47 protein-coding genes, 1 tRNA gene and 1 pseudogene (1 of these 49 running past the window's edge) are annotated in these 57671 nt (G+C 71.4%); 12 read left to right on the top strand and 37 right to left on the bottom strand.

Going from position 1 to position 57671, the window contains the following annotated elements; translation table 11 throughout:
• The 6 genes in view from B4915_RS07110 to glyA are tightly spaced (at most 20 nt apart) and all read right to left on the bottom strand, a layout consistent with a single transcriptional unit that may run on beyond the window.
• Positions 1 to 589: the start of an L-serine ammonia-lyase gene (locus tag B4915_RS07110; protein WP_105805131.1), read on the bottom strand. It extends 782 nt beyond the left edge of the window; only the first 589 of its 1371 coding nucleotides appear in the window; its start codon is at positions 587 to 589; its stop codon lies beyond the left edge, outside the window.
• Positions 589 to 1212: a sarcosine oxidase subunit gamma gene (locus B4915_RS07105; RefSeq protein WP_105805130.1), complete on the bottom strand. Its 624-nt coding sequence runs from the start codon at positions 1210 to 1212 to the stop codon at positions 589 to 591. Before B4915_RS07105 ends, B4915_RS07110 begins: the two co-directional genes overlap by 1 nt.
• Complete coding sequence (locus B4915_RS07100) at positions 1205 to 4171, bottom strand: sarcosine oxidase subunit alpha family protein (RefSeq protein WP_105805129.1); 2967 nt, start codon at positions 4169 to 4171, stop codon at positions 1205 to 1207. Before B4915_RS07100 ends, B4915_RS07105 begins: the two co-directional genes overlap by 8 nt.
• Complete coding sequence (locus B4915_RS07095) at positions 4168 to 4464, bottom strand: sarcosine oxidase subunit delta (protein WP_105805128.1); 297 nt, start codon at positions 4462 to 4464, stop codon at positions 4168 to 4170. The genes B4915_RS07100 and B4915_RS07095 overlap by 4 nt, the downstream gene beginning before the upstream one ends.
• Positions 4465 to 4484: 20 nt before the next feature.
• Positions 4485 to 5702 (bottom strand): sarcosine oxidase subunit beta family protein, encoded by a 1218-nt coding sequence (locus B4915_RS07090; RefSeq protein WP_105805127.1) that lies wholly within the window; start codon positions 5700 to 5702, stop codon positions 4485 to 4487.
• Positions 5702 to 7039: a serine hydroxymethyltransferase gene (gene glyA / locus B4915_RS07085; protein WP_105805126.1), complete on the bottom strand. Its 1338-nt coding sequence runs from the start codon at positions 7037 to 7039 to the stop codon at positions 5702 to 5704. The genes B4915_RS07090 and glyA overlap by 1 nt, the downstream gene beginning before the upstream one ends.
• Positions 7040 to 7224: 185 nt before the next feature.
• Between glyA and B4915_RS07080 the strand changes: the two genes are divergently transcribed.
• The 3 genes from B4915_RS07080 (at position 7225) to B4915_RS07070 (ending at position 10737) form a co-directional block, all read left to right on the top strand.
• Positions 7225 to 7869 (top strand): GntR family transcriptional regulator, encoded by a 645-nt coding sequence (locus B4915_RS07080; protein WP_245907396.1) that lies wholly within the window; start codon positions 7225 to 7227, stop codon positions 7867 to 7869.
• A 496-nt stretch (positions 7870 to 8365) separates the two neighbouring features.
• Entirely contained in the window at positions 8366 to 9235 is an 870-nt protein-coding gene (gene purU, locus B4915_RS07075) for a formyltetrahydrofolate deformylase (RefSeq protein ID WP_105805125.1), read from the top strand.
• 176 nt (positions 9236 to 9411) lie between these two features.
• On the top strand, positions 9412 to 10737 hold the full coding sequence (locus B4915_RS07070) for an MFS transporter (RefSeq protein WP_105805124.1): 1326 nt from the start codon (positions 9412 to 9414) through the stop codon (positions 10735 to 10737).
• Between the two features lie 61 nt (positions 10738 to 10798).
• On the opposite strand, the gene B4915_RS07065 is transcribed toward B4915_RS07070, so the two are convergent.
• From B4915_RS07065 to B4915_RS07055, 3 genes are all read right to left on the bottom strand, one after another.
• A complete protein-coding gene (locus B4915_RS07065; RefSeq protein ID WP_105805123.1) occupies positions 10799 to 12745 on the bottom strand; it encodes a BCCT family transporter in 1947 nt (648 codons plus the stop codon).
• A gap of 314 nt (positions 12746 to 13059) precedes the next feature.
• Positions 13060 to 13875, bottom strand: coding sequence for an IclR family transcriptional regulator (locus tag B4915_RS07060; protein ID WP_105805122.1), 816 nt, complete (start codon positions 13873 to 13875; stop codon positions 13060 to 13062).
• A gap of 14 nt (positions 13876 to 13889) precedes the next feature.
• Positions 13890 to 14819, bottom strand: coding sequence for a LysR family transcriptional regulator (locus tag B4915_RS07055; protein ID WP_105805769.1), 930 nt, complete (start codon positions 14817 to 14819; stop codon positions 13890 to 13892).
• 134 nt (positions 14820 to 14953) lie between these two features.
• Between B4915_RS07055 and B4915_RS07050 the strand changes: the two genes are divergently transcribed.
• The 3 genes from B4915_RS07050 to B4915_RS07040 all read left to right on the top strand — a co-directional run bounded on the left by B4915_RS07050 (position 14954) and on the right by B4915_RS07040 (position 20464).
• Positions 14954 to 16258, top strand: coding sequence for an aromatic ring-hydroxylating oxygenase subunit alpha (locus B4915_RS07050; protein ID WP_105805121.1), 1305 nt, complete (start codon positions 14954 to 14956; stop codon positions 16256 to 16258).
• Entirely contained in the window at positions 16255 to 17754 is a 1500-nt protein-coding gene (locus B4915_RS07045) for a flavin reductase family protein (protein WP_105805120.1), read from the top strand. The genes B4915_RS07050 and B4915_RS07045 overlap by 4 nt, the downstream gene beginning before the upstream one ends.
• A gap of 214 nt (positions 17755 to 17968) precedes the next feature.
• Complete coding sequence (locus tag B4915_RS07040; protein WP_105805119.1) at positions 17969 to 20464, top strand: GcvT family protein; 2496 nt, start codon at positions 17969 to 17971, stop codon at positions 20462 to 20464.
• A gap of 120 nt (positions 20465 to 20584) precedes the next feature.
• Here the strand turns inward: B4915_RS07040 and B4915_RS07035 are convergent, their stop codons facing one another.
• From B4915_RS07035 to B4915_RS07010, 7 genes are all read right to left on the bottom strand, one after another.
• A complete protein-coding gene (locus tag B4915_RS07035; protein WP_105805768.1) occupies positions 20585 to 22057 on the bottom strand; it encodes an MFS transporter in 1473 nt (490 codons plus the stop codon).
• A gap of 231 nt (positions 22058 to 22288) precedes the next feature.
• A complete protein-coding gene (locus tag B4915_RS07030; protein ID WP_105805118.1) occupies positions 22289 to 23158 on the bottom strand; it encodes a M48 family metalloprotease in 870 nt (289 codons plus the stop codon).
• Positions 23159 to 23165: 7 nt separating this feature from the next.
• Complete coding sequence (locus B4915_RS07025) at positions 23166 to 23735, bottom strand: LemA family protein (RefSeq protein WP_105805117.1); 570 nt, start codon at positions 23733 to 23735, stop codon at positions 23166 to 23168.
• Between the two features lie 73 nt (positions 23736 to 23808).
• Complete coding sequence (locus B4915_RS07020) at positions 23809 to 25122, bottom strand: D-arabinono-1,4-lactone oxidase (RefSeq protein WP_105805116.1); 1314 nt, start codon at positions 25120 to 25122, stop codon at positions 23809 to 23811.
• A complete protein-coding gene (locus B4915_RS07015) occupies positions 25110 to 26363 on the bottom strand; it encodes an alanine racemase (RefSeq protein ID WP_105805115.1) in 1254 nt (417 codons plus the stop codon). Before B4915_RS07015 ends, B4915_RS07020 begins: the two co-directional genes overlap by 13 nt.
• A 67-nt stretch (positions 26364 to 26430) precedes the next feature.
• Positions 26431 to 26580 (bottom strand): hypothetical protein, encoded by a 150-nt coding sequence (locus B4915_RS14660; RefSeq protein WP_181158485.1) that lies wholly within the window; start codon positions 26578 to 26580, stop codon positions 26431 to 26433.
• A gap of 32 nt (positions 26581 to 26612) precedes the next feature.
• Positions 26613 to 27188 (bottom strand): TspO/MBR family protein, encoded by a 576-nt coding sequence (locus tag B4915_RS07010; RefSeq protein ID WP_105805114.1) that lies wholly within the window; start codon positions 27186 to 27188, stop codon positions 26613 to 26615.
• A 114-nt stretch (positions 27189 to 27302) separates the two neighbouring features.
• Here B4915_RS07010 and B4915_RS07005 point away from each other — a divergent pair, with 114 nt between their 5' ends.
• Complete coding sequence (locus tag B4915_RS07005; RefSeq protein ID WP_105805113.1) at positions 27303 to 27995, top strand: SOS response-associated peptidase; 693 nt, start codon at positions 27303 to 27305, stop codon at positions 27993 to 27995.
• Positions 27996 to 28093: 98 nt separating this feature from the next.
• On the opposite strand, the gene B4915_RS07000 is transcribed toward B4915_RS07005, so the two are convergent.
• The 4 genes from B4915_RS07000 to B4915_RS06985 form a co-directional block, all read right to left on the bottom strand.
• Positions 28094 to 28429, bottom strand: a complete 336-nt coding sequence (locus B4915_RS07000) for a HepT-like ribonuclease domain-containing protein (protein ID WP_105805112.1) — start codon at positions 28427 to 28429, stop codon at positions 28094 to 28096.
• Positions 28426 to 28755: a nucleotidyltransferase family protein gene (locus tag B4915_RS06995; protein WP_105805111.1), complete on the bottom strand. Its 330-nt coding sequence runs from the start codon at positions 28753 to 28755 to the stop codon at positions 28426 to 28428. The genes B4915_RS07000 and B4915_RS06995 overlap by 4 nt, the downstream gene beginning before the upstream one ends.
• Positions 28756 to 29000: 245 nt before the next feature.
• Positions 29001 to 29074, bottom strand: a tRNA-Leu gene (locus tag B4915_RS06990).
• Between the two features lie 159 nt (positions 29075 to 29233).
• Positions 29234 to 31081: a phosphoenolpyruvate carboxykinase (GTP) gene (locus B4915_RS06985; RefSeq protein ID WP_181158484.1), complete on the bottom strand. Its 1848-nt coding sequence runs from the start codon at positions 31079 to 31081 to the stop codon at positions 29234 to 29236.
• 133 nt (positions 31082 to 31214) lie between these two features.
• On the opposite strand from B4915_RS06985, the gene B4915_RS06980 reads away from it, so the two are divergent.
• Positions 31215 to 32690 (top strand): helix-turn-helix domain-containing protein, encoded by a 1476-nt coding sequence (locus B4915_RS06980; protein ID WP_105805110.1) that lies wholly within the window; start codon positions 31215 to 31217, stop codon positions 32688 to 32690.
• A gap of 145 nt (positions 32691 to 32835) precedes the next feature.
• Here the strand turns inward: B4915_RS06980 and B4915_RS06975 are convergent, their stop codons facing one another.
• From B4915_RS06975 to B4915_RS14425, 8 genes and pseudogenes are all read right to left on the bottom strand, one after another.
• The gene (locus tag B4915_RS06975) at positions 32836 to 34167 is read right to left on the bottom strand and encodes an NAD(P)/FAD-dependent oxidoreductase (RefSeq protein ID WP_105805109.1); all 1332 of its coding nucleotides are present in this window, start codon (positions 34165 to 34167) and stop codon (positions 32836 to 32838) included.
• A 211-nt stretch (positions 34168 to 34378) separates the two neighbouring features.
• The gene (locus B4915_RS06970) at positions 34379 to 34861 is read right to left on the bottom strand and encodes a DUF501 domain-containing protein (RefSeq protein ID WP_105805108.1); all 483 of its coding nucleotides are present in this window, start codon (positions 34859 to 34861) and stop codon (positions 34379 to 34381) included.
• The gene (locus B4915_RS06965) at positions 34858 to 35427 is read right to left on the bottom strand and encodes an FtsB family cell division protein (protein ID WP_245907394.1); all 570 of its coding nucleotides are present in this window, start codon (positions 35425 to 35427) and stop codon (positions 34858 to 34860) included. The genes B4915_RS06970 and B4915_RS06965 overlap by 4 nt, the downstream gene beginning before the upstream one ends.
• 68 nt (positions 35428 to 35495) lie before the next feature.
• Positions 35496 to 36776 carry a phosphopyruvate hydratase gene (eno, locus tag B4915_RS06960; RefSeq protein WP_181158483.1) on the bottom strand — a complete coding sequence of 427 codons (1281 nt, stop codon included), beginning with the start codon at positions 36774 to 36776 and terminating at the stop codon, positions 35496 to 35498.
• A gap of 63 nt (positions 36777 to 36839) precedes the next feature.
• Positions 36840 to 38174, bottom strand: coding sequence for a histidine--tRNA ligase (gene hisS, locus B4915_RS06955; RefSeq protein ID WP_105805106.1), 1335 nt, complete (start codon positions 38172 to 38174; stop codon positions 36840 to 36842).
• 138 nt (positions 38175 to 38312) lie between these two features.
• Entirely contained in the window at positions 38313 to 39938 is a 1626-nt protein-coding gene (locus B4915_RS06950; RefSeq protein WP_105805105.1) for a solute symporter family protein, read from the bottom strand.
• Positions 39935 to 40321: a DUF485 domain-containing protein gene (locus B4915_RS06945; protein ID WP_105805104.1), complete on the bottom strand. Its 387-nt coding sequence runs from the start codon at positions 40319 to 40321 to the stop codon at positions 39935 to 39937. The genes B4915_RS06950 and B4915_RS06945 overlap by 4 nt, the downstream gene beginning before the upstream one ends.
• 61 nt (positions 40322 to 40382) lie before the next feature.
• Positions 40383 to 41623 (bottom strand): annotated as a pseudogene (locus B4915_RS14425) (AMP-binding protein).
• 108 nt (positions 41624 to 41731) lie between these two features.
• On the opposite strand from B4915_RS14425, the gene B4915_RS06930 reads away from it, so the two are divergent.
• Positions 41732 to 42601 carry a helix-turn-helix transcriptional regulator gene (locus B4915_RS06930; RefSeq protein WP_105805102.1) on the top strand — a complete coding sequence of 290 codons (870 nt, stop codon included), beginning with the start codon at positions 41732 to 41734 and terminating at the stop codon, positions 42599 to 42601.
• Between the two features lie 6 nt (positions 42602 to 42607).
• Here B4915_RS06930 and B4915_RS06925 read toward each other — a convergent pair whose 3' ends face one another.
• On the bottom strand, positions 42608 to 43315 hold the full coding sequence (locus tag B4915_RS06925; protein WP_105805101.1) for a MazG nucleotide pyrophosphohydrolase domain-containing protein: 708 nt from the start codon (positions 43313 to 43315) through the stop codon (positions 42608 to 42610).
• Between the two features lie 183 nt (positions 43316 to 43498).
• Between B4915_RS06925 and B4915_RS06920 the strand changes: the two genes are divergently transcribed.
• Positions 43499 to 44038: a hypothetical protein gene (locus B4915_RS06920; RefSeq protein ID WP_105805100.1), complete on the top strand. Its 540-nt coding sequence runs from the start codon at positions 43499 to 43501 to the stop codon at positions 44036 to 44038.
• Positions 44039 to 44117: 79 nt separating this feature from the next.
• On the opposite strand, the gene mfd is transcribed toward B4915_RS06920, so the two are convergent.
• The 5 genes from mfd to hutH form a co-directional block, all read right to left on the bottom strand.
• Complete coding sequence (gene mfd / locus B4915_RS06915; protein WP_105805099.1) at positions 44118 to 47783, bottom strand: transcription-repair coupling factor; 3666 nt, start codon at positions 47781 to 47783, stop codon at positions 44118 to 44120.
• Positions 47780 to 48406, bottom strand: a complete 627-nt coding sequence (pth, locus tag B4915_RS06910; protein ID WP_105805098.1) for an aminoacyl-tRNA hydrolase — start codon at positions 48404 to 48406, stop codon at positions 47780 to 47782. Before pth ends, mfd begins: the two co-directional genes overlap by 4 nt.
• A 72-nt stretch (positions 48407 to 48478) precedes the next feature.
• Entirely contained in the window at positions 48479 to 49066 is a 588-nt protein-coding gene (locus tag B4915_RS06905; RefSeq protein WP_105805097.1) for a 50S ribosomal protein L25/general stress protein Ctc, read from the bottom strand.
• Between the two features lie 219 nt (positions 49067 to 49285).
• The gene (locus B4915_RS06900; RefSeq protein ID WP_105805096.1) at positions 49286 to 50071 is read right to left on the bottom strand and encodes an IclR family transcriptional regulator; all 786 of its coding nucleotides are present in this window, start codon (positions 50069 to 50071) and stop codon (positions 49286 to 49288) included.
• Positions 50072 to 50079: 8 nt separating this feature from the next.
• The gene (gene hutH / locus B4915_RS06895) at positions 50080 to 51678 is read right to left on the bottom strand and encodes a histidine ammonia-lyase (RefSeq protein WP_105805764.1); all 1599 of its coding nucleotides are present in this window, start codon (positions 51676 to 51678) and stop codon (positions 50080 to 50082) included.
• A 127-nt stretch (positions 51679 to 51805) separates the two neighbouring features.
• On the opposite strand from hutH, the gene B4915_RS06890 reads away from it, so the two are divergent.
• Positions 51806 to 52780, top strand: coding sequence for an arginase family protein (locus tag B4915_RS06890; RefSeq protein ID WP_105805095.1), 975 nt, complete (start codon positions 51806 to 51808; stop codon positions 52778 to 52780).
• Between the two features lie 39 nt (positions 52781 to 52819).
• On the opposite strand, the gene kynU is transcribed toward B4915_RS06890, so the two are convergent.
• From kynU to B4915_RS06875, 3 genes are all read right to left on the bottom strand, one after another.
• Positions 52820 to 54163, bottom strand: coding sequence for a kynureninase (gene kynU, locus B4915_RS06885; protein ID WP_105805094.1), 1344 nt, complete (start codon positions 54161 to 54163; stop codon positions 52820 to 52822).
• Between the two features lie 109 nt (positions 54164 to 54272).
• On the bottom strand, positions 54273 to 54965 hold the full coding sequence (locus B4915_RS06880) for a uracil-DNA glycosylase (protein ID WP_105805763.1): 693 nt from the start codon (positions 54963 to 54965) through the stop codon (positions 54273 to 54275).
• 17 nt (positions 54966 to 54982) lie between these two features.
• Entirely contained in the window at positions 54983 to 55741 is a 759-nt protein-coding gene (locus B4915_RS06875) for an SDR family NAD(P)-dependent oxidoreductase (protein ID WP_105805762.1), read from the bottom strand.
• Positions 55742 to 56019: 278 nt separating this feature from the next.
• Between B4915_RS06875 and B4915_RS06870 the strand changes: the two genes are divergently transcribed.
• A complete protein-coding gene (locus B4915_RS06870; protein ID WP_105805093.1) occupies positions 56020 to 57345 on the top strand; it encodes a bifunctional o-acetylhomoserine/o-acetylserine sulfhydrylase in 1326 nt (441 codons plus the stop codon).
• Positions 57346 to 57671 lie beyond the last annotated feature (326 nt).

Here is a 57671-nt window from a genome sequence, read left to right as displayed (position 1 = left end):
TGACGAGCATCACGTCGGCGATCCCGCCGCCGATCTCGCGGCAGCGCTCCAGCAGTTCGCCGCCGCTCGCGAAGGGCAGCGGATCCGGGTGCTCCTCCTCCGGCGGCGAAGCCAGCTCCTCGTCGGAGACGACGAAGCCGCCCCCGATCGAGTAGTACTCCCGCTCGAGCACGACGTCTCCCGCCGCGTCGAACGCGGTGAGGCGCATGCCGTTCGGGTGCCCCGGCAGCGAGCGCCGCAGGTGCAGCACCACGTCCGCCGCCTCGTCGAAGGGGATCGGCCGCTCGCCGCCGAGCAGCAGCGTCCTCGTCTCGCGCGCGCGACCGACCAGCTCCGGCACGATGCCCGGGTCGACCGTCTCCGGCTCGTGCCCCGAGAGCCCCACGATCACGGCCGTGTCGGAGCCGTGACCGCGGCCCGTGGCCCCCAGCGAGCCGAACAGCCCGCACTGCACCCGGTTCACGCGCTCCAGCAGCCCTGCGCCCCTGAGCTCACCGAGGAAGCGGGCCGCGGCGCGCATCGGCCCCACCGTGTGCGATGAGGACGGGCCGATGCCGATCGAGAAGAGGTCGAGCACGCTCAGCGGCATCAGGACCCCCCTGGCTCCGCGAACTCGACCATGGCGTCGAGCAGCCACCGCACCGTGAAGTCCGCGAAGGACGCCCTCGGGAAGACGCGGAAGGTGCGCTCATCCGATCGGTGCAGCAGCACCGGCACCAGCCCCAGCTGGGTGACGATCCCGCTGCCCGCCGGGAACACCCGCGGGTGCAGATCCGCGGGGCAGCCCTTCTCGAGCACCTCGCGGGCGCTCGGCCCGCGCAGCTCCAGCACGGTGCGGTTGGCCGAGAGGTCCACGCACTGGCCGGGCAGGCCGTCGAGCGCGGCGGCCACTTGGGCGCCCTCCCCCGGCTCCTGCTGCCGCGACACGTCGACCGCGAGGAACTCGTCCGGGCCGAGCCACAGCACGTGCAGGCCGTCGGGGTCGCCGCTCACCTCCCCCACCCGGGCGGGCAGCGGCAGACCGAGCGCCTCCTCGACCGCCGCCGCGGAGGCCGAACCGGGGACGCAGCGCAGACCCAGCTGCGGCACGAAGGGCAGCTCGCGCAGCGAGACGGCGCGCGGTCCGGTGATCTCGCCGGCGCGCATGGCGTCGGCGAGATGGGCCGCCGGCGAGACCCGCAGGCGGTTCAGCTCGATCGTGTGCTCAGCCATCGCGTCGCTTCCCTTCGGGATCGTAGAACACGGGAGAGGTGATCTCCACCTCGATGATGTCATCGCCCGCCGGCACGCGCACGAGCTCGCCCATCCGGTTGCGGCCGTTCTCCACGAGCGCGAGACCGAAGGGACGGCCGAGCGCCGCCGACTGGTAGGAGGAGGTGACATGGCCGATCATGGGCACCGGCCCCCGCTCCGGGGTGATCGGCGTGTCCGCCGCCACCAACTGCGCGCCCTCCTCCAGACGGGTCCGGCCGTCGACCGGGAGCACCCCGACGAGGTGCTTGCGGTCCTCGCGCGCCGTGTCCTCCCGGGCGAAGGAGCGCTTGCCGATGAAGTCCTTCTGCTTCGACACCACCCACTCCATGCCGGCGTCCTGCGGGGTGACCGTGCCGTCGGTGTCCTGCCCGACGATGATGAAGCCCTTCTCGGCGCGCAGCACGTGCATCGTCTCCGTGCCGTAGGGCGTGATCCCGAACTCCTCGCCCGCAGCGGCCACCGCCTCCCACACCGTCAGGCCGTAGCAGGTCTCGACATTGATCTCGAAGGCGAGCTCGCCCGAGAAGGAGATGCGGCAGATGCGGGCGGGGATCCCGCTCGCCAGGCGCGTCTCCTGGAACGTCATGAAGGGGAAGGCCTCGTTGGAGAGCTCGAGATCCGGTGCGAGCTTCGCGACGACCTCGCGGGATCGGGGTCCGACGACCGCGACCGTGCTCCACTGCTCGGTCACCGAGGTGAACACGACGTCGAGCTCGGGCCACTCGGTCTGGTGCCACTCCTCCAGCCACTCGAGCACGCGCGCCGCGCCGCCCGTGGTGGTCGTCATGAAGAAGCGGTCCTCCGCGAGGCGCAGCGTCACCCCGTCGTCGAAGATCATGCCGTCGGGAGTGCACATCACGCCGTAGCGCGCGCTGCCCTGCTTGAGCTTCGCGAAGCCGTTCGTGTAGATCCGGTTCAGGAACTCGCCGGCGTCGGCGCCGCGGATCTCGATCTTCCCGAGCGTGGAGGCGTCCTGGAACCCCACCGACTCGCGCACCGCGGCGCACTCGCGCAGCACCGCGGCGTCCAGGTCCTCACCCGGCTGCGGGTAGTACCAGGGCCGCTTCCACTGGCCGACGTCCTCGAACTCGGCGCCGTGAGCCACGTGCCAGGGGTGGATCGAGGTGAGCCGGGCAGGATCGAAGAGCTCGCCGCGGCGCCGTCCGGCCACCGCAGCGAAGGCGACGGGCGTGTACGGAGCGCGATGCGAGGTGCTGCCGAAGCCGGCGAGGCCGTCGCGGCCGAGCGCCGCGGCGATGACGCCGATCGCGTTGACGCCGCTCGTCTTGCCCTGGTCGTTCGCCGTGGAGATGGAGGTGTAGCGCTTGACGTGCTCGATGGAGCGCATGCCCGCGCCGGTCGCCCGGTACACGTCGGCGACGGTCTGGTCGCGCTGCAGGTCGACGAAGTGCTCACGCCACTCCCCCGGCTCGCCCGTTCCCGGGACGAGCCACAGCGGCCGGATGCCGCCGTCCTCCGGGGCGGCCGCAGCGGCGTGGCGCCCCGCGGCCTCGGAGGCGCCCGCGGCATCGCCGCCCGCCGCACCCGCCTGCGGCACCATCAGCGGCGCGGCGAAGCCCGCGCGCTGCGCCGCCCGCTGCCCGGCCGTGGCGCCCTCGAAGAGCGCGTCGTCCAGCGCGTACCGCCCGTTCACCGCACCGGCGAGCGCCTGATTCGCGACGGCCGAGCTGGGCACGAAGCCCGCGATCCGATCGTCCCACGCGACCCGGCCCTGCCGCTGCGTGTGCAGGTGCACCACGGGCGAGAACCCGCCCGAGACGGCCAGCAGATCCGCCTCGATGGTCTCGACCTCGCCCAGCAGCGCGCCGGCGTCGTCGATGCGGGAGACCCGCACCGCGCTGACGCGGCCGGCCGGGCCGTCGCCCGCGGTGTCGACGACCGCGGAGCCGAAGATGCCGCGCACGCCGGCGCGGCCGAGCGCCGCGGCTGCCGACGCCGAGGCCTGCTCACGCGAGTCGACCACGGCGACCACGTCGACGCCCGCGTCGTGCAGCTCGCCGAGCAGCTCGTAGGCCGAGTCGTTGGTGGTGGCGATCGCGATCCGGGAACCCGCCGCCACCGCGTAGCGGTTCAGGTAGCTGCGCACCGCCCCGGCGAGCATGACGCCGGGACGGTCGTTGTTCGCGAAGACGATGGGGCGCTCGTGGGCCCCCGTGGCGAGCACCACCTGCTGCGCCCGGATGTGCCAGATGCGCTGCCGGGGTGAGCCGGGGTGCGGGGCGGCCAGCAGGGCGTCGCTGCGATCCTCCACGGCGACGACGTAGTTCGCGTCGTAGCTGCCGAAGGCGGTGGTGCGGGGCAGGTAGCTGAACTCGCCCAGCCCGCTCAGCCGCTCGACCACCGAGGCGGCCCACTGCGCACCCTCGATGCCGTCGATGAGCTCCTCGCGGGCGCTCAGCAGCGCGCCGCCCGGCGCGCTCTGCTCGTCGATGAGGATGGTGCGTGCGCCGCTCTTGCCCGCCTCGCGCGCCGCGGCGAGGCCCGCCGGGCCCGCGCCGACGACGAGCACGTCGGTGTGCACGAACTTGTGGTCGTAGACCGACTCGTCCTTCCGCGGGTCGAGCGTGCCGAGGCCGCTCAGGTACCGCGCCTCCAGGCCCTCCGTGATCTGCACCCGGGTGGCGGGCAGCATCGACTCGTCGACCTCGCCTGCGGCACGCGCCTTGACCGCGACGAGCGCGTTGGGCTCCTCCACCCCGGCGGAGAAGACGCCGCGCGGGCGGCCGAGATACATCGAGGGACCGCAGTCGATGCGGCCGGCCGCGAGCAGCGCGCTCGCGATCGTGTCGCCCGCGAAACCGCGGTAGGCGGTGCCGTCGACGGAGAAGGAGATCTCGCGGGATCGGTCGATCCCGCGTCCGGCCGCGCGGCCGGCGTCCAGGCGTGCTGCGCTCATCGTGCGTCCTCTTCCTCGGGCAGTGCGGGCCGGGGCTCGCCCATGCGGTAGACGGCCTTGAACTCGTAGGTGACGGTGTCGCGGAGGGCGTTGAACCACTTGCGGCACCCCGCGCTGTGGCTCCACCGCTCGGCGAAGACGCCGCGGGTGTTCTCGCGATAGAAGAGGTACTCCGCCCACTCCCGGTCGCTCAGCGCGAAGGGATCCTCGGGGTAGGGCACGTGCGCCTGTCCGCCGTAGTGAAACTCGACCTCGTCGCGCGGGCCGCAGTTGGGGCACTCGATGAGCAGCATGATCGTTCCTTTCTGCTGCGCTAGTGGGCGACGGCGGCAGCGCCGTGCTCGTCGATGAGGCGACCGGTCTCGAAGCGGTCGAGCGAGAAGGGGGCGTTGAGGGCGTGCGGCTCGCCCGTTGCGATCGTGTGCGCGAAGGAGAATCCGGCGCCGGGAGTGCCCTTGAAGCCGCCGGTGCCCCAGCCGCAGTTCACGAACATGCCCTCGATGGGCGTCTTCGAGACGATCGGCGAGGCGTCGAGCGTGACGTCGACGATGCCGCCCCAGGTGCGCAGCAGGTGCGCTCTGGCGAAGATCGGGAACAGCTCGACGGCCGCCGCCAGCTGCTCCTCGACGACGTGGAAGGCGCCGCGCTGGCCGTAGCCGTTGTAGGCGTCGACGCCGGCGCCCATCACCAGCTCGCCCTTGTGCGCCTGCGAGACGTAGACGTGCACGTGATTGGACATGACGACGGTCGGGTGCACCGGCTCGAACAGCTCGGAGACGAGCGCCTGCAGCGGGTGCGACTGGATCGGCAGCTTGAAGCCCGCGAGATCGGCGAGCACGGAGGAGTTGCCGGCCGCGGCCAGGCCGACCCGCCTCGTCTCGATGCGCCCGCGGCTCGTCTCGACGGCGACGACGCGGTCGCCCTCCTTGACGAAGCCGGTCACCTCGCAGTTCTGGATGATGTCGACCCCCATCTCGTCGCACTTGCGTGCGAAGGCCCACGCCACATGGTCGTGCTTCGCGATCCCGGCGCGTGGCTGGTAGGTCGCCCCCATCACGGGGTAGCGCAGCTCCTCGCCGATGTTGATGATCGGGCACAGCTCCTTGACCTCGGCGGGGGTGAGCCACTCCGCGTCGACGCCGTTGAGCACGTTCGCGTTGACGCGGCGCTTCGACTCGCGCACGTCCTGCAGGGTGTGCGCGAGGTTCATCACGCCGCGCTGCGAGAAGAGGAAGTCGTACTCGAGCTCCTCGGGGAGCTGCTCCCACAGCTTGAGGGAGTGCTCGTAGATCGCGGCCGACTCGTCCCAGAGGTAGTTGGAGCGGATGATCGTCGTGTTGCGCGCCATGTTGCCGCCGGCGAGCCAGCCGCGTTCGAGCACGGCGATGTTCGTGATGCCGTGGTTCTTCGCGAGGTAGTAGGCGGTGGCGAGGCCGTGGCCGCCGCCGCCGACGATGACGGCGTCGTACCCGGTCTTCGGCTCGGGGTTGCGCCACAGGAATGCCGGGTGCTCCGGCAGCAGCTCGGCCATCAGCGTGCTCCGATCGGTGCGAGTTCGGGGTAGAGCGGGTGGGCATCGGCGAGTGCGGTGACGCGTTCGCGCAGGGCGGACACGGTCGCGGGCTCGGCGCCGCCCTCGGCGGTGCCGGCGATCAGCGTCTCGGCGATGATGTCGGCGACCTCGGCGAAGGCCTCCTCGCCGAAGCCTCGGGTCGCGAGCGCTGGGGTGCCGATGCGCAGGCCGCTGGTGACCATCGGCGGGCGCGGATCGAAGGGCACCGCGTTGCGGTTGACCGTGATCTCCACCTCCGCGAGCAGATCCTCCGCCGCCTGCCCGTCGAGCACGGAGTCGCGCAGATCGACGAGCACGAGATGCACATCGGTGCCGCCGGTGAGCACGCTGATGCCGCGCTCGGCGACGTCCGGGCGGGTGAGCCGCTCGGCGAGGATCCGCGACCCCGCGAGGGTGCGCTGCTGGCGCTCCGCGAAGGCGTCGCTCGCCGCGATCTTGAAGGCGACCGCCTTCCCCGCGATGACGTGCTCGAGCGGTCCGCCCTGCTGACCGGGGAACACCGCCGAGTTGATCTTCTTCGCGATCTCCGCGTCGTTCGAGAGGATGATCCCGCCGCGCGGCCCGCCCAAGGTCTTGTGCGTGGTGGAGGTCGTGACGTGCGCGTGCGGCACGGGGCTCGGGTGCAGCCCGGCGGCGACGAGCCCCGCGAAGTGGGCCATGTCGACCATGAGGTAGGCCCCGACCTCGTCCGCGATGCGGCGGAACTCGGCGAAGTCGAGCTGGCGCGGGTAGGCGGACCAGCCCGCGATGATGAGCTGCGGGCGGTGCTCGCGGGCGAGCCGTTCGACCTCGGCCATGTCGACGCGATGGGTCTCGGGATCGACGCCGTAGGGCACGATGTTGTAGAGCCGCCCCGAGAAGTTGAGGCGCATGCCGTGGGTGAGGTGGCCGCCGTGAGCGAGGTTGAGACCGAGGATCGTGTCGCCCGGCTTGATGAGCGCGTGCATGGCCGAGGCATTGGCCTGGGCGCCGGAGTGCGGCTGCACATTCGCGAACTCGGCGCCGAAGAGCTGCTTGAGGCGGTCGATGGCGAGGGTCTCGATGACGTCGACCTCCTCGCAGCCGCCGTAGTACCGGCGTCCCGGATAGCCCTCGGCGTACTTGTTGGTGAGGACGGATCCCTGCGCCTGCATGACCGCCTGCGCGGTGTGGTTCTCGGAGGCGATCATCTCGAGCCCGCGGCGCTGGCGATCGAGCTCAGCGTCGATGCGCTCCGCCACCTCGGGGTCGAGCTCTGCGATCGGGGCGTTCAGCTCGTGCGGGGTGCGGGGCTGGAAAGCAGCGGGCTGCGTCATCGGAACTCCTTCGTACGATTGATCACCAACTAATATATCAGGTGGTCCCTAGTAGAATATTGCCAGGACATGAGCCCGTCAAGGTCCGTCCCGGCCCGGCGAGCCGCTGCTCCCCGGGAGCAGTGACGCGGCGGGCCGTGCGGCACCGGTCGCCGACGGCGGGCCGGCTATCGAGAGGAAGCTCCGTGGAATGGTCGCTTGAGGAGACGAAGGCCGACCGCGCCTATCGCGAGCTGCGCAGCCGCCTGATCATGCTGGAGATCCCGCCGGGCGCGGCCATCAACGAACTGGCCCTCTCGCTCGAGCTCGACCTCGGGCGCACGCCCATCCGCGAGGCGCTGAAGCGACTCGAGAACGATCACCTCGTCGTCTCCTACTCCCGGCGCGGCACCTTCGCCACGAACGTCGACATCACCGACCTCGCCGCGATCTCCGAGGTACGCCAGGTGCTCGAACCGCTCGCGGCGCGACACGCGGCGAACTCGCTGCGGGAAGAGCAGCAGGCCGAGTTCGAGGCCGTCATCTCCGAACTGGAGGGGATCGACCCCGCCGAGAACAAGCGGGGCCTGCTCGAGTACGACCTCACCGTGCACCGGCTCATCTATCACGCGATCGACAACCACCACCTCGCCGAGACCCTGGAGCGGCTCGACGACCTCGCGACGCGCATCTGGTGCCTCGTGCGCGATCGGATCCCGGACATCAGCGGCCACATCACCGAGCACATCGATCTCCTGAGCGCGATCCTCGACGGCGACAGCGAACGCGCCGCGCAGCTCGCCGGGGATCACGTGCGCAACTTCGAGGCCACGGTCCGTACCGTTCTCTGACCCTGCCCCTGTTTCTTCCTGTTTCTTCCTGTCCGGTTGGTTCTCGGCTGCGGTGAGTGGTGGTGGTGTGCGAGTGGCGGTGGTGTGCGCCATGCCTTGGGGTTTCGTTCGCGCACGGCACCGCCGCTCGCTGTCGCGTGTGCGGGCGGGGGGGCGGGGGGTAGGGGGGGGCTCTTTTACACATCTCCGAGCCCACCAGAACGAGGGTGGGTTCGTATGGCGGCCTTTTCTTGGAAAAAAAAAAAAAATGTGAGTGCATGCAATAGATCTGGAGGGTCAGAGGTGTATAGGAGACGGGGATTGGGGGATGCGGGCAGAGCCGCGTACTTGCGCTTCGCGCCGCGAGCCGGTTAGCATCGCAGTGATATATCAGTTGCCTATTATAGGTGCCGGCGTCCACGGCGGGAAGCCACCCCGAGACACTCGGGGCGGACCGGCCGCGGATCCGGCCCACCCGGACCACCCCGCTCACCAGCACCGACGCAAAGGCGGTTTCATGTCTCCTCTCCCCCAGCGGACGTTCATCCTCACCTTCACGTGCCCGCAGCAGATCGGCATCGTCCACGCGCTCACCGGAGTCCTGGTGAAGCACGGCTGCGACATCATCGACCTGCGCCAGTTCGACGACCTCGTCACCGGGCGCTTCTTCTTCCGGGCCAAATTCGCCTTCGCGGACGGCGAGCCGGCAGACGCGGCGAGCGTCTCGGCCGACTTCGCAGAGCTCGCGGAGAGCTTCGAAGCCGAGTGGTCGGTGCGGCCCGAGACCGAGAAGGTGAAGACCCTCGTGATGGTCTCCAAGTTCGGGCACTGCCTCAACGACCTCCTGTTCCGCACCCGCGCCGGCGAGATCCCCGCAGACATCGTCGCCGTCGTCTCGAATCACCCCGATCACCGCCAGCTCGTCGAATGGCACGGCATCCCCTTCTTCCACATTCCCGTCACGCCCGAGACGAAGCCCGAGGCGGAGCAGAAGCTGCTCGAGATCGTGGACCGCTTCGAGGTGGACCTCGTCGTGCTCGCGCGCTACATGCAGATCCTCTCCGATCATCTCTCGCGCGAGCTCAGCGGACGCGCGATCAACATCCACCACTCCTTCCTGCCCTCCTTCAAGGGGGCGAAGCCCTACCACCAGGCGTGGGAGCGCGGCGTGAAGACCGTCGGCGCGACCGCGCACTACGTCAACCACGAGCTCGATGAGGGCCCGATCATCGCGCAGCAGGTCCAGCCGGTCGATCACTCCTTCGAGCCCGAGGACCTCGTCGCCGCGGGCCGGGACACGGAGAGCAAGGCCCTCGCCGACGCCGTCAAGTGGCACTGCGAGTCGCGCGTGTTCCTGAACGGCAACCGCACCGTCGTGCTCCGCTGAGGCGACCCGCCCGTGCACCGATAGACCCTGGGGCGGGGCGGCACTGCCCACGTCGCCTCGCCTCAGCACTCTCCTCGCATGCGCCGTGCGAGACCTCGCGGCCCGATCGCGAGACCCACCGGGCGCGCACCGCCGCGCGTCCGGCCGCATCGCCGATCAAGGAGGATCACCCCCCGATGTCCCTGCGCTCCGCCCCTACCCCCCTCCGCCCCTACGACGAGGCCCCGGTCAACCGGATGGTCGTCATCGTCACCATCGCCGCACTCGGCGGCATCTTCGTCGACGGCTACATCCTCGGCGTCATCGGAGGGGCGGTCGGCCCAGCCTCGGAGGAGCTCGGCCTCTCGCTGCTCGGCAGCGGGCTCATCGCGGCGAGCGCCCTCATCGGCATCTTCATCAGCGGCCTGTTCTTCGGCCGGGTCGCCGACCGCTTCGGCCGCAAGCGCGTGTTCTTCTGGAATCTCGTCGGCTTCGTCATCGTCTCGATCCTGCAGCTCTTCGTCGTCGGCACCTGGGACCTCGTCGCCTACCGGCTGCTCATCGGCCTGCTCATCGGCGTCGAGTACGCCGTCGGCACCTCGCTCCTCGCCGAGTTCACCCCCGTGAAGAAGCGCTCCCTGCTGCTCGGCATGATCGCGCCGTTCTGGTTCGTCGGCTTCATCTCGGCGTTCGTCGTCTCCCACTTCTGGGACCCGGCGGCGTGGCGCTGGCTGCTCGCCACGAGCGCGATCCCGGCGGTGCTCGTGCTCATCGTGCGCGTCACGATCCCCGAGTCGCCGCGCTGGCTGCAGAGCCGTGGCCGCATCGCCGAGGCCGAGCAGGTCGTGAGGAAGCACTGGGGCGCCGAGTACGGCCTGCCGAGCATCGTGAAGACGGAGACCAGCAGCTCGCTGCGCGAGTTCTTCACGCAGAACGACTGGCGGCGGATCGTCTATTCGGGACTGTTCTGGCTCTGCCAGGTGGGACCGCTGTTCGCGATCTTCACCTTCATCACTCCCGTGCTGGACAGCCTCGGCTTCGGCGGCACCTTCGGCTTCGATCTGCTCGTCAACGCCTTCCAGCTGGCCGGCGCCGCATTCGGGATCTGGCTGCTCGCGGTCATGTCGCGCCGGGGTTTCGTGATCTGGACCTTCGCGGTGCTCGCGGCGATGCTCGTCTACCTGGGCCTGTGGGCGGATCAGCCGCCGGTGCTGAAGCTCGTGGTGTTCGGCGCCTTCGTGTTCGTGATCGTGGCCTCGAACACGATCCAGTACGTCTACCCGCCCGAGATGTTCGAGACCCACTACCGGAGCACGGGCGTCGGCTTCGCCGCGGCGATCAGCCGCATCGGCGCGGCCGGGGCGACGTACCTGTTCCCGCTGGCGCTCGACTCGCTCGGGGTGAGCACCACGCTGCTCCTCATGGCGGCTTTCTCGCTCGTCGGGCTCCTCGCCTCGATCGCGTGGGCGCCCGAGACCAAGCTCGTCGCCCTCGACACCGCGCCGGTCGATCTCCGGCACTGACATCACGCGGGCCCCGGAGCGCTCGGCTCCGGGGCCCTTCGCGGCCTGTGCGCGGGAGGGATCAGCCTCCCGTGACCTGCTTCTCGGTGGTGTCGGGACCGGCCTCGGCATCCGGGCCCGCCGCCGCTGCCCGGTCCGGCTGCGCGGCAGCGGGGTCGGGATCGGCGCCCGGTGAGGCGCCCTCGACGATCGGCGAGCCGCTCGCCGCTCGCTTGGCCTCGGCGTCCGCGGTGATCTGCTCCTCCGTGATGATCGTGATCTCGCTGGTGACCAGTCCGAAGGCCTGGCCTTCGGCGTGCCGGTCCACCCCCGCCACGACGGCTTCCTCCAGCAGCTTGGAGGCGAGTGCGCCGCGGATCACGAGCGGGTCGCGGGAGAGATCGCGCCAGAGGGCGGCGCAGAGCAGCACCATCACGATCACGAAGGGCAGCGCAGACACGATCGTGATGTTCTTCAGGCCGTTCAGCGCCTCCGAGGGGTGATCGCCTCCGGCCAGCAGCATCACGGCCGCCACGGCGCCGGTCGCGACGCCCCAGAAGATCACCGAGCGCTTCGTCGGGTCGAGCACCCCGTTCTCGGAGAGCGCCCCCATCACGATCGAGGCCGAATCGGCCCCGGTGACGAAGAAGATCGCGATGAGCACGACTGCGAGGGCGACGAGCGCCATCGTGATGAACGCGGGAAGCGGCAGCGCATTCAGCAGGTCGAAGAGCGCGGTGTCGAAGTTCAGCTGCGGCGCGCCGTCGACCATCTGCACGAGCGCTTCGACGTTGTCGCGTCCCTGCTCGGCGCGCTGCTGGATGCCGATCGCGCCGCCGCCGAAGATCGCGAACCAGAACAGCGACACGAGGGACGGGACGAAGAGCACGCCCACGATGAACTGGCGGATCGTGCGGCCGCGTGAGATGCGTGCGATGAAGATGCCGACGAAGGGCGACCACGACACCCACCACGCCCAGTAGAACACGGTCCAGTTGGACAGCCACGTCGACACGTCATCGCCGAGGCCGGTGGTGCGCGAGGCCATCTGCGGCAGCATCTCGACGAAGGAGCCGATCGAGGTCGGCACGACGTTGAGGATGAAGAGCGTGGGGCCGCCGATGAAGACGATGACCGCGAGCAGCACGGCGAGCACCATGTTGATGTTGGACAGCCACTGGATGCCCCGCTCGATGCCGGAGACGGCCGAGGCGACGAAGGCGGCGGTGAGCACGGCGATGACGCCGACGAGCAGCGGGGTCGTGACCTGGCCGACGATACCGCTCGACTGGATGCCGCCGCCGATCTGCAGTGCGCCGAGTCCGAGCGAGCAGGCCGAGCCGAAGAGGGTCGCGAGGATCGCGAGCACGTTGATGATGCGCCCGCCCGCCCCGTTCACGACGCGCTCGCCGAACAGCGAGGTGAACATCGAGGAGAAGAGCATGGAGCGCCCGAGGCGGTAGGTGCTGTAGGCGATGCCGAGGCCGACGATCGCGTACATGGCCCACGGGAAGAGCGTCCAGTGGAAGAGGGTCTGACCCATCGCGACGCTGATCGCCTCGCTCGACGCGGCGGTCACCGTGTCCGGCGGGGGCGCGAGGTAGAAGAACAGCGGCTCCCCCACTCCGTAGAAGACGAGCCCGATGCCCATGCCGGTGGCGAACATCATCGAGATCCACGAGGCGGTCTTGAACTGCGGTCGCTCGTCGTCCTTGCCGAGCGGGATCCGGCCGAACTTGCTGACGGCGACGACGATCACGAAGGTCGCGAACAGCGCCCCGGCGACGACGAAGAGCCAGCCGAAGTTGTTCATGGTGCCCGCCAGCAGCTGCGAGGCGACGTTGCCCAGGCCCGACGGGGAGATGATGCCCCAGACGATGAAGGCGAGAGCGATCGCGCCTGCGGCGCCGAAGACGATGGCGTCGACGCCCGTGCGCCGTCGGGTCTTCGTCGGCTGCTTGCTCTGCTGCAGGAAGGCGATGTGCTCCTCAGTGGTCTGAGGGCGCTTGGGGCGGGGTGAACGTGCCACGCGGCACTCCTTTCACGGGCGCCGAGCTCGCGGCACCTCAGTTCCCCCAGGGAACCGGGCGCTCACGGTCGGCGCTGACCGGTACTGCGAAATCCCGCTCGGGCCGCGGTCCCCCCGGATCGCGGAGCGCGGTGCGCCCAGAGCCGGCTCCGGAGCGGGGGGCGGGGGGCCGAGGGGGGACACCGTGACGTGTAACTCATATATCTGTTTCAGGCTATCGCGCTCGGGTGCCGTCGCCAAGCATTACGCCCAAATTCACACTGAGGCCACTTTCTCCGCGGGTGCGCCTTCGCGCGCCGCGCTGCCCCGCCCGCCTATCCGCGCGCGGGCGGCACCCGGTGGCCGAGACGCCGCGACAGCTCGTCCGCGTGCGCGCGCAGGGTGGCCGCGAGGGCCGGCAGCTCGCTCTCCGGCATGCGGAAGGCGGGCGCCGTGACACTCAGCGCCGCGATCACCGCGCCGTCCGAGTCGCGGACGGGCACCGCGACGGCGTGCGCGTGCTCCTGCCACTCCGCGAGTGCCGCGGCCCAGCCGCGGTCCCGCACGAGCCGCAGCTCGTCCGAGAGCCGTTCCGGCTCGACGATCGTGGACTCGGAGTAGCGCCGGAGCCCCTCCGCGATCACGCGCTCCAGGGCGGCGGGCCCCTCCGAGGCGAGCAGCACCTTCCCCGATGAGGTGGCGTGCGCCGGCGTGCGCTGACCGACGAACTGATCGCGGACCGCGACGCTGCCGCTGCCCGTCGCCTGGGCGATGTTCACGGCGTCGCCGTCCACGAGGATCGCCACGTTCGACGTCTCCCCCAGCTCCGCGGTCACCTCGTCGCAGACGAGCTGCGCTTCCCGGGCGAAGTCGACGCGCGCCGTCACCGCGCCCGCGATGCGCAGTGCGCCGCCCCCGAGCCGGTAGGCGCCGTCGGGGCCGCGCACCACGAAGCGACGAGCCTCGAGCGTGGCGAGCAGGCGGAACGCCGTGGAGCGATGCACCCCGAGTTCCGCGGCGATCTCCGCGATGCCGGCGGCGCCCCGGTCGGCGACGTGCTCCAGGATCCGCAGCGCCCGGTCGACCGATTGCACCGGCGAGGCGTCACCGCGACCACCCCCGCCGCCCCGGGCGGCCACCTCCTCGCGCATGCCCGACAGTCTAGTCACGAGTCCTCGGAGAGCCGCGTCTCGAGGATCGACGCAGCGATGCCGCGCAGCGCGAGCAGGGACTCCCGGATCAGCGTCGACTCGGCAGCGCCCCGGCGCACCACGGCCAGGATCGTGCGCTTGGGCGCCGCAGCGCCCGCGATCCGCACCCGCGTCACATTCGGGGTCCCGGCCACGCTCACCAGCCGGGGCACGAGCCCCACCCCCATGCCCGCCCCGACGAGCGCCATCGACGTCTCCCACTCGAGCACTTCATGGCGCACCCGCGGGGTGAGGCCAGCGGCCGTGAACGCCGCCACGAACAGCGCGAAGTACGGGCCGGACGCGGCCGTGATCCAGTCCTCCCCGGCCAGTTCGGCGAGGGCCACGGAGTCGCGCCCCGCGAGCCGGTGGTCACTGGGCATCATCACGTCGAGCGGGTCCGCGAGCAGCTCGAACTGCTCGAAGCGCGAGTCGTCTCCGTCGCGGGCCTCGGCCTGCATGGCGACGATCACGGCCAGGTCGAGCCGCTCCGCGAGCAGCAGCTCGGCGCAGCGCGCCGGATCCGCCTCGACCACGTGCACCCGGACATCCGGGCGGCTCTCGCGCAGCCGCGCGGCGAGCGGGGCGAGCAGGTTCGCGGCGGCGGTCGAGAAGCCGCCGATCCCCAGCCGGGACTGCAGCTGCCGTCCCTCGCTCAGCACCGCCGCCCGGATCCGCTCCCACTCCTCGACGAGCCCGTCGGAGCGGCTCACGAGCTCGTGACCGGCGGCCGTGAGACGCAGGCCGCGGCCGTCGCGCACGAGCAGTCGCACCCCGAGCGCCCGCTGCACCTCGCGCAGCTGCGCGGAGACCGCCGACGGCGAGAGGCCGGTGAGCTCGGCCGTGCCCGAGATGGTGCCGCAGGAGGCGAAGGTGCGCAGCGTCGCGAGCCGAGGGTCGATCATGCAGATATTCTGCACGATGATCAACATTGTTTTGCACCTTTCTTGAACGAGCCTAGATTGAGGGACGTCAGCGTCGTCAGGGCCGCTGCGGCTCCCCGGGGTCGCTCGGCCACGGTTCAATCAATGGAGATCGCATGAGCTACACCCTGACCAGACCCCGCAGCGAGCAGCGCCCGGACACGGGCTTCGTGCCGGCCGAAACGCTCGCGCAGCTCACCGAGCTGCTGGAGCGCCGCCGCACCGGCTACTCGATGGAGGGGCCCTTCTACACCGATCCGGGCATCTTCAAGGCCGATATGGAGGGCATCTTCGGCAAGCACTGGATCTTCACGGCGAGCATCGCCGAGATCCCCGAGCCGGGCGACTACGTCACGCTCGATTTCGGACCCTATGCGCTCATCGTGCTGCGCACGGACGACGGCGGGGTGAACGTGCTCCACAACATCTGCCGCCACCGCGGCGCCCGGGTGCTCACCGAGAGCCGCGGCTCCACCGGCAACATGGTCTGCGGCTACCACTCGTGGACCTACGCGGAGGACGGAACGCTGATCCACGCGTCCACGGCCCCCGGTGAGAAGCTCGACAAGGAGTGCTTCGCCCTCAAGCGCGCGCAGGTGCGGATCGTCGCGGGCCTCGTCTTCACCTGCCTCGCGGAGGAGCCGCCCGAGGACTTCGACGAGGTCATCCCGCTCATCGAGCCCTACCTCGCGCCGCACGACATCTCCCAGACGAAGGTCGCCTACCAGCAGAACATCATCGAAGAGGGCAACTGGAAGCTGGTGATGGAGAACAACCGCGAGTGCTACCACTGCGACGGCCACCCCGAGCTCGCCTGCTCCCTGTTCCCCACCTGGGGGCTCAGCGACGGCCTGATCCCGCCCCACCTCGAGGAGGTCTGGGCCCGCAACGTCGAGGCGAAGATCCAGCTCGAGGAGCGCTGCGACCGCTACGGGCTCCACCACGAGGTGATCGAGCAGCTCGACACCCGCATCGCGGGCTTCCGCATCTCCCGCGAGTCGCTCGACGGCGCCGGCGAGTCGTTCTCGGCCACCGGCCGCCGGCTCTCGAAGAAGCTGCTGGGCAGCCTGCGCGACTTCCGCCTCGGCCGCTGCTCGCTGCACCTGCAGCCCAACTCGTGGTTCCACTTCCTCTCCGATCACATCGTCACCTTCGCGGCGATCCCCATCAACGAGCACCAGACGCTCGTGCGCACCACCTGGCTCGTGGCCGACGACGCCGTCGAGGGCGTCGACTACGACCTCGACGAGCTCACGCACGTGTGGAAGCAGACGAACCTCCAAGACAAGGCCTTCGTCGAGATGTGCCAGCTCGGCGCAGCCAGCCCCGCCTACGAGCAGGGGCCCTACATGGACAGCGAGTACCAGGTCGAGGCCTTCGTCAACTGGTACACCCAGCGCATGCGGGAACACATCGCATGACGCTGAGCACCTCGCCCATCTCGGCCCCCGAGCCGCTGCGCATCAGCGGGCTCGAGATGCCCTGGAACCGCGCGCTCGCGGCGGCGGCCGACGCCCCGGCGTCGAGCCCGGCCGCGCGGGCGCTCGATCCCTACCGCCCGCAGGAGTTCCTCGCCGAGTGCGTCGAGACCGTGACGGAGCCCGGGGACATGATGACCTTCGTGTTCCGCCGGGTGGACGGGGCCCCGCTCTCCTTCCGCGCCGGGCAGTACCTCAACATCGAGTTCCCGGTGCACGGCGAGGGCGAGGCCCCGGTCGACCGCAGCTACTCGATATCGAGCGCGCCGACGCAGCCGTGGACCTTCTCGATCTCGATCAAGCGGGATCCGAACGGCCTCGTCTCCTCCTGGGCGCACGAGCAGGTGCGCCCGGGCACGGTGCTCGACATGCTCGGACCGGTGGGTGCCTTCCACCTGCCCGACGCGGACCGGCGCGCGCGCTACCTGCTGCTGGGCGCCGGGGCGGGCATCACGCCGCTGATGTCGATGATCCGCACCATCCACAGCCTGCCGGGCCAGGCCGATGTGGTGCTGCTCTACCACGCGGCGAAGGCCGGTGGCTTCGCCTTCTCGAACGAGCTCGAATACCTCGCGGCGACCGACTCCCGGATCAAGGTGTTCTGGTCCCTGGGCAACCGGGACACCCCGGGCAGCTGGGAGTGGATGGCGGGCCGGCTGACGGCGTCGATGCTCAACGAGGTGGCGCCCGATGCGAACGGCCGCCAGGTGTACGCCTGCGGGCCCGAGGGGTACCTCACGATGGCGGAGGAGCTGCTGCGGAGCATCGGCGTCGACGACACCTCGATCTTCATGGAGTACTTCACGGGCGACCGCCAGACGATCCGCGAGTATGCGGAGGAGGTGGCGCTCGCGAGCGATCTCGCCGTCGAGCTCGCGGCCGACGAGCCGCCCGCCGAGGAGCTCTACGGCCCCGAGTCGGCCTACGCGGTCGAGGGGCTCGGCGAGCCGGTCGCGGAGGAGGGATCCGCAGCCCCGCCGGAGGCGTCGCCGGGAGCGGCGGAGCCGGGTGCGGCGGAGCCGGGTGCGGAGGCTCGAGCGGGATCGGCAGACGGGGTTTCCCCGTCCGGCACCGCGGAGGGTTCCTCCGGCGCCGCCACGGAGGGTCCGGGAGGCCGGGACCGGGACGACGTCGCTGCGGCGGCCGATGCCGCGGACTTCGAGACGGTCGGCTCCGGCAGCCTCACGATGTGCTTCATGCAGAGCCGGCTGAAGGTGCGCATCGAGCCGGGTGAGACGATCCTGCGCCCCGCGCAGCGTGCGGGCATCCGGATCCCCGCGAACTGCGAGGAGGGGATGTGCGGCTCGTGCAAGAGCGTCAAGCTCGAGGGCGAGGTCGAGATGCAGCATCAGGGCGGGATCCGCGCGCGTGAGATCGAAGCGGGCAAGTTCCTGCCCTGCTGCTCGACCGCCGTCACGGACCTCGTCATCGACGCCTGAGCCGCGCCGCGGGGTGACGCATGCGCCGCGCCGCGGTCTCCGAGGCGCGCCCCGGGGCGGGGTCCGGGTCGCGGGAAGCCACGTGCCCCGGTGCCCCGCGTGCTCGACCCGCCGCGCGAGGTCTTGCGCCGTCCGGCGCACCTCATCGATACTAGATGCGTAGTACGCACGATGTGCGTAATGCGCACACACCGAACAAGGGAGTTCTCCAGTCATGACCGCTTCCCCCTCCCCCCGCGTCGTCATCATCGGCGCCGGCATCGTCGGCGCGAATCTCGCCGACGAACTCGTCCAGCGCGGCTGGAACAACATCCTCGTGCTCGAGCAGGGCCCGCTCGGACTGCCGGGCGGCTCCACCTCGCACGCGCCGGGCGTCGTCTACTCGACGAACGGCTCCAAGTCGATGACCGAGTTCGCCCAGTACACCATCGAGAAGCTCAGCGGCCTGATCGGCCCCGACGGGCGCGGCTCCTTCAAGCACGTCGACGGGCTGGAGATCGCGACGACGCCCGAGCGGCTACTCGAACTCGAGCGGCGGGCGGGATGGAACCGCTCCTGGGGAGTGGAGGCGCACGTCATCGACCCAGCCGAGTGCGCGCGGCGGTACCCGCTGCTCAACCAGGACGCCGTGCTCGGCGGCCTCCTCACCCCCGGCGACGGGCTCGCACTCGCCAAGCAGGCCGTGCAGCTGCTCATCGAGCGCACCCGGGCGCAGGGCGTCGAGTACCGCGACCGCACCACCGTCACCGGGATCGAGCAGGCGAACGGCCGCGTCACCGGCGTGCTCGCCGGCGAGGAGCGATTCGCCGCGGACCTCGTGGTGAGCTGCGCCGGCTTCTGGGGCCCGAACATCGGCAAGATGGCCGGCGTGCCGATCCCGCTGCTCCCGCTCGCCCACCAGTACGCGTGGAGCACGCCCGTGCCCGCGCTCGACGGCAAGAACGAGCTGCCGGACGGCGCGCAGCTGCCCGTGCTGCGGCACCAGGACCGCCGCCTCTACTACCGCGAGTGGGGCGACCGGATCGGCATCGGCTCCTACGCACACCAGCCGATGCCCGTCGACCTCGACCGGCTGCCCTGGGTGGCTCCCGACGACATCACCGAGGACCGCATGCCGTCGAGTCTCGACTTCACGCCCGAGGACTTCGCCGCCGAGTGGGAGGAGTCGCAGCGGCTGCTGCCCTGCCTGCGCGAGGCGGAGGTGCAGAAGGGCTTCAACGGCATCTTCTCCTTCACCCCTGACGGCGGCTCGCTGGTTGGCGAGGCCCGCCAGCTCGACGGCTTCTTCGTCGCCGAGGCCGTGTGGGTGACCCACTCGGCGGGCATCGCGAAGGCCGTGGCCGAGCTGATGACGCAGGGATACTCCACGACGAGCCTCGCCGACAGCGACCTCAACCGCTTCGAGCGGGTGCAGACCACGCCCGAGTACGTGGCCGAGACCTCGCAGCAGAACTTCGTCGAGGTCTACGACATCATCCACCCGCTGCAGCCGCGCGTCTCGCCCCGCAATGTGCGCCTCAGCCCCTTCCACGAGCAGCAGCAGGCGCTCGGCGCGTGCTTCCTGGAGGGTGCCGGCTGGGAGCGCCCCCACTGGTACGAGGCCAATGCGGATCTCCTCGACGAGCTCCCCGCGGAGTGGCGGACGCCCGAGCGCGATCCCTGGGCCGCGCGATACTACTCCCCCATCGCGGCCGTCGAGGCGTGGAAGACGCGCACCGCGGTCGCCATGTACGACATGACGCCGCTGAAGCGCCTGGAGCTCACCGGCCCCGGCGCGGGACCGCTGCTGCAGCGACTCACCACCGGCGAGATGCTGCGCGCCCCCGGCGCCGTCACCTACACGCTGCTGCTCGACGAGGCCGGCGGCATCGCGAGCGACATCACCGTGGCGCGGCTCGGCGAGCACCGCTACCAGGCCGGCATCAACGGCGGCATCGATGAGGTGTACATCGAGCGGGAGGCCCGGCGGCAGAGCGAGGCGGATCCCGCCCAGTGGGTGCACGTGCGCGACATCACTGGAGGCACCTGCTGCATCGGCCTGTGGGGCCCGCTCGCGCGCGAGGTCGTCGGCAAGGTCAGCGAGGACGACTTCACGAACGAGGGGCTCAAGTACTTCCGCGCGAAGCGGGCCTCGATCGGCGGCATCCCGGTCGTGGCGATGCGGCTCTCCTACGTCGGCGAACTGGGCTGGGAGATCTACGCCTCGGCCGAGGTCGGACACCGTCTCTGGAACGTGCTGTGGGAGGCGGGACAGGAGTTCGGCGTGGTCGCGGCCGGCCGCTCCGCCTTCGGGGCGCTGCGCCTGGAGAAGGGCTACCGTTCGTGGGGCACCGATGTCACGACCGAGCACGAGCCCGTCCAGGCGGGGCTCGGCTTCGCGGTGAAGAAGGGCAAGGAGGACTTCGTCGGCGCGGCGGCGCTGGAAGCACGGGCGGCAGCCGCCACGACGCGCCTGCGATGCCTCACCGTAGATGACGGCGTGACCGTGGTGATGGGCAAGGAGCCCGTCTACGTGGGCGACGAGGTGCGCGGCTACGTCACGAGCGCCGCCTACGGCTTCACCCTGCGCACGCCCATCGCCTACGCCTGGCTGCCCAGCGAGCTCGCGGAGGGCGACCGGGTCGAGATCGAGTACTTCGGCAAGCGGGTGCCCGCCACAGTGGCCGCCGAGCCGCTCTACGACCCCGGCATGAGCCGCCTGCGGGGCTGAGGCGGGCGGCGGGTGCGCGCCCCGGGACGCCCGCCGGCACCTCCCCCGCGGCCGTCCCACGGCCCGCTCGCCCTCAGCAGTCCGGCCCGTTCCCCCCTCAGCGGCCCGGCCCGCTCGCCCTCAGCGGCCGGGCCCGGGACGGCCGCCGCGTCCGGGCTCACGGCGCGGCTCGGAGCCGAGGACCGGATCCGCCTCGCCGATGCGGATCGCGCCCGTCGCGGAGGCCGTCGAGCCCTCCACGGGGGCGGACTCCCCCGCCCCGATCGACGGTCCTCCGCGACGCAGCACCGTGAGCGGCGCCGTCAGCGTCTCTCGCTGCTCGGCCGGCGCCTCACCCAGCCACGGTCGCCCGGCATGCGTCACCGCGAAGCGCAGGCCCCGCTCGCGGTGGAAGCGCAGACGCCGCTCGGTGAACAGCCACGTCATGCCCACCCCGAAGGCGAGCAGCCCGGCGACCGCGCTGATGACGAGCGTCGACCGCGGCCCGAGGGCGTCGGCCGCGAAACCCACGAGCGGCGCACCGACCGGCGTGCCGCCCATGAGGATCGCCATGTAGAGCGCGAGCACGCGGCCGCGCACCGCTGGGTCCGCCGTCGTCTGCACGAAGCCGTTCGCGGTCGTGAGCATCGTCGAGATCGCGAGACCGAAGAAGACAAGGGTCGCGGCGAAGGTCCAGAAGGTGGGCATCACCGCGGCGACCACGCTCACCACGCCCACGCCGCCGACCGCGACGATCACCACGCGCATGCGCGCGCTGGGGCGCCGGGCGGCGAGCAGCGCACCCGAGAGCGATCCGATCGCGAGGATCGAGGAGAGCAGTCCGTAATCGCTCGCGCCCCGGCCGAACTCGACCGCCATGGTCGAGGAGATCACCGGGAAGTTCATGCTGAAGGCGCCGACCAGGAACACCATCACGAAGATCACCAGCAGGTCGTGGCGGCGCGCGACGTAGCGGAACCCCGCGGAGAGCTGCCGCAGCTGCGACTCGCGCCTCGCCTCCGCCGCGCGCGGGCGATGGCTGCTGCGGATCGCGAGCAGCGCCCCGAGCACCGCCAGGAAGCTCACCGCGTTGATGAGGAACACCCAGCCGGAGCCGACGGCCGCGATGAGCACCCCCGCCACCGCCGGGCCGATGAGCCGCGCCGAGTTGAACGACGCCGAGTTGAGCGCGACCGCGTTCGAGAGCTGATCGGTGCCCACGAGGTCGGAGACGAAGGCCTGCCGCGACGTCGTGTCGAAGGCGTTCACGATGCCGAGCCCGAGCGCGAAGGCGTACACGTGCCACAGCTCGGCGTGGCCGAGCACGAGCAGCAGGCCGAGGCCCGCGGCGAGCAGCATGAGGAGCGACTGGGTGACGAGCAGCACCCTGCGCCGGTCGAAGCGATCCGCCACGGCGCCGCTGAAGGGCACGAGCAGGAGCTGCGGGCCGAACTGCAGCGCCATGGTGAGCCCGACCGCGGAGGCATTGGTGTCGGTCAGCTCGGTGAGCACCACCCAGTTCTGCGTGGTGGCCTGCATCCACGCTCCGATGTTCGAGACGAGCGCCCCCGCGAACCAGATGCGGTAGTCACGGACGGCGAGCGATCGGAACATGTTCGACACGGAGCGGGCGACCTCCTCGGGCGGACGGGCGTGCCGGCGAGCGCCGGCGGACACGCCCACCGTACAACGCGGACCGAGCCGGGACTATTCCCTTGCGGCGGGCGCGCGCCCGCGCCAAGGCCCGGTCAGAAGCGCCCGCCCCCCCGGGGCGCTCCAAGAAACGCACCGCGTTTCGCGCCCACCGCGCCTCGCCCGCCCCCCCCGGGCGAGGTCAATGGGCGGTTAAAAGCGTCCGCCCATGTCCAGCAGCCGCCGGATGCGATCCGGGATCGGCGGATGGGTCGCGAAGAGCCGCTGCATGACGCCCGGCTTCAGCGGGTCCGCGATCCACAGGTGCGCCATGCTCGACTGCTGCTTCTGCAGCGGACGGCCGTACTCCGAGAGCTTGTGCAGTGCGCTCGCGAGCGCCTCGGGGTGGCGCGTCGTGAGGGCGCCGGTGGCGTCGGCCAGGTACTCCCGCTGCCGAGAGACGGCGAGCTGCACCATGGTGGCGACGAGGGGTGCGACGAGCATCGCGACGAGCCCGAAGATCATCACGACCGGATTGCCGTTGTTGTTCCGCCCGAAGAAGGCCATGCGCATGAGCACATCGGCGATCATGCCGACCGCGACGACGAGCCCGTAGACGATCATGGAGACGCGGATGTCGTAGTTGCGGACGTGCCCCAGCTCGTGCGCCATGACGCCCTCCAGCTCGGGGTCGGTCATGATGTCGAGCAGGCCGGTGGTGGCGGCGACCATCGCGTGCTCGGGATCCCGCCCCGTCGCGAAGGCGTTCGGCGCGGGATCGTCGACGATGTAGACCTCGGGCATGGGCGTGCCGGTGGTGATGGCCAGGTTCTCGACGATGCGGTAGAGCCGCGGGTTGTCGGCTTCGGTGATGCGCCGGGCTCCGCTCATCGCGATGGCCTGACGGCCGGCCGCGAAGTACTGGATCACGGCGTAGCCGAGCGCGATGACCACGACCGTGATGACGATCCCCGGGGAGCGGTAGATGGCCGCCGCAAGCCAGCCGAGCCCGCCGACGATCCCGACGAACAGCAGGATGATGAGGAAGCTGTTGACCTTGTTGCGGCGGATCGCGCTGTACACGGCGCCCCTAGAACTGGATGCGCGGGGGCTCCGAGATCGAGGCGACGTCTTCGACCTCGAAGAACTCGCGCTCGGTGAAGCCCATCGCCCGCACGAAGATCGTGTTCGGGAACACCTGGATCTTCGTGTTGTACTCGCGCACGCCGCCGTTGTAGAAGCGTCGCGCCGCCTGGATCTTGTTCTCGGTGTCCACCAGCTCACCCTGCAGCTGCAGGAAGTTCTGGCTGGCCTGCAGCTGGGGGTACGCTTCGGCGACGGCGAAGATGCTCTTCAGCGCCTGCTGCATGTGGTTCTCGGCGACGGAGGCCTCGGCGGGGCCCTGCGCCGAGATGGTCTCGGCGCGGGCGCGCGTCACGGAGTCGAACACTCCCTTCTCGTGGGAGGCGTATCCCTTGACCGTCTCGACGAGCGAGGGGATCAGGTCGGCTCGGCGCTTGAGCTGCACCGTGATGTCGCTCCACGCCTCGTCGACGCGCACGCGGAGCGTGACGAGGGAGTTGTAGGTCACCCAGACGTAGCCGATGAGCAGGACGAGGACACCGACCCCGATGAGCAGGGCAATCAATCCACCAGACATGGCTGTATCCTATCCGGCCAGGCCCGGAACCGCCTGGGCATCGGGCGAGTGCGCTTCGGACGGATCGGGCGTGTCAGGCGCCGAGGACCCGGGTGAGGTAGGGGTTCGCGAAGATCCGCTCGGGATCGAGCCGGTCCCGGATCTCCGCGAAGCGGTCGAAGGCGGGGTACCGCCGCCGAAGCTCCCCGGCCCCGAGCGTGTGGCTCTTGCCCCAGTGGGGCCGGCCGTCGTGGGCGGCGAGGATCGCCTCGGCCTCGCGCTGGTAGCTGCGGTCGGCGTCCCGCCAGTAGCGGTGCACGGCGATGTAGCCGCTATCGCGGCCGTGCGCGGTGGAGAGCAGCAACTCGTCGGCCGCCGCCGTGCGCACCTCGATCGGGAAGGACACGCGATAGCCGCGGCGCTCGATCATGGTGCGCAGCTCGCGCACCGCCTCCGGCACCGCCTCCAGGGGCACGCCGTACTCGGTCTCGTCGAAGCGCACGCGACGGCGCGTGATGTACACGCGATGCGACTCGTCGCTGTAGCTGCGCCGGCTCGAGAGCTGCTCGACGAGCCGGTTGATGCGCGGGATCGCGGCCGGGACGGCCGCGCCGATCGCGTTGCACGCCCCGAAGGCGACGTTGTTCGCCAGTTCCTCGTCGGCGAAGCGCGCGAAACGGCTCAGCGGCTCGGCGCCCGCGTCGAGCGGCAGCCGGGTGTTCGTCTTGGTGCGGGCGAGGCGGGTGTGCGGAAACCAGAAGAACTCGAAGTGGTCGCGATCCCTCACCCGCTCCGCAAAGCCGTCGAGAACCGCGTCGAGCGGCTCCGGCGCTTCCTCGGCCCGCAGCAGGAAGCGGGGCACGCACTGCAGCGTCACCGTGACGAGCACGCCGAGCGCGCCCAGGCCGAGCGCGACGGCGGGCAGCAGCTCGGGGTGGTGGCCCTCGTCGACGTCGATCAACTCGCCCGTGCCGGTGACGAGCCGGGCGCCCACCACCCCGGCGGCGATCCCGGGCAGCCGCAGCCCCGTGCCGTGCGTGCCGGTCTGCGTCGCCCCGGTGATGGTCTGGCGGTCCACGTCGCCCATATTGGGCAGCGCGAGGCCGAGCGGGCCGAGGATCGCGGGGAGTTCCCACAGGTGGGTGCCCGCCCACAGGGTCACCCGCCCGGCGCCGACGTCGGCGGAGACGAGGCCACGCATGCGGCTCATGTCGAGCCGGATGCCGTCACTCGCGCCGATCCCCGTGAAGCTGTGGGAGGCGCCGATGGGCTTGACGGTGTGGCCCGTCTCACGAGCCCGCTGCACCGCGAGCGCCACGTGCTCGGGCGTGCGGGGCGCGATCACGAGCGCGGGCCGCGACGACTCGGTGCGGGCCCAGTTTCTCCAGCGTGCGTTCACAGGAAGCACCTTCCCTCTCCCCGATAGCTCGGGATCGCCGGCAGGGCGGCGCCGTCCGCGTCGAGCGGCACCACCTCGTTCGTGTGTTCCATCACCTCGCCCGCCTTCGCATGCCGCATCCAGACCCGGTCGCCGGGCCGCAGCGCGCGGGCGGCCGTCCCCCGCACGGGGGTCTGCACCTCTCCCGCCCCCTCGCGCGGCTCGAAGGCGAGGCCGGGCGGCCAGACGGGCAGCGGCAGACGGTCGGCGGCCGCGGGGCCGGAGGCGATCCAGCCGCCGCCGAGCAGCGTGGCGCGGTCGGGCGTGGGCTTGCGCACCACGTCCAGGGCGAACGCCACGGCCGGAGCGACGGCGAAACCGGCGTAGTGGTCGAAGAGGTGCGGGCCGAAGAGGCCACTGCCGGCGGCGAGCTCGGTCACGACCGCTTCGCAGGCGGTGCGTTCGAGCGACCCCGTGCCGCCGCCGTTCACGAATTCCAGGTCGGCCAGCTCGCGCACGGCGGAGACGGCCGCGGCGCGGCGTTCGGCGAGCTCGGCCCCGCTGAGCCGCTGCACCGCGCGCAGCAGCGCACCCTGCGCGGGGCGGCCCGACGGCCGGTCCCCCACTCCCGCGATCTGCGCCTCGTACGCCATCACGCCCACCAGCACGAAGCCGGGGCGCGAGACGACGGCTGCGGCGAGCGCGCGCAGCTCGGCGGGCTCGTGGACGGGCGAGCGGCGCACGCCGATGTGGCCGAGCGCCGCGCTGCGCCAGGAGGCGTCGAGCTCGAGGCAGACGCGGATCGGAGCCCGGCTTGCGGGCGGTGCCACCGCGTCGACGAGGTCGAGCTGCTCAACGCCGTCGACCATCAGCGTGACGCGGGCCGCGGCCCGCTCGTCGGCGGCGAGGCGGGCGATGGCGTGACGGTCGGCCGTGGGGTACCCCACGACCACGTCCTCGATCGTGTCGGCGAGCCACAGCGCCTCGGCGAGCGTGTAGGCGAGCACCCCGGCGAAGCCCGGCAGGGCGAGCACCGCCTCGATCACCCCGCGCACGCGCAGTGACTTGCTGGCGAGCCGGACGGGGATCCCGCCCGCGCGCCGCGCAAGATCGTCGGCATTGCGCCGCAGGGCGGCGAGACTCAGGACGACGACGGGGGCGGGCAGCTCCCGCGTCGCCTCGGAGCAGCGACCCCACCACTCCTCCGCCCGCTCCCACGGCGCCGCGGCGGCAGCGGCAGCGAGCGCCGGTGCACTGACGTCGAGGGTCATGGGGGCAGTGTAGAACCTTCGGGGCCGCTGTGCATCCCCTCGCGTCCCCTCGAAGCGCTCGCCGGGTCTATTCGCCGCGGAGGTCCCGGCGCAGCTCCGCCTCCCACCGTGCGCGCGCCTCGGCGCGCCGTTGCCGCCACGCCCGCAGGCGGAGGAAGAGGGCGAGCACGATCACGACGAGAATCGCGATCACGAGCAGCACCTTGGCGAAGAGCACGGGGCCAGCTTACGCGGCCCGCGCGGCGTCGCTCAGTTGAGCGCGATGATCCCGATGTTGAGGCTCGTCGCGAAGAGCAGCCACAGGAGGTAGGGCACCATGATCCCCGCAGCGACTTTCGACCACGGCGCCGCAGCTGCGGCCAGCCACACGACCGTGATCGCGAGCGCGACGATGATGGCGAGCGCGATCCACCACGCGGCCTCGCCGAAGAGCGGGAAGCCCGCGAAGAACACGGGCGTCCACAGGGAGTTGAGCACGAGCTGCGCGACGAAGATGCCGAGCGCGCGCCGGGCGCGATTCGGCCGGCCGGCGGCGAAGCCCGCCCGCCAGATCAGCCAGCCCGCCAGCGCGATGAGCGCGTAGAGCACCGTCCAGACCGGGCCGAAGACCACGTTCGGCGGATCCCACGGCACCTTCTCGGCCTCCGCGTACCAGCCATCGACATTGCTCGCGGAGGCGAGCGAGCCGAGGACCGCGATGAGGGCCACGATCAGGAGGAAGGCGAGGGCGGCGAGCAGCTGTCGCGGCCGCGACGGCCCGGCATCCGCGTCCGTGCGCCGCCACTCCGCTGGGCGCGTCCCCGCTCCGGTGTGCGTGCTGGCCATCCCGTTCCCCCGTCTCCCGCTGTCCGCCGCGCTGCGCAGCGCCTGACCCTGGCCTGCCACCGTAGCAAGCGGGAGGGGCAGACGAAAGGGGGTGGCGGGGCCTACGCTGGTCGCATGTGCGGGAGAGTGATCGTCGACTACGACGAGAATCTGGGGGTCGCCGAGGGCGGGGCTCTGTCGGAGTGGATGGTGGGCCGCCCGGACGGCTATGCGCCGAGCTGGGACCTGAAGCCGACGCAGCCGATTCCGGTCGCCTTCACGGACCGGCGGGACGGCTCGCGCCGATTCGAGTACGCGCACTGGTCGCTCGTGCCGCCCTGGTCGAAGGAGCTGCGCAGCCGCTTCCCCACCTTCAACGCCCGCGCGGAGACCGCGGCCGAGAAGCCGAGCTTCCGTCCCTCGCTGCAGTCCCGGCGCTGCGTCGTCCCGGTTTCGGGCTTCTACGAGTGGACCGGCCCGAAGTCGGCCCGCGTCCCCCACGCGATCTTCGGGCCGGAGCCGGTGCTCCCCCTTGCGGGCCTGTACACCTGGTGGCACGAGCCGGGCGCCGCGGACGACGCGGGCTGGCATCTGACGGCGACGATCCTCACCCGCAGCTCGGCCGGCGTGATGGAGCCGCTGCACGATCGCATGCCGGTGTTCCTGGGCGAGGAGCTGCTGCGCGACTGGCTGGATCCGCAGACGCTCGGTGACCAGCTCCTCGTCAATGCGGTCGCGGAGTCCTCGCTGCCGATCTCGGAGCGGCTGCGGGAGTACGCGGTGCGGCCACTGCGCGGTGACGGGCCGGAGCTCATCGAGCCGGCGTAGGGCGCGGGCGCCGCGGCGCTCGGATCCTGACCGTCGTCGACGTCCTCATCGCGACGGTCTGGAAGCAGCCCCGCGGCCTCCTGCCGGGCGCGTCCTCCCTACGGGTCGATGTGCCGCTCCAGGGCGAGTCTCAGTGGGGGCAGGTGCGTTTCGACGACGTCTCGGACCGTGGCCGAGTCAACACCGAAGTGCTGGTGGACGAGAATGTTCCGAAATCCCCGGATCTGCGCCCACGGGATCTCGGGGTGTGCGGCCGTGACGCCGGGAGAGAGATGCCTGACAGCCTCGCCGATGATCTGGAGATTTCGCTGGATGGCATCCTCAGCCATCATCGCGATCACCGGATCTGCTTCGGTGAGCGCATCCGCATACTGACGGCATCGATTGACCGCCTCGATGATGTGAGCGATGCGTTCACTGTCACCGCGAGTCACAAAGGAACCGCATCCGCCAGGGCCCGCTCGGAGACGGGACGTTTGAGCAGTTGCACCGGAAAGATGTCGACGTCATCGCGCCCGAAGAGTGCGCGGGTTTCCTCCATCAGGCCCGCGGCTCGCATGAGCAGGTTTCCGTCGGCAGGGTCCATCTCCACGATGATGTCCAGGTCGCTGCGGTCGTGGGCGTCACCACGGGCGACTGAGCCGAACAGTCGCGGATTCGTGGCCCGATACCTTGCAAGCAGGTCCCGAAATGCGTCACCGTGCTCGCCCAGCAGCTGGCGCAGTGCCAGCGTCGCAGTCGTGGGAGGCGGCGCGGTCATGCCCCCAGAATACCGGGAGCACGCAGCCGCCGACAGAGAGGGCTCGCGCGCACGCCGCCGGGGCGCGCCTCGCGCCCCGGTATTGGGTTCTTCAGGAATCCCAGTGCGGGGGACCTTCGCCCCCCCTGGGATTCGAACCCCGGCCGCGCGCTCAAAGCGACGCATCGCGTCGCGCGCGCACGCCGCCGGGCGCGCCCTCGCGCCCGGTAATGGGTTCTTCGGGAATCCCAGTGGGGGGACTCTCGTCCCCCCACTGGGATTCGAACCCAGACTGCACCGATTTTAAGTCGGCTGCCTCTGCCGGTTGGGCTATGGGGGGCTGCTGCTCCGCTCATAGCCTACCGAGCGCGCCGGACCCGCAGCGCGGCGGTTGGGCTGCGCGAACCGCAGACGGCAGCAGTGAGCCCCGCAGTCGGGCAGAACTGCGGGGCTCACGGTCGGTGCCGGCACAGCGGGCGCGTGTCCCGCAGCCGGAGTCTCAGGCGCTGAGTCGCTTGCGCAGGCCCTCCAGCTGCTCGCGCAGCGCGGCGGGGACGCGCTCGCCGAACTGCGCGAAGAACTCCTCGGTGAGATCGGCCTCGGCCAGCCAGGAGGCGGGGTCGATCGAGAAGAGCTCCTCGAGGTCGGCCTCGGGCACCTGGATGCCGTCGAGCTTGAGCTCGCCCGCGGCGGGGACGGTGCCGATCGCGGTTTCGCGTCCCTCGACCTCGCCCTCCACGCGGCGGATGATCCAGTCGATCACGCGCGAGTTCTCGCCGAAGCCCGGCCACAGGAAGCGGCCGTCGGCGCCCTTGCGGAACCAGTTGACCTGGAACACCTTCGGCGCCTTGTCGCCCAGCTGACGCCCGATCTCGAGCCAGTGACCCCAGTAGTCGGCCATGTTGTAGCCGCAGAAGGGCAGCATGGCGAAGGGGTCGCGGCGCAGCTCCCCGACGGTGCCCTCCTGCGCGGCGGTCTTCTCGGAGGACACGGTGGCGCCCACGAAGACGCCGTGCTCCCAGGAGAGCGACTGCGCGACGAGCGGCACGTTCGTGGCGCGGCGGCCGCCGAAGAGGATCGCGTCGAGCGGCACGCCGTCCTGCTCGTACCAGTCGGCGGCGAGGGTGGGCGTCTGCTGGATCGGCACCGTGAAGCGCGAATTGGGGTGGGCTGCGGGGCGATCGGCCGCCGGCGTCCAGTCCTCGCCCTGCCAGTCGATGAGGTGCGCGGGGACCTCGTCGGTCTTGCCCTCCCACCACACATCGCCCTCGTCGGTCAGGGCCACGTTCGTGAAGATCGTGTTGCCCCACAGCGTCTCCATCGCGACCGGGTTCGTCGACTCGCCGGTGCCGGGGGCGACGCCGAAGAAGCCGGCCTCGGGGTTGATGGCGTAGAGCCGGCCGTCCTTGCCGGGGCGGAGCCAGGCGATGTCGTCGCCGATGGTCTCGACCTTCCAGCCGGGGATGGTGGGCTGCAGCATGGCCAGGTTGGTCTTGCCGCACGCGGAGGGGAACGCGGCCGAAAGGTGGTAGGCCTTGCCGGTCTCGGTGTTGGTGAGCTTGAGCAGCAGCATGTGCTCGGCGAGCCAGCCCTCGTTGCGCCCCATCACCGAGGCGATGCGCAGCGCGAAGCACTTCTTCGACAGCAGCGCGTTGCCGCCGTAGCCGGAGCCGTAGGACCACACCTCGAGCGTCTCGGGGAAGTGGGTGATGTACTTGGTGTCGTTGCAGGGCCACGCGACGTCCTCGGCGCCGTCGACGAGCGGTGCGCCCACGGAGTGCACCGTGCGCACCCACTCGCTGCCGGGCGTGATGCCGTCGAGCGCGGTCTGCCCCATGCGGGTCATGATCCGCATGTTGAGCACGGCGTAGGGCGAGTCGGTGATCTCGATCCCGAGCTGCGTGATGGCGCCGCCGACCGGGCCCATCGAGAACGGCACCACGTACATGGTGCGTCCGCGCATGGAGCCGGTGAAGAGGGGCGTGAGCTCGGCCTTCATCTCGGCGGGGGCGACCCAGTTGTTGGTGGGGCCGGCGTCCTCCTGCTTCTCGGAGCAGATGAAGGTGCGGTCTTCGACGCGGGCGACGTCGCCGGGGTGCGAGCGGGCGAGGAAGCTGCCGGGGCGGAGATTCTGGTTGAGCGGGATCAGGGATCCGGCTTCGACCATCTCGGAGGTGATCCGGTTCCACTCGTCCTGGGAGCCGTCGCACCAGACGACCTCATCCGGCTGGGTGAGCTCGGCGATCTCGGTGACCCACCGCAGCACCTCCTCGTTGTCGGTGCTGGCGTTCTCGCGGACCAGATCGGCGATCGTGATCTCGGCGTCGATGACCTGGATTGCGCTCATGACGTTTCGTTCTCCTTGGGTTCGCACCGTGCCGGTGAAGAATCGGTGACATCTTCTATTCTGAGCAAGCGATTCACCTCGTGTTCACCAGAACGGCTGTCAATTTTCGCGCTTTTTGCCTTATAGTCAAATCATGACCCCGGATGTGACCCCTACCCAGAGCGAGGCCGAACTCGACCGGATGCTCGTCGGCAAGCGCCTCCGCTTCTTCCGGACGCGCGCCGGACTCACCCTGGAGCAGCTCGGCGAGCGCGTGGGCGTCGTCGCGAGTCAGCTCTCGCTCATCGAGAACGGGCGCCGCGAGCCCCGGCTCGGGTTGCTGACCTCGCTCGGGCGCGAACTCGGCATCGACCCTTCCGAGCTGCTGAAGCGGGAGGCGCCGGATCGACGCAGCGAACTCGAGATCGAGCTGGAGCGGGCGCAGACCTCTCCCGGCTACCTCCGCCTGGGCCTCCCCCACGTGCGGGCGCCGCGTACGCTCAGCGATGAGACCCTGGAGGCGCTCGTCGGCCTGCACCGCGAGCTGGCGCGCCGCTCCCGCGCCGCCGCCACCACCTCGGAGGAGGCGCGCCGGGCGAACACGGCGATCCGCATGCAGATGCGGGAACGCGACAACTACATCAACGAGATCGAGCTGGTCGCCTCCGATCTGATGCGCCGGATCGGGCACACGACCGGCGCGGTCACGCACCGCGAGGTGGCCCTGGCGGCCGAGCTGCTGGGCTTCACCCTGATCTTCGTCGACGAGCTGCCCTCGAACACGCGCAGCATCACGGATCTGGAGAACGGCCGCATCTACCTGCCGCCGGCCTCGATCCCGGGCGGGCACGGCCTGCGTTCGCTGGCGCTGCAGGCGATGGCGCACCGGGTGCTCGGGCACACGGAACCCGCGAGCTACGCGGAGTTCCTGGAGCAGCGGCTGCAGATCAACTACTTCGCGGCGGCGTGCCTGATGCCGGAGGCTCGCGCGGTGGATCTGCTGCAGCAGGCGAAGCGCAATCGCAATCTCGCGATCGAGGATCTGCGCGACGCCTTCGGCGTGACGCACGAGGCCGCCGCTCACCGCTTCACGAATCTCGCCACCCGGCACCTCGACCTCCGCGTGCACCACTACCGTGCGGATGGTGCGGGCGCCCTGATGCGCGGCTACGAGAACGACGGGACCCCGTTCCCGAGCGACGACTCCGGGGTGATCGAGGGCGAGATCCTGTGTCACAAGTGGGGCGGCCGCACCGCCTTCAACCGGACGAACCGGACGAGCGAGTTCTACCAGTACACGGACACGCCGGCGGGCACCTTCTGGTCGAGCGTGCAGACCGGGGACGCCGAGCAGGGGCCGTTCGCGATCGCCTGCGGGGTGCCGTTCGACGACGCGAAGTGGTTCCGCGGCCGCGACACGCAGGAGCGGCGCGTGTCGAGCTGCCCGGATCCGGCGTGCTGCCGCACGCCCAGCCCGGAGCTGCTGGCGCGCTGGCAGGGCAAGGCGTGGCCGAGCGCGCGCATGCACGCGCATGTGCTCTCGCCGCTGCCCACGGGCACTTTCCCCGGGGTTGACGACACCGAGATGTACGCCTTCCTCTCGAAGCACGCGCCTGCGCCGGAGGCTTAGGGAAAAACGCATCGTGTTTTTCCGCCGGAGGCGCGCGGCTCACCAGCCGCGGGAGCACTCGCAACGCAGGAACCCCCGCGGTCGGCGACAGCGGGGGTTCCTGCGTGAGGGCTGCGGCTTCGGAGATCCCGCAGCGGAGAAGCGGCTAGGCCTTGGGCCGCGCGGCGAACTCCTCGAAGATCTCACGGGGCTGCTGCACGGCCTCGATGCCCACGATGTCGCGGCCGAGGAAGAAGTGGCCGACCCAGCCGCCGAACACGCGCCACTTGCGCTCCCACGAGGGGATTGCGAGGCCGTGGTAGAAGCGGTGCGCGAGCCACGCGAAGTACCCCTTCATCGCGAACTTGCCCGACTGGAACACGCCCGTGTTCACGCCGAGGCCCGCGACCGCGCCCTTGTTCTTGTGGTTGTACTCGCGCACGCCCTCGCCGCGCAGATCGGCGGCGATGTTCTTGGCGAGCAGCTTGCCCTGGCGCACGGCGTGCTGCGCATTGGGCACGCAGAAGCCGCCGGGGCCGGGGGTCGGGGAGATGTCGGGCACCTGCGAGGTGTCGCCCGCGGTCCAGGCGCCCTCGAGCGCCTCGCCGTCCTCGGTGGTGATCCGGAGCGTCGGGCTGCCGATGACGTGCCCGCGGGGGCCGATGGGCAGGTCGGTGCCGCGCAGGAACGGCCGCGGCATGACGCCGGCGGTCCACACGATGAGGTCGGACTCGAAGTGCTCACCGGTGGAGAGCTCGATCTTGCCGCCGACCGCGGAGGAGAGCTGCGTGTCGAGGTGGATCTGCACCCCGCGCCGGGTCTGATCCTTCACGACCCAGTCGGCGGTCTGCTGCGACACCTCGGGCATGATCCGCCCCATCGCCTCGACCAGGTGGAACACCGTCTCGTCGAAGGAGATCTCGGGGTAGCGGCGCAGCAGCGAGGTCGCGAAGGAGCGCAGCTCGGAGATCGTCTCGATGCCGGCGAAGCCGCCGCCCACCACGGTGACGGTGAGCAGGCGGGCGCGCTCGGCCGAGCCCTTCGGCAGGGAGGAGGCGCGCTCGAAGTTGCCGACGAGGCGGTCGCGGACCGCGACGGCCTCCTCGATGGTCTTCATGCCGATCGCGTTGTCGGCGATGCCCGCGATCGGGAAGGTGCGGGAGACGGAGCCGGTGGTGACGACGATGTGGTCGTAGGCGAACTCGAAGGGCTCCCCTGCGTTCGGGGTGACGGTGGCGGTCTTCGTCGCGTGTGAGATGCCCGTCACCTTGCCGGCGATGTTCGCGGTGGTCTTCAGGTGGCGCCGGCGGGCGACGACCGCGTGACGCGGCTCGATCGACCCCGAGGCGACCTCGGGCAGGAACGGCAGATAGGCCATGTAGGGCAGCGGATCGACGATCGTCACCTCGGCCTCGCCCGCACGCAGCAGCTTCTCCAGCTTCCATGCGGTGTAGAAGCCGGCGTAGCCGCCGCCGACGATCAGAATCTTCTTCGCCACGAAGCAGTCTCCTTGGGGCTATGAGCGTGATGCGTGCCCACCTCACGGGCACAGAAAAAGCGGGCGTCGGGCGCCCACGGCTTTCACTTTACCCGCTTTCATCGGCGAGTCCTGCCGTTTCGGCGGAAAGCGCATGAAAAAAGCGCATATCGCCCGGAAATGCGGGCGGGGACCGATGCTTCTGCGGATGTTCGGGCGTTCGGCCGGCCGCTCAGCCGTTCCAGTCACAGCGCTCGAGCGCGAGGTCGCCGATCGGGTTCACGCCCGGTCCTGCGGCGAGCGCGTGACCGATGAGCGCGTGCAGGCACTTGACGCGCGTGGGCATTCCGCCGGCGCTGACGCCGGCCAGCTCGGGCACCTCACCCACGCTGTCGCGATCCGCGATGTACTGCTCATGGGCGCGCCGGTAGCGTTCGCGCAGCTCCTCGTCCTCGGCGAGCAGCTCATTGAACTCCTGCATCACGCCGGCGGCCTCCAGCCGTGAGGCCGCCGCGACCGCCTCCGGGTGGCACAGGTAGTAGAAGGTGGGGAACGGTGAGCCGTCGGGCAGGCGCGGGGCCGTCGCCACCACGGCGGGATCGCCGTCGGCCGCACGGGCCGCGATCCCGACGACGCCGCGGGCCTCGCGTCCCAGCTGTTCGCTCACCGCCGCGATGTCCTGGGCGGTCGGCTCGGTGTAGGGCGGGCGGCTCATGGCTGGGTCTCCTCGGTGGCGGGGTCGGTGGGTGCGGAGTCTCCGGTGGCGGGGTCCTCGACGCCCGGGGCTTCGGACGAGGCCCCGCCGCCGTCTCCGGCGAGTTCCTCGGGCGGGGCATCTGTGAGGCCCGCCCCCAGGAAGGACGCTGCGAGGCCGCGCGCCCATGCGCTCTCGATGCGCGTGAGCTCCGCGTTCGTCTCCTCCTCGGCGTCGCTGGGCATCACGATGTCGTCGATCACATTGAGCTGCGTTTCGCCGGGCATCACGTAGAAGAGCCGGTCTCGGGCCTGCGAGCGGATGTAGACCGGGTCCTTCCACTTCGCGCGCTCGGCGTCGATCTCGGTGACGGCTTCCTGGTGCTGCCGCACGCTCTCGCGCAGCTCGGCGATCTCCCGCCGCTGCTGCACGAAGGTCGAGAGCGTCGGGCTCACGATGATCGCCCCCGCGAGGACGAGCACGACGACGAGCGCGGTGAAGCCGCTGAAGCGCAGGCTGCTGGCCCACGCACTGAGGTCACCTGCCCAGCGGCGCACCCCGCCGCTGCTGGTGCTCGTGTCGTTCATGCTCGGTCCTCGGGAGTGTGGGGACGGTGGCCCGGTGCCCCCGGCGGCGGGGGCACCGGGGGCGGGGCTCAGGCCGAGAAGCGCGGGAAGGCGCCGCGTCCCGCGTAGCGGGCGGCGGCTCCGAGCTCCTCTTCGATGCGCAGCAGCTGGTTGTACTTCGCGACGCGCTCGCTGCGGGCGGGAGCGCCGGTCTTGATCTGGCCGCAGTCGGTGGCGACGGCGAGGTCGGCGATGGTGACGTCCTCAGTCTCTCCCGAGCGGTGCGACAGGATCGCGGTGTAGCCGGAGCGCTGCGCGAGCTGCACGGCGTCGAGCGTCTCGGTGAGGGTTCCGATCTGGTTGACCTTGACGAGCAGCGAGTTGCCGGCGCCCTTCGCGATGCCGTCGGCCAGGCGCTCCGGGTTGGTGACGAAGAGATCGTCGCCGACGAGCTGCACGCGGTCGCCGAGCTCGGAGGTGAGCTGCTGCCAGCCCTCCCAGTCGTCCTCGGCGAGCGGGTCCTCGATCGAGACGAGCGGGTATCGGTCGAGCAGATCCGCGTAGTAGGCGGTCATCTCGGCGGCCGTGCGGTCCTGCCCCTCGAAGCGGTAGACCCCGTTCTCGAAGAACTCGGTGGACGCGACGTCGAGCGCCACGGCCACGTCGCGGCCCGGCTCGAGGCCCGCGCGCGTGATGGCCTCCACGATCAGGTCGAGCGCGGCCGAGTTGTGCGGCAGATCCGGCGCGAAGCCGCCCTCGTCGCCGAGTGCGGTGGCGAGGCCCTGCTCCTTGAGCAGCGCCTTCAGCGCGTGGTAGACCTCGACGCCCCAGCGGAGGCCCTCGGAGAAGGTCTCGGCGCCGAGCGGCACCGCCATGAACTCCTGGATGTCGACGCCGGTGTCGGCGTGCGCGCCGCCGTTGATGATGTTCATGAGCGGCACGGGGAGCGTGCTCGCGTTGGGGCCGCCCAGGTAGCGGTAGAGGGGCAGCTCGGCGGCGGCCGCGGCGGCGTGCGCGGTGGCGAGGCTGACGCCGAGGATCGCGTTGGCGCCGACGCGCTGCTTGTTGTCGGTGCCGTCGACCTCCTTGAGCACGGCGTCGATGACGCGCTGGTCGTCGGCGGCGAAGCCCTCGATCGCGGGGCCGAGCTCGTCGAAGACGGCGTCGACGGCCTTGGTGACGCCCTTGCCGAGATAGCGGTCCTGCTCGCCGTCGCGCAGCTCGTAGGCCTCGAAGGCCCCGGTTGAGGCGCCGGAGGGAACCGCGGCGCGGCCCACGGAGTCGTCGGTCAGGCCCACCTCGACCTCAACGGTCGGGTTGCCGCGTGAATCGAGGATCTCTCGGGCGATCACCGCGTCGATAAATGCCACCATGCGCTCCTTCGGAGTTCTGTCTGCCGGTCTGCGGCGTGCTGCTGCGCGCCGCGACCCAGTCTAGGGCAGCCGCCCTGGAGCGGCCCCGCCCGCGAGGGGGCGGAGCTCGAGGGCGTCGGCGTCGCGCACGCCGGCGCGCACGTTGGCGATGGCGGCGAAGCCCTCGGCGGCGACCCGGGCGAGGAGCGCCTTCATGTTCTTCTGGCGCTTCTCGATCCGCACGCGGTGGCCGCGCGCCACCAGCTCGCGCTTGAGCGCGAGCAGATCCGCGAGCTCCGCATCGGCGTCCGCGATCAGCGCGACCGCCTCCGGCCCGCTCGCCTCCGGCAGCGCGATGAGGTCGACGACCCGCTCGAAGCCGATCGAGAAGCCGACTGCGGGCACGTCCTGTCCGAGGAAGCGTCCCACCATGCCGTCGTAGCGGCCGCCGCCGCCGACCGAGCTGCCCGATCCGGGGTGCGCGACCTCGAAGATGGTGCCGGTGTAATAGCCCATGCCGCGCACGAGGGTCGGATCGAAGCGCAGCTCGACCCCCTCGGGCAGCGCGCCGGCGAGTGCCTCGCCCAGCGCGGCCAGGTTCTCGATGCCTGCGGCGGCGCCCGGCTGCTCGGCAGCGCCCGGCAGCGCGGCGGCGATCGCGGAGCGGGTGAGCGGGATCCCCTCCCCCGCGAGCGCCGGCTCGACGGCGGCCAGCACCTCGCCGAGCCGCTCGGACGCGGCGGCGTCGATCTCGCGCAGCTCGTCGACGACGCCGGCGGCGCCGATCTTGTCGAGCTTGTCGACGGTGATGAGGGCGCGGTCGTGGGTGTCCGCCGCGAAGCCGCAGCGCTCCAGCAGCCCGAAGAGGATGCGGCGGTCGTTGACGCGGATCACGCAGCCCTGCAGGCCGAGCGCCGCGAGCGCCTGGGAGGTGGCGGTGATGAGTTCCATCTCGGCGAGCGGCCCGGCCTCCCCGATGATGTCGATGTCGGCCTGCACGAACTGCCGGTAGCGCCCCTTCTGCGGGCGCTCGGCCCGCCACACGGGCGCGATCTGGATGGAGCGGAAGACGGGGGGAAGCTCAGCGCGGTGGCTGGCGTAGAAGCGGGTGAGCGGCACGGTCAGGTCGAAGCGCAGCCCGAGGTCGGCGAGGGCCTCGGCGTCGCCCGCCTTGGCTGCGGCGGCGAGCGCCTCGGGCCGGATCCCGCGCTTCAGGATCGAGAAGCTGAGCTTCTCGTTGTCCCCGCCGAGCCCGGCGTGCAGCCGCGCGTAGTCCTCGACCACGGGCGTCTCGATCTCGTCGAAGCCGTGCGCGCGGTAGACCCCCCGGATGATGCCGAGCGCGTGCTCGCGCCGGGCCTTGTCGGCGGGGAGGAAGTCGCGCATGCCGCGCGGCGGATTCACGGGTGCTGCCATAAGCACCCATTCTTCCATCCTTCCCGCCCGCGGCGTGACCGCTCCCTCTTTCCTCCCCTCACACGACGACGTCCCGGGGACGAGCGGTCTCGACCGCGGGTCCCCGGGACGCGGCGCGCGAGGCGCCGGGCGAGCCCGCTAGTGGTTGACGGGCGGCTCAGCACCGAAGCCGGTGAGCGCGCGCACCTCCATCTCCGCAGCCAGCTTCTTCGACTCGGCACGGTTGTCGAGCACCGACACGATCCAGCCGAGCAGGAACCCGACGGGGATCGAGATGATGCCGGGGTTCGACAGCGGGAAGATCGCGAAGTCGGCGCCGGGGATCATCGCCTTCTCGCTGCCGGACACCACCGGCGACAACGCGATGAGCACGACGGCCGTCAGCAGGCCGCCGATCATCGACCAGACCGCACCGCGGGTCGTGAAGTTCTTCCAGAACAGCGAGTAGAGGATCGTCGGCAGGTTCGCGGAGGCCGCGACCGCGAAGGCGAGCGCGACGAGGAACGCCACGTTCTGCCCCTGCGCGAGGATGCCGCCCAGGATCGCTATGATGCCGATGCCGAGCGTCGTGAAGCGCGCCACCTTCACCTCCTGCTTCGCGGAGGCCGTGCCCTTCTTGATCACCGCGTTGTAGATGTCGTGCGCGAAGGATGCCGAGGCCGTGATCGTGAGGCCGGCCACGACCGCGAGGATCGTCGCGAAGGCCACCGCCGAGATGAAGCCGAGCAGCACCGGCCCGCCCAGCTGGTAGGCCAGCAGGGGCGCGGCAGAGTTCTCCCCGCCCGGCGCTCCCGCGATCGTCTCGGGACCGACCAGCGCACCGGCGCCGTAGCCGAGCACGAGAGTGAAGAGGTAGAAGAAGCCGATCAGCCAGATCGCCCACACCACAGACTTGCGCGCCTCCTTCGCCGTCGGCACCGTGTAGAAGCGCATGAGCACGTGCGGCAGGCCCGCGGTTCCGAGCACGAGGGCGAGGGCGAGCGAGATGAAGTCGATCGGATTCGCCCCGTACTTGATGCCCGGCGCGAGGATCGCCGCGCCGTTGGCGTTCTCCGGGTTGTTCACGGCCGCATCCAGCACCGCAGCGAGGTTGAAGCCGTGCAGCGCGAGCACCCAGATCGTCATCGCGGCCGCGCCCGCGATGAGCAGCACCGCCTTGATGATCTGCACCCAGGTGGTGCCCTTCATGCCGCCGATGAGCACGTAGAAGATCATCACGAAGCCCACGGCCGCGATCACGATCCACGTGCCGAGCTTGTTGTCGGCCGGGATCCCGAGCAGCAGCGACACGAGGCCCCCGGCGCCCACCATCTGCGCGAGCAGGTAGAAGAACGTCACCGCGAGGGTGGTGAGGGCCGCCGCCATGCGCACGGGGCGCTGCTTCAGGCGGAAGGAGAGCACATCGGCCATCGTGAACTTCGCGGTGTTGCGCATGAGCTCGGCGACGAGCAGCAGCGCGACGAGCCACGCCACGAGGAAGCCGATGGAGTACAGGAAGCCGTCGTAGCCGTTGATCGCGATCGCACCGCAGATGCCGAGGAACGACGCCGCCGAGAGGTAGTCGCCCGCGATCGCGATGCCGTTCTGCGTGCCGGAGAAGGAGCGGCCGCCCGCGTAGAAGTCGGCGGCGGTCTTGTTGTTGCGGCTCGCGCGGATCACGATCACCATCGTCACGATCACGAAGACGAGGAAGATCGAGATGTTGAGTGCCGTGTTCTGCGTCGCGGCCACGGGCTCCGCGGTGTGGAAGACGGTCGGGTTCATCGTGCGCCTCCCTCGGCGTCGTCGGATCGGGAACCGGTGCCCGCGGCTTCGAGGGTCTCGAGCTCCGCTCGCAGGGCGGTGATGCGGGGGTCGTGGTGCTTGTTGGCCCACGACACGTACCAGGTGGTGATCGCGAAGGTCGTGACGAACTGCGCGATGCCGAGCCACAGTCCCACGTTCAGGCCGAGGAACGGCACGGCGTAGAGCGCGTGCGCGTAGGTGCCGAGCACGACGAACAGCAGGAACCAGAGCATGAACGCGACCGTGAGCGGGAAGACGAAGCGCCGGAAGTCGCGCTTCATCTCCTGGAACTCGGGCTTCGCCTGGAACGCCTCGTAATCGATGGACGGGTGCTCGTCGAGCGTGTTCGGATCAGATGACATGGGGCCTCCTTGCCGCATGGATGGTGTTCAATCGAGGGTATTGGGATTTGAGTCCGAATCTCTACCGAGGCACGGACACGGCCTGCGTCGCCGGCGCGGACACCGTCGTCGCCAGCGCCGCGATGAGATCGTCGATCACGGCCGGATCCTCGATCGTGGCCGGCACCGCGTAGGGTTCGCCGTCCACGATCTGACGCATGGTCTTGCGCAGGATCTTGCCGGAGCGGGTCTTCGGCAGGCGTTCGAGGATCGTGACGTCGCGGAAGGCCGCGACGGGGCCGATGTGCTCGCGCACCAGGCGCACGAGCTCGGCGGCGAGCTCCTCGGTAGCCGTCCTCGTCGAAGTGGCCGGCGTCGCCCGTCGCGTAGTAGCCGGGAAGGCCCTGAGGTAGGAGTCGATGAAGCGCTGGCGGCTGCCCCAGATCTCGAGCAGCCCGCCGGGCGGCAGAAGCAGGGAGAGCTCGTGCCCCGCACGCTCCGCGAGCTCGGGATCCTCGCGCCGGATCGCGCGCAGCGCCGTCGGCGCCGTGGAGAGCACCTTGGCGCGGTACACGGAGAGGACCCGCCAGAACGCGCCAGCATCCGGCGTGCCGACCGGCTTGCCCTCGTAGAGCACCGTGGTGCCCCCGGCGAGCAGCGGGCCGTAGACGATGAAGGGGTGGCCGGCGACCCACCCCACGTCCGAGGCGGTGAAGATCGTGTCGCCCGGACCGAAGTCGTAGACGTTGCGCATCACCCAGGAGAGCGCCACCGCGTAGCCGCCGCTGTCGCGCACAACGCCCTTCGGGCTGCCCGTGGTGCCCGAGGTGTAGAGGATGTAGAGCGGCTCCTCCGCGCGCAGCGGCACGGGATCAGCCGGGGTGGCGGCGGCCTCGGTCTCCGCCCAGTCGAGCCACTCGATCCCGAGCTCGCCCGAGAAGTCCGCCGCGGAACCGGGGACGGCCTCCCGGTCGTGGACGATCACCGTCTCCACACCCCCGCGAAGGCGGCGACCCTGTCTCGCAGCGTCGCGTAGCTGAACCGCGCCTTCGTTCCGGTCATCGCGGAGTCGTAGATCAGCGCGGTGTCCTCGCCGCGCCCTGCCGCGACGTGCCGGTCGAGGGCGTTGGCGCAGACGTTGAGCTCGCCGTCCGGAAACCAGCGCCACTCGGCCTCCCCTCGCTCATCGAGGGCGCGCGAGGGAGACGTCTGCCACTCGAGCGCCGTGGCGGTCTCCAGCCAGAAGCCCTCGGGATCCCGGCGGGCCCGGTCAGCGATCTGCCGATACGCACCGTAAGCTGATGATGATTCGTGTGAGGCCACTGCTTCTCCTATGAATCGGTGATCACGCACACCGCAACGCTGCGAGGTGCGCTCACGATGCTAGGCACCCCAGCCCGCAGGAAACACCTCCGAAAGTTGGTAGTCACGATGACGAAGCTCACCGACGCGCCCGCGCAGCGGGTGCTCGACGACGCGGTCGCGGAGTTCGCGCGCGCGACGCGCCTCCCCCTCGCCTTCGGCGGCTTCGTGAGCGACGGGGTCGCGACCGTCACCGCGCTCGCCGGGCACCGCACCATGAGCCTCGACGGCCTGCGCGTCGAAAGCGGCAGGGGGCTCGGGGGGCGGGCGATGCACGAGCTCCGGCCGCGGCTGACCACCGACTACATGCGCTCGCGGCAGATCACGCACGACTACGACACCGAGATCAACGCGGAGGACATCATGCTGCTCGTCGCGATGCCGGTCGTCGTGGAGCGGCGGGTGCGCGCCGTGCTCTACGCGGGCACCCGGGGAGGCTCCGTGCACGACGCCTCGTTCGTGAACGCGGCCGCGGGCGTGGCCGGGGACCTCGCCCAGGAGATCCGGGTGCAGGACGAGGTCGAGCGGCGCCTCGCGGCCGCCTCGCTGGAACGACCGGTCCACGCCGCGGCGCCCGCTCCGCTGCTCGAATCGCTGCGCAGCAGCCAGGCCGAGCTGCGCCGCATCGTCGCCGAGGTCGAGGATCCCGCCCTCCGCGAGCGGCTCGCCTCCCTCGAACGGCGCCTGGCCTCGGCGGGCTGCGGGAGCGAACCGCAGCGCCCCGCGCCGCGGGAGGGCGTCGCATCGTCCCTCTCCCGCCGAGAGCTCGACGTGGTCGCCCACGCCGCGCTCGGCCTCAGCAACGCGCAGATCGGCTCGGCGCTCGGGCTCACGGAGAGCACAGTGAAGAGCTACATGCAGGCGGCGATGTCGAAGCTCGGCGTGTCGAGCCGGCACGCGGCAGTCTCGACTGCCCGCCTGCACGGGCTGATCCTCTGATCCCGATCAGTCGCCCGTGTGCAGGGCGCGGGCGGCGAGCCGGTCCACGGCGAGCCGCAGTGCCCGGTCCGGGTCGACTCCGGCCGCGTTCGCGCGCGTCACCAGCGCGAGCATCGCGTCGCCGATGCCGAACTCGGCGAGCCGCTGCTCGTCGGGGCCGATCACCGCGGCGAGCGGATCCTCGTGCGAGCGCTCCGCCGCCGAGGGGTTGATGAGCCCCGCGCGCCGGAGCCGGTCCACGACCTTCGCCGCGCGCGCGAGCGCCGGCATGGACGCCGGGATGCCGTCGAGCGGGCTCCGGGACCCCCGGTCCTCGCCGGCGGCGTCCTCCTTGAGCCGCTCCCACTCGGCGTTCAGCTCCGCCGCCGTCATCGGCCCGCGGTCGCCGAAGACGTGCGGGTGCCGGGCGATGAGCTTCTCGTTCAGCGACTCGGCGACGCTGGCCAGATCGTAGCCCTCGCCGTCCCGCTCCGCGATCGCCGCGTGGAAGAGCACCTGGTAGAGCACGTCCCCGAGCTCGGATCGCACCTCCTCCACCGGCAGCTCGCGCTCCACCGCATCGATGAACTCGGCGGTCTCCTCCACGAGGTAGCGGGTGAGCGACTCGTGGCTCTGCTCGGCGTGCCACGCGCATCCCCCGGGGAAGACCAGGGCGCGCACCGTGCGCTGCAGCGCGGCGATCGGATCGGACGGTTCCTCGGCTGGGGTCGTCATGCTCACACAGCCTAGCGGCCTGCGCCGGGACGTCACGCCGGGCTCCCTCGCAGAGACCTTCGACGCGTCCACGGCTCGCGCGCCGTCGTATCGCGGCCCGCCCCCGCCTCCCGGCGCCTGCTACGCTGCTACGGGCGATCAGCTATCGCCTCTACCAGAACAAGCTGAGGGGGGACCCCACACATGACCCGCAAGAAGACGATGTTCAAGGCGGCCGGAACGGTCGGCGCGGCGCTGCTCACGCTGAGCCTGGCCTCCTGCGCCGGCGGCCAGAGCGTCGCCGAGGCGTGCCAGATCGCCGAGGACACCATGACCGAGGTCGTCTCGCAGTCCCAGGCGGACACGCAGCAGGCGCTTCAGGACGCCATGCAGGGCGAGGACATCGACCTGGGCGCGACCCTTCAGCCCGTGCTCGACGCACTCGGCGATGCGCAGAAGAAGGTCACCAACGCCGAGGTGAAGGACGCCCTCGACGGCTTCGTCGACGAGTACCAGACCTTCGCCGACACGATCTCGGCGATCGACCTCTCCGCGTTCCAGGAGCTCTCGGACCTCTCGGATCTGGATCCGAGCGACCCCGAGGCGATGGCGAAGCTCGACGAGCTCCAGCAGAAGAGCCAGGAGCTGCAGCAGAAGAGCCAGGAGCTGCAGACCGAGCTCAACGAGCGCACCGAGGCACTGACCTCGGCGAGCTCGAAGCTCGAGGAGCTCTGCAGCAAGTAAGAGCTCGCACGGAAGGGGTCCGGGCGCTCGGCGTCCGGGCCCCTTCCGTGATTCCGGCCGGCCGCGGCCGCGCGACGCCTCAGGGCGAGGCCGGCGGATCCTCTTCGAGCAGCGTCGCGAGCACGCGGCCGGTCCACGCGACGATGTCCGATTCGTCGCCCACGTGCCGTTGCCCCACGCCCGCGAGCGGGCTGCGGGAGGAGGCCGTTCCCCCCGGAAGCGGCACCTGCAGCGTGCCCGTCGCCTCCGTGTAGCGCGCGCCAGGATACATGCGGTTCATGCGCATGCGGCGCGAATCGGGCAGCTTGACCGGCTCCAGGCGCAGGGAGGGACCGGCCGCCACCACCTTCGCGAGGCCGAGCCTGGCGGCGCGCCGCCGCAGCGCCGAGACGGCCGCGAGCCGCTGCACCTCGGCCGGAGGCTCCCCGTAGCGGTCGCGCAGTTCGTCGAGCACGAGCGCGACGTGATCCTCGGGGGCCTGCGGGTGCGAGGCGGCGGAGAACTTCTGGTAGGCCTCCAGGCGCAGCCGCTCGCTCTCCACGTAGCTCTCGGGGATGTGGGCGTCGACCGGCAGTTCGAGCACCAGCTCGACCGGGCCGGTGGCCTCCTCACCCTTGAAGGTGTTCACCGCCTCGCCGATCATGCGCAGGTAGAGGTCGAAGCCCACGCCCGCGATGTGCCCCGACTGCTCGCCACCGAGCAGATTGCCCGCTCCGCGCAGTTCGAGATCCTTCAGCGCGACCTGCATGCCGGAGCCCAGCTCGTTGTTCGCGGCCAGGGTCTCCAGGCGCTCGTGCGCGTGCTCGGTGAGGGGCTTCTCGGGGTCGTAGAGGAAATAGGCGTAGGCGCGCTCCCGGCTGCGCCCCACGCGACCGCGCAGCTGGTGCAGCTGGCTCAGCCCGTACTTGTCGGCCGAGTCGATGATGATCGTGTTGGCGTTCGCGATGTCGAGCCCGGTCTCCACGATCGTCGTGGAGACGAGCACGTCGAACTTCCGCTCCCAGAAGTCCTGCACGACCTGCTCGAGCTGGTGCTCGCTGAGCCGCCCGTGCGCCACCGCCACCCGCGCCTCCGGCACGAGCTCCGAGATGTGCGCGGCGACGCGCCCGATCGACTGCACCCGGTTGTGCACGAAGAACACCTGTCCCTCGCGGAGCAGCTCGCGCCGGATCGCGGCCGTGATCTGCTTGTCGCTGCGCGGGCCGACGAAGGTGAGGATCGGGTGCCGGTCCTCCGGAGGCGTGGCGAGCGTCGACATCTCGCGGATGCCGGTCACCGCCATCTCGAGGGTGCGCGGGATCGGCGTCGCGCTCATCGCGAGGATGTCGACGCCGGTCTTCAGCTTCTTCAGCGCGTCCTTGTGCTCGACGCCGAAGCGCTGCTCCTCGTCGATGATGAGCAGGCCCAGATCCTTGTAGACGATGCTCTCCGAGAGCAGCCGGTGCGTGCCGATGACGACGTCCACGGTCCCCGCGGCGAGCCCCACGATGGTGTCGCGCGACTCCTTCTCCGACTGGAAGCGGCTGAGCGGCCGCAGCCGCACCGGGAAGCCGGCGAAACGGTTCTGGAAGGTCTCCAGGTGCTGGTTCACGAGCAGCGTGGTCGGCACGAGCATGGCGACCTGCTTGCCGTCCTGCACCGCCTTGAAGGCCGCGCGCACCGCCACCTCGGTCTTGCCGAAGCCGACGTCGCCGGCGAGCAGGCGATCCATCGGGATCGGCCGCTCCATGTCGCGCTTCACCTCCTCGATGGTGGTGAGCTGATCCAGCGTCTCCGCGTAGGGGAAGGCCTCTTCGAGCTCGTGCTGCCAGGGCGTGTCGGGAGAGAAGGCGTGGCCCTTGGAGGCGACGCGCGCCGAGTAGAGCTTCACCAGCTCGACCGCGATGTCGCGCACGGCCTTGCGTGCCTTCTTCTTGGCGTTCGCCCAGTCGCTGCCGCCCATCTTCGACAGCGCCGGCGCTTCGCCGCCGACGTAGCGCGAGAGCTGATCGAGCTGGTCGGTGGGCACGTAGAGCTTGTCCTTGGGCATGCCGCGCTTGCTCGAGGCGTACTCGAGCACCAGGTACTCGCGCAGCGCCTTCGTGGCGTCGCGGCCGATGCCGGTCGGCACCATGCGCTGCGTGAGCTCCACGAACTGCCCGATGCCGTGCGTCTCGTGCACCACGTAGTCGCCGGGCACGAGCTTCAGCGGGTCGACCACGTTCTTGCCGCGGCGCTTCGCGAGCTTCTGCCCGCCCGCGGCCTGGGCTCCGGCCGAGCGGCCGAAGAACTCGGCCTCGGTGGCGAGCAGCAGCTTCGCCTCCGCGCTCTCGAAGCCCGACCACGCGGTGCCCGCCACGAGGTACACCACGCCGTCGTCCAGCCGATCCGGCAGCTCCTCGACGATGCGGGCCGCAGCGCCCGCCTCTGCGAGCACGTCGCGGGCGCGCTCCACGAGGCCCGTACCCTGCGCGGTGACGACCACGTGCCAGCCCTCGCGCAGCCGCTCGGAGAAGAGCCGGATCGCCGAGCCCGTCGCCTCGGCGCCGGGTGCGTGGCGCGGGAAGGCCCCGCCCGCGACGGTGATCGCGAGCGGATCGCCCGCGGAGGCGGCGGGCGCCGGCGTCGTCGCGTCCTCCGCCATCGCGTCCTCGTCGGCCGCGAAGGTCGAGACCGTCCACCACGGACGCCCCGCGGCGGCGGCCCGCAGCTCGCCGAGCGACAGCATGCCGCGGTCGTCCGTGGGCACCGGGGCGTCGGCCCCCGCCGTGGCCGCGCTCCACGCGGCCTCCAGGAACTCCCGGTTCGTCTCGGCGAGGCTCACGGCCCGTCCCGCCACCCGCTCCGGGGAGGCGACGAGCACGGCCCCGCCCTCGGGCAGCAGCGCCGTGAGCGGCCGCAGTCCGTCCACGAGCTGCGGCAGCAGGCTCTCCATGCCCTCGACCGGGATCCCCTGGCTCATCTTCTCGAGCAGGGCGCCGAGGGCGGGGAAACGCGGCAGCAGTTCCGCCGCGCGCTCCCGCACCCCCTCGGTGAGGAGCAGCTCGCGGGCGGGCCAGAGCTCCACCTCCGGGATCGGATCACCGGCGCTGCGCTGATCGGAGACGGCGAAGCGGCGGATCTGATCGACCTCCTCGCCGAAGAAGTCGACGCGCACCGCCTGTCCCGCCTCGGGCGGGAAGACGTCGAGGATGCCGCCGCGCACCGCGAACTCGCCGCGACGAGTGACCATGTCGACGCGCGTGTAGGCGCGCAGCACCAGTTCGCGCGCCACCGCGTCGAGGCCGAGCTCACCGCCAGCCTCAGCGGGCTCGCCGGCGCGCAGCAGCAGCGGCTCGGCCTGGGCGGCGTGCGGCGACACGGGCTGCAGGGCTGCCCGCACCGAGGCCACGAGGACCAGGGGGCGCGAGCCGTCGTGCTCGCGCAGCAGTCGCAGGGCCGCGGCGCGCCGCCCCACCGTCTCGGCGCTCGGGCTCAGCCGCTCGTGCGGCAGCGTCTCCCACGCGGGGAACTCCGCCGTCTCAGCCTCGGGCATGAGCGAGGCGAGCGCCGTGCGCAGCGCGTCGGCCTCGCGGCTGGTCGCCGCGACGACGAGCAGCGCTCCCCGGTCCCCCGCCTCCCTGCGGCGGCGCAGCAGGCCCGCGATGAGCGGCGCGCGCAGCCCCTCGGCCGCGACGGAGAACTCGGCGTCCTCCCCGCTCACCTCCAGTGCGCGCGCGAAGCTCGCCGAGGCCTCCAGCAGCCGGTCGATCCCCCGCAGCGTCACTTCGCATCCCGCCCGTGAAAACGCTGCTGCGCCGCGAGCAGTCCCTCGTCGACGAGCGCCTCGGCGGCGTCGGCGGCGTCCTCCAGCAGCACCGGAAGCGTGCCGCGCTCGGAGGCGCCGAAGGGGCGCAGCACGAAGTCGGCGGGGTCCTGCTGCCCGGGCGGCCGTCCGATGCCGACGCGCACGCGCAGGAAAGCGGGCGTGCCGAGCGCCTTCGCGATGTCGCGCAGGCCGTTGTGGCCGCCGTGGCCGCCGCCCAGCTTGAGCTTCAGGGTGTCGAAGGGCAGATCGAGCTCGTCGTGGATGACGACGATGCGCTCCGCGGGCACGTCGAAGTACTTCGCGAGCGCCGAGACCGGGCCACCGGAGGTGTTCATGTAGCCGTTCGACTTCGCGAGGATCAGCTTGGGCGCGCCCGGGCGGACGCGCCCCTCGGCGATCCTGGCGCCCGTGCGATGGGGGGTGAAGCGGGAGCCGAGGCGGCCAGCGAGCACGTCGAGCGCCATCTGCCCCACGTTGTGCCGCGTCGCCTCGTACTTGGCGCCTGGATTGCCCAGGCCGACGATCAGCCAGCTGTCACCGGACACGCGATCCTCCGTCTTTTCCCGCTTGCGCCAGAACATCATTCATCCTCCCAGAACGCGAACGGGCCCGTCGAGCAGGCGATGCTCCACGGGCCCGGACGCGCGACGCGACTACTCGGCGGCCTCCTCCGAGGCGGCCTCGTCGTCGGCGCCGCCGGCGCCGCGCGGCACCACGATGTGGACGACGAGCTGCTCGGCGTCGCCCAGCAGGGCCGCGCCCTTCGGCAGCGTGACATCGCCCGCGAGCACCTGGGTGCCCTCCTCGAGCCCCTCGACGCTCACCTCGACGTTCTCGGGGATCGCGGTGGCGGGGACGCTGAGGTGCAGGGTGTTGAGCTCCTGCAGGGCGTTGGTGCCGGGGAAGGGCTCGCCGAGCACGTGGACGGGCACCTCGACGTCGACGGTCTCGCCCTTCTTCACGACGAGCAGGTCGACGTGCTCGATGACCTGGCGCACCGGATCCTTCTGCACGTCCTTGACGAGCACGAGCTGCTTCTTGCCCGCGAGGTCGAGCTCGATGAGCGCGTTGGCGTGGCGGATGATGAGGCTCAGGGGGTGGGTCTCGACCGAGATGTGCACGGGGTCGGTGCCGTGGCCGTAGACGACCGCGGGGGTCCGGCCGGCGGCGCGCAGCTTGCGGGCCGCGCCCTTGCCGAAGTTGTCGCGTTCGGTGGCGACGAGCTGATTGGTCTCGCTCATGGTGTTCTCTCCTTGCGGGCTCTCGCCCAATGAGGGCGGCAGTGCCGCCAGGATTGGTGTCTCGCACTTGCGTTGCAACGCAGCAAGATGGCCCGCTGAGGCAGTCCGTCCCGCGTCGATCACGGGCGCCGGAGCGCCCCTCGCCGAAGTACAGCTCACCATTCTACACGTTCCCTGCGCTGCGGCGGGCGGAGCCGGGGCTGCGGGCGCGTCCGCCGCTCACGCCCGCCGCGAGCGGCCGTGGATGCGGGCCGAGAGCGTCTCCGCGGTGCGCTGCACCTCGGCGGCGAGCGCGGGAAGCGCGTCCTCGGCGACCGCACCCTCGGCGAAGGTCGTGGCGATCGCGGCGACCGGCCAGCCACGGTGGTCCAGCACCGCGACGCCGATCGAGGCGAGGCCGGGGGTCACGGATCCGCGTTCGACGGAGTAGCCGCGCACTCGCGTCGCGTCCAGCACCGAGCGCAGTCGCGAGTAGCGGTCGATGTCGTCCGCGCCTCCGTCGTGACGGTGCACGAAGGCCTCCCGGTCCGGGAACAGGGCGCGCAGCTGCGACGGCGGCAGCGCGGCGAGCATCGCGCGCCCGCTCGCCGTCAGCTGCGCGGGAAGCCGCACGTCGACGTCGCTCACGAGGTGCGGCGAGCCGGGCGCGCGCTCCTCGATCAGATAGAGCACGTCGCGCCCGTGGGGCACCGCGAGGTGGCAGCTCTGGCGCACGCGATCCACGAGCGCGGTGACGAGCGGGCGCCCGATCCGCGCGAGCGGCTCCTGGCGCGCGTAGGCGCCGCTCAGCTCGACGGCCGCGATCCCGAGCCCGTAGCGCCGCTCCTCGGGCAGGTGCATCACGAAGCCGTGGTCCTGGAGGGCCGCGAGCAGCTGGTAGACCGTCGAGCGGGGCAGCCCGAGCCGCTGCGAGATCATGCTCGCCGCGAGCGGCCCTCGCGAGCTCGCGAGGAGGCCCAGGATCCGCAGCGTCTGATCGGCGGCGGGTGACTTCGGCGAGCCCACGATGCTCCTCAGCGCAGCGGCGCGCCGACGGCGCCCTCGACGGCGGCGAGCACCTCTCCCTCGGCGACGAAGGCGTGGGCGGCGGTGATCGCGGGAGAGAGGAAGGCGTCGGTGTCGGGCTCGGGGATGCGGGTGCGGAACAGGGCGTGCACGGCGGCGGTCGCGGGGGCGGGATCGCCGGCGCCGGCGGCCGCGCGGAAGTCGAGGGCGCGGGTCGCGGCGAGCAGCTCGATGCCGAGCACGCGCGCGAGGCCGTCGATCGCGCGGCGCAGCTTGCGCCCGGCGTGCCAGCCCATCGAGACGTGGTCCTCCTGCATCGCCGAGGAGGGGATGGAGTCGACCGACGCGGGCGAGGCGAGGCGCTTCAGCTCGGAGACGATGCCCGCCGCGGTGTACTGCGCGATCATGAGGCCCGAGTCGAGTCCGGCGTCGGCCGCGAGGAAGGGGGGCAGCCCGTGGTTGCGGGCCACGTCGAGGAAGCGGTCGGTGCGTCGCTCCGAGATGCTCGCGACGTCCGCCGCGGCGATCGCGAGGAAGTCGAGCACGTAGGCGACGGGGGCGCCGTGGAAGTTGCCGTTCGACTCGACGCGGCCGTCGGGGGTGACGACGGGGTTGTCGATGGCCGACACGAGCTCGACGGCGGCGACGCGCGCGGCGTGCGCCGCCGTGTCGCGGGCGGCGCCGTGGACCTGCGGGGCGCAGCGCAGCGAGTAGGCGTCCTGCACGCGCGTGAACTCCCCCTCGCGGGGGCGCTGGACCAGCCCGGAGCCCGCGAGCACCGCGCGCATGTTCGCGGCGGCGTCCGCCTGGCCGGGGTGCGGGCGCAGCGCCTGGAGATCCTCCGCGAAGACCGCGTCGGTGCCGGTCAGCGCCTCCACGCTCGCCGCCGCCGCCACATCCGCGACCGCGAGCAGGCGGCCGAGGTCGTGCAGGGCGAGGCAGAGCATGCCGAGCATGCCGTCGGTGCCGTTGATGAGCGCGAGCCCCTCCTTCTCGGCGAGCACGAGCGGCGCGATGCCCGCGGCGGCGAGCGCCTCGGCGGCGGGCACGGGGGCGGCGCCGGGGTCCGCGCCCACCCGCACCTCCCCCTCCCCCATGAGGGTGAGCGCGCAGTGCGCGAGCGGGCTGAGGTCGCCCGAGCAGCCGAGCGAGCCGTACTCGTGCACCACGGGGGTGATCCCCGCGTTGAGGATCGCGGCGTAGCTCTCGACGACCGCGGGCCGCACCCCGGTGCGCCCGCTGGCGAGGGTGTTCAGGCGCAGCAGCATGAGCGCGCGCACGACCTCGCGCTCAGCCTCGGGGCCGGTGCCGGCGGCGTGCGAGCGGATCAGGCTGCGCTGGAGCTGCTGGCGCTTCTCGACGGGGATCTGCACCCTGGCGAGGGCGCCGAAGCCGGTGGAGACGCCGTAGTGGGGGCGGCTGTCGCTCGCGAGCTCCTCGATGACGCGGCGGCTGGCGGCCACGCGATCGAGCGCTTCGGGCGCGAGTGCGACGGGCGCGGCGTGACGGGCGACGGCGACGACGTCGTCGACGCGGAGGGGGCCGGCGCCGAGCACGACGGGCTCGGAGTGCTGCGCGGTGACGGATGCGTGCGAAGAGCTGCTCATGTCCACGATTCCATCCGATGCCCCCGCTCCGGGCGACCGCCCCGCACCGACCATTGTCCGGTATCCCGGACAGGGCGGCAAGGCCCGGGGATCGCCGCGATCACGACCGCTTGCTAGCGTCGCAGGCATGAGCACCGCAGCCGCCTCCCCGCCCCTCGCGCACGATCCCTCCTGGCCGCGGACCGGCGACTGGCCGGCACCCGGGCCGGCGGGCGGACGGAGCGACGAGCGGAGCGACCTCGCGCTCGTCGGCGTGCCCACCTCGCGCACCTCGCTCTCGCCGAGCGCCGCGCACGAGACGCCCGCCGCGATCCGCGCCGCGCTGCGCCGCTACTCCTCCCACCTGGTCGCGCCCGGTCACCCCGGGGGGCGCGGCGCGGAAGCCGAGCTCGTGCTCGACGAGGCGCTGCGCATCGTCGACGCGGGCGACCTCGCGGACCCCGACACCGAGGAGGGCGAGCGTGCCGCGTGCTCGCGGCTCGCCGAGCTCGCCGCGCGCAGCGAGCTGCTCGTCGCGCTCGGCGGCGACAACGCGCTCACCGTGCCGGCCGCCCTCGGCGTCGCCGGGGACGCGCTCGACACCGCCGGGCTCATCACCCTCGACGCCCACCACGACCTGCGCGACGGCCGCAGCAACGGCTCCCCCGTGCGCCGGCTCGTCGAGGCCGGGCTCAACCCGCGCCGCATCGTGCAGATCGGCATCGCCGACTTCGCCAACTCGCGCGCCTACCGGCAGCGTGCCCGCGACTGGGGCATCACCGTGATCCACCGCGAAGAGCTGCTGGAGCGCCCGCTTGCGGAGATCGCCGCCGAGGCCCTGCACATCGCCGGGGCGGGCGGCGGCCCGATCCACGTCGACCTCGACGTCGACGTCTGCGACCGCTCGGTGGCGCCCGGCTGCCCCGCCTCGATCCCGGGAGGCCTCGCGGCCCACGAGCTGCGACGCATCACCCGCCTGCTCGCCGCCGACCCCCGGGTGCGCGGCATCGACATCGCGGAGGTGGACGCCGCGGCCGATGCCCCCGACGGCCGCACCGTGCGCCTCGCCGCGCTCCTCGTGCTCGAGGCCGCCGCCGGCCTCGCCCGCCGCCTCGGCCGCTGAGCCCGCCCCGCCCCGCTGCCCCGCCGAGCAGGCCGCTCCCTACGTGACGGCGCCGCGCTCGCCGAACTCGGGCGCCCGCCACAGCTCCTCGTCGAGCACGCGGCGCAGCGCCTCCACCGCGTCCCACACCTCGGCGAAGCCGTTGTAGAGCGGCGCGAAGCCGAAGCGCAGCACCTCCGGCTCCCGGTAGTCCCCGATCACGCCCTGCGCGATCAGCGCCTTCATGACCGCGAAGCCCTCCGGGTGCCTGAAGCTCACGTGGCTGCCGCGCCGGGCCGGGTCCCGGGGCGTGACGAGCGTGAGCGGGTGAGCGGCGAGCCGGGTCTCCACGAGCTCGATGAACAGCGAACTCAGCGCGATCGACTTGCGGCGCAGCGCCGCACCGTCGGCCCCGAGCGCGATGTCGATGCCGCACTCCGCGGTCGCAAGGGAGAGGATCGGCTGCGTGCCCACCTGGAAGCGCCGGATGTCGCTCGCGGGCTCATAGCCGGGCTCCATGTCGAAGGGCCGAGCGTGCCCCCACCACCCCGTCAGCGGCTGCCGCGCGCTGCCCAGGTGCTGCTCCCCCACCCACACGAAGGCCGGGGATCCCGGGCCGCCGTTCAGGTACTTGTAGCTGCAGCCGACCGCGAAGTCCGCCCCGGCCGCGTCGAGGCCCACCGGCACCGCTCCCGCCGAGTGGCACAGATCCCAGATCGCGAGCGCGCCGGAGGCGTGGATCTGCGCGGTCGCCGCGGCGAGATCCCACAGCCGGCCCGTGCGGTAGTTCACCTGCGTCAGCAGCACGACCGCCACGTCGACGCCGAGCGCGTCCTCGAGCGGCGCGTCCTCGTCGATCAGCCGCAGTTCGTAGCCGCGATCCAGCCACTCGACCATGCCCTCGATCACGTAGAGGTCGGTGGGGAAGTTCTCCCGCTCCGAAACGATCACGCGCCGCCCGGGATCGACGGCGCGCTGCAGTTCGAGCGCGGCGCCGAGCACCTTGAAGATGTTCACCGAGGTGGTGTCGGTGACCACGCAGGCACCCCGCTCGCCTCCCACGAGACGCGCGATCTTCGCCCCGAGCCGCGTCGGCAGCTCGAACCAGTGGTGCTTGTTCCAGCTGCCGATGAGATCGCGGCCCCACTCCTGCTCGACCACCTCGCGCGCCCGCTCGGGCGCGTTCCGCGGCATGGCTCCGAGGGAGTTGCCGTCGAGGTAGATCACGCCCGCCGGCAGCGCGAACAGCTCGCGCGAGGCGGCGAGGGGGTCGGCGGCGTCCAGAGCCAGGCACTGCTCGCGACTCGGAGCCGCCGGGAGCGGGGCGAAGACGGCCGCCGCACCCTCGGGCGCGAGGGCCCGCGCGGCTCCGGCCGCGGCGCCAGGGACATCGGGGTGCGTCACGGGGCGCTCCTTTCACGCTTCGGATGCCCCCATCCTGGCAGGAGGCGCTGCCCCGTGCCAGGCTCGATCCGGGATCGGCCGGAGCGACGCGACCCCCGGCCCGGGAGCCTCAGCCCGGCAGGCGCCAATCCACCGGATCGGCCCCCTGGGACGCGAGCACCTCGTTGGCTCGGCTGAAGGGGCGCGAGCCGAAGAAGCCGCGCGAGGCCGACAGCGGCGAGGGGTGGGCGCTCTCGATGCGCGGGATGGCGCCGAGCATCGGTGCGAGCGAGCGGGCGTCGTTCCCCCACAGGATCGCGACGAGCGGGCCGCCGCGCGCGACGAGGGCGCGGATCGCGAGCTCCGTGAACGCCTCCCAGCCCTTGCCGCGGTGCGATGCGGGCACGCCGGCGCGCACGGTCAGCACGCGGTTGAGCAGCATCACCCCGTGCTCGGCCCAGGCGCTCAGGTCACCGTGGGCGGCGGGCGGGATCCCGAGGTCGTCGTGCAGCTCGCGGTAGATGTTCTGCAGGCTGCGCGGGATCGGCCGGACCTCGGGCGCCGTCGCGAACGACAGGCCGATGGGGTGGCCGGGCGTCGGATAGGGATCCTGCCCCACGATCAGCACCCGCGTCTCGGCCAGCGGCCGCTGGAAGGCGGCGAGGATCCGGTCCCCCGCCGGCAGCACCCGGTGCCCGGCGGCGCGCTCCGCGTTGAGGAAGCGGCCCAGCTCGGCCAGGCGCTCCCCCATCGGGGCGAGCGCCTCGGCCCAGTCGGCGGCGATGTACCCGTGCTCGGCCAGCTCGGGGATCGACATCGCCATGATCTCGCGCTCCAGGCTCACTCGGCCCTCGGGGCCAGCGGCCCGCGATGCGTGTGGAAGACGCTCGACTGCGCGACCGGGCGCAGCACGATGAGGTCCTGGTTGACGTGCGGGGGCTGCTCGAAGGCGCCCACGAGCACACGCGCCACCTCCTCGGCGGTGAGCGGGGTGACGTCGAGGTAGGGCTTCGCCGCGGCGGCCGCGTCTCCGCGCAGGCGGTTGAGCGTGAACTCCTCGGTGTGCACGAGGCCGGGGGCGAGCTCCATCACCCGGATCGGCTCGCCGGCGAGCTCCAAGCGCAGCACCCCCGTCACGGCGTGGGCGGCGAACTTGGCGGCGTTGTAGCCGGCGCCGCCCGGGTAGACGTCGTGCCCCGCGGTGGAGGTGAGATTCAGGATCGACGCCCAGCCCGTGCGGCGCGCCCCCTCGCGCAGCACCGGCAGCAGCGCGGCGGTCACGGATCGCAGCCCGAGCACGTTCACCTCGAACATGCGGCGCCAGTCCTCGTTGGAGGAGCGCTCGACCGACTCGGTGCCGATCGCGCCGCCCGCGTTGTTGACCAGCCCCGTCGCCCCGCCCGTGTGCGCGACCTCCGCGGCGAGGCGGCTCACCTGCTCCTCGTCGGTGACATCGCAGACGAGCGGGTACGCGCCGGTCTCGGCGGCGAGCGCCTGCAGGCGATCCGCGCGCCGCGCGACCGCGACCGTCTGCCAGCCGAGCTCCGCGAAGCGGCGCACGGTCGCCGCGCCGATACCCGAACTCGCCCCGGTCACCACGACCCGGCCCGGCGATCCCGGTCCCGATCCCGACCGAGATCCCGATCCCGATCCCGCGCGCTCCGCCTCCGCCACCGGGACTCCCTTCGCCTCGAACACTGACACCGGCCTCCCTATTATTGCGCGCCCGCATTACGCCTCGTGTCCCCGGCATTGCCCCGTGCCGGAGCGCTCCGTAGTCTGTTCACCGGCGCCACACCGCGTCCCAGAACTCACGACCAGCCCCGGACGCCCTGCGGCCGGGGGCGCACAGCCACCCGCACTCACCGAGGAGCACCATGAACGACCAGACCGCCTGGGGATTCGAGACCAAGCAGATTCACGCGGGCCAGCAGCCCGACCCCGTCACGGGCGCCCGCGCCCTGCCGATCTATCAGAGCACCGCCTTCGTCTTCGACAGCACCGAGCAGGCCGCGAACCGTTTCGCGCTCTCCGAGCTGGGCCCCATCTACACCCGCATCACCAACCCCACCCAGGACGTCGCCGAGCAGCGCATCGCCGCGCTCGAGGGCGGCACCGCTGCGCTGCTGCTCGCCAGCGGCCAGGCGGCCTCCACCTTCGCGGTGCTGAACATCGCGAACTCGGGCGATCACATCGTCTCCTCCAGCTCGATCTACGGCGGCACCTACAACCTCTTCAAGTACTCGCTCGCGAAGCTCGGCATCGAGGTCACCTTCGTCGAGGACCAGGACGACCCCGCCGCGTGGCAGCGCGCCGTGCGCCCGAACACCAAGCTGTTCTTCGCCGAGTCGATCGCGAACCCGCGCTCGAACGTCCTCGACATCCAGGCCGTCGCCGACGTCGCACACGAGAACGGCGTGCCGCTGATCGTCGACAACACGGTCGCGAGCCCCTACCTGGTGCGCCCCTTCGAGCACGGCGCCGACATCGTGCTGCACTCGGCCACGAAGTTCCTCGGCGGCCACGGCACCACCCTCGGCGGCGTGATCGTCGACGGCGGCCGCTTCCCCTGGTCCGAGCACGTCGACCGCTTCCCCGGGCTCACCGAGCCCGACCCCTCCTACAACGGGGTCAGCTACACGGGCGCCGTGGGCGACGGCATCGCGTACATCATCAAGGCGCGCGTGCAGCTGCTGCGCGACCTGGGCTCCGCGATCGCGCCGCAGAGCGCCTGGCAGCTGCTGCAGGGCGTCGAGACGCTGTCGCTGCGCCTGGAGCGCCACGTGCAGAACGCGCAGGCCGTCGCCGAGTGGCTCGACTCCCACGAGGACGTCGCGACCGTCTACTACTCGGGCCTGCCCACCTCGCCCTGGTATGCCGCGGCGAACCGCTACGCGCCGAAGGGCGTGGGCGCGGTGCTCTCCTTCGAGCTGAAGGGCGGCGTGGACGCGGGCAAGGCCTTCGTCGACAACGTCGAGCTGTTCAGCCACGTCGCCAACATCGGCGATGTGCGCTCACTCATCATCCACCCGGCATCGACCACGCACTCGCAGCTCACCCCCGAGCAGCAGCTCACCGCGGGCGTGACCCCGGGCCTGGTGCGCCTCTCGGTGGGCCTGGAGCACATCGACGACATCACGGCCGACCTGGAGCGCGGCTTCGCCGCAGCCCGCGAGGTCGTCGCCGCGGGCCGCGCCGCCTGAGCCGCCGCGCCGCGGCACCCGCTCGCGCGGCGGCGCCCGCCGCGCGGCACCCGTCGAGTCCGCATATTCCCGCCGAGCCCGCACATTCCTGTCACGCAGAAAGGTGCGGGCTCGGCGGGGAATCGTTCCCTCTACTCATTTTACGGCGTCGCCGATATTCACAGGGGCAGCCTTTGTGGCGGCCGCACCTCTTTTTAAAAAAAAACAAAAAACTTTGAGCAATAATTCAGATATGTGTATCTACTGTGTTTACTGCAACTGTTATCAATAAGTTTTTGTTCTACATCAGTAGTCAAATCAAGTTTTTTTTTTTCAAGCAAAAGTCG

Source organism: Leucobacter massiliensis (assembly GCF_002982315.1).
Taxonomy (GTDB): domain Bacteria; phylum Actinomycetota; class Actinomycetes; order Actinomycetales; family Microbacteriaceae; genus Leucobacter; species Leucobacter massiliensis.
The sequence above is the reverse complement of the archived record's forward strand: the minus strand, read 5'-3'. Positions and strand labels throughout refer to the sequence as shown.

Bases quoted from the DNA above. Each gene is read 5' to 3' on its own strand.
- B4915_RS07105 (WP_105805130.1), bottom strand. From the start codon at position 1,212: ATGGCTGAGCACACGATCGAGCTGAACCGCCTGCGGGTCTCGCCGGCG.
- B4915_RS07100 (WP_105805129.1), bottom strand. From the start codon at position 4,171: ATGAGCGCAGCACGCCTGGACGCCGGCCGCGCGGCCGGACGCGGGATC.
- B4915_RS07095 (WP_105805128.1), bottom strand. From the start codon at position 4,464: ATGCTGCTCATCGAGTGCCCCAACTGCGGCCCGCGCGACGAGGTCGAG.
- B4915_RS07090 (WP_105805127.1), bottom strand. From the start codon at position 5,702: ATGGCCGAGCTGCTGCCGGAGCACCCGGCATTCCTGTGGCGCAACCCC.
- glyA (WP_105805126.1), bottom strand. From the start codon at position 7,039: ATGACGCAGCCCGCTGCTTTCCAGCCCCGCACCCCGCACGAGCTGAAC.
- purU (WP_105805125.1), top strand. From the start codon at position 8,366: ATGTCTCCTCTCCCCCAGCGGACGTTCATCCTCACCTTCACGTGCCCG.
- B4915_RS07070 (WP_105805124.1), top strand. From the start codon at position 9,412: ATGTCCCTGCGCTCCGCCCCTACCCCCCTCCGCCCCTACGACGAGGCC.
- B4915_RS07060 (WP_105805122.1), bottom strand. From the start codon at position 13,875: ATGCGCGAGGAGGTGGCCGCCCGGGGCGGCGGGGGTGGTCGCGGTGAC.
- B4915_RS07055 (WP_105805769.1), bottom strand. From the start codon at position 14,819: ATGATCGACCCTCGGCTCGCGACGCTGCGCACCTTCGCCTCCTGCGGC.
- B4915_RS07050 (WP_105805121.1), top strand. From the start codon at position 14,954: ATGAGCTACACCCTGACCAGACCCCGCAGCGAGCAGCGCCCGGACACG.
- B4915_RS07045 (WP_105805120.1), top strand. From the start codon at position 16,255: ATGACGCTGAGCACCTCGCCCATCTCGGCCCCCGAGCCGCTGCGCATC.
- B4915_RS07040 (WP_105805119.1), top strand. From the start codon at position 17,969: ATGACCGCTTCCCCCTCCCCCCGCGTCGTCATCATCGGCGCCGGCATC.
- B4915_RS07035 (WP_105805768.1), bottom strand. From the start codon at position 22,057: ATGTTCCGATCGCTCGCCGTCCGTGACTACCGCATCTGGTTCGCGGGG.
- B4915_RS07025 (WP_105805117.1), bottom strand. From the start codon at position 23,735: ATGTCTGGTGGATTGATTGCCCTGCTCATCGGGGTCGGTGTCCTCGTC.
- B4915_RS07015 (WP_105805115.1), bottom strand. From the start codon at position 26,363: ATGACCCTCGACGTCAGTGCACCGGCGCTCGCTGCCGCTGCCGCCGCG.
- B4915_RS07010 (WP_105805114.1), bottom strand. From the start codon at position 27,188: ATGGCCAGCACGCACACCGGAGCGGGGACGCGCCCAGCGGAGTGGCGG.
- B4915_RS07005 (WP_105805113.1), top strand. From the start codon at position 27,303: ATGTGCGGGAGAGTGATCGTCGACTACGACGAGAATCTGGGGGTCGCC.
- B4915_RS06995 (WP_105805111.1), bottom strand. From the start codon at position 28,755: ATGACCGCGCCGCCTCCCACGACTGCGACGCTGGCACTGCGCCAGCTG.
- B4915_RS06985 (WP_181158484.1), bottom strand. From the start codon at position 31,081: ATGAGCGCAATCCAGGTCATCGACGCCGAGATCACGATCGCCGATCTG.
- B4915_RS06980 (WP_105805110.1), top strand. From the start codon at position 31,215: ATGACCCCGGATGTGACCCCTACCCAGAGCGAGGCCGAACTCGACCGG.
- B4915_RS06970 (WP_105805108.1), bottom strand. From the start codon at position 34,861: ATGAGCCGCCCGCCCTACACCGAGCCGACCGCCCAGGACATCGCGGCG.
- B4915_RS06965 (WP_245907394.1), bottom strand. From the start codon at position 35,427: ATGAACGACACGAGCACCAGCAGCGGCGGGGTGCGCCGCTGGGCAGGT.
- hisS (WP_105805106.1), bottom strand. From the start codon at position 38,174: ATGGCAGCACCCGTGAATCCGCCGCGCGGCATGCGCGACTTCCTCCCC.
- B4915_RS06950 (WP_105805105.1), bottom strand. From the start codon at position 39,938: ATGAACCCGACCGTCTTCCACACCGCGGAGCCCGTGGCCGCGACGCAG.
- B4915_RS06945 (WP_105805104.1), bottom strand. From the start codon at position 40,321: ATGTCATCTGATCCGAACACGCTCGACGAGCACCCGTCCATCGATTAC.
- B4915_RS06930 (WP_105805102.1), top strand. From the start codon at position 41,732: ATGACGAAGCTCACCGACGCGCCCGCGCAGCGGGTGCTCGACGACGCG.
- B4915_RS06925 (WP_105805101.1), bottom strand. From the start codon at position 43,315: ATGACGACCCCAGCCGAGGAACCGTCCGATCCGATCGCCGCGCTGCAG.
- B4915_RS06920 (WP_105805100.1), top strand. From the start codon at position 43,499: ATGACCCGCAAGAAGACGATGTTCAAGGCGGCCGGAACGGTCGGCGCG.
- pth (WP_105805098.1), bottom strand. From the start codon at position 48,406: ATGTTCTGGCGCAAGCGGGAAAAGACGGAGGATCGCGTGTCCGGTGAC.
- B4915_RS06905 (WP_105805097.1), bottom strand. From the start codon at position 49,066: ATGAGCGAGACCAATCAGCTCGTCGCCACCGAACGCGACAACTTCGGC.
- hutH (WP_105805764.1), bottom strand. From the start codon at position 51,678: ATGAGCAGCTCTTCGCACGCATCCGTCACCGCGCAGCACTCCGAGCCC.
- B4915_RS06890 (WP_105805095.1), top strand. From the start codon at position 51,806: ATGAGCACCGCAGCCGCCTCCCCGCCCCTCGCGCACGATCCCTCCTGG.
- B4915_RS06880 (WP_105805763.1), bottom strand. From the start codon at position 54,965: ATGGCGATGTCGATCCCCGAGCTGGCCGAGCACGGGTACATCGCCGCC.
- B4915_RS06870 (WP_105805093.1), top strand. From the start codon at position 56,020: ATGAACGACCAGACCGCCTGGGGATTCGAGACCAAGCAGATTCACGCG.